We start from the raw sequence: 57,150 nt of genomic DNA, 5'->3' as shown, positions 1-57,150 counted from the left end.
TGGTGCTGAGTACCGGTTCTGGGTCGTGTTTGGCTAGCCACCCGCTTACGGCGTGGAGGATGGCAAGTCCGAGGGTGAGGACTCCGATGCCAATGAGGATTTCGGTGCCGCGGTGGGCTGCCTCAGCGCCAACCTGGCCGGGTGGGGCGAGGGTGAGGACGAGGGAGAAGGTGATCAGGCTGTAGTAACGCCAGTAGCTTTTCTTGTATTGCGTGAGCGCGAGGATAAAGGCCGCAGAGGCGAGGACGGAGACAAGCCAGGTCGGTGGTGCCAGGATCGCGACTGGCACTGCGGCAATCGCGCCGACCGCCGTTGCAAGGGCCTTCTGACCTATGCGTTCTCGTTTGCCCATGATGATGTACAGGGTCAAAATCAGGATTGGTTCGGGAACCCAGTACGGTTCGGTCCATCCCAGCGCCACACCGATCGCTGCGGTTCCGCCCAACCCGATGCACAAGGCGCCGGCCACCGCGGCTGCGGCCGGGGCCGCCACGTGTTGACCGTCCACGATTGCGGGTGCTTTGAACCGGCGGGCGAGTACGGCGCCATAAAGCAGTCCAATGCCGGAAAAGATCCCGTATGCCGCTGCGTGTTGTGGTGAGGGAAGCGGCGAGGCGAACGTTGCAGCGAAGGGAAGCATCAACAAGGAGGGCAACCAGCCGAAACCGATCCCAACCCCGGAGATCAGCCCTAAGAGCGCAAGCAGCGCAGCCCACCACCAGCTGTATGCGGTGAATGCTCCCAGCGCGCCGGCGACTCCGAAGGGTATCGCGAGATAGACCATCCGCCGTGTGCCGCCGACCATGCTGCCGACAACGCCCAAGAGCAGCCCGAGGAGGAGTGCGTCCGCGGCGAACTTTCCGACAAGTGCATCCAGCACCACGACAGGTACGACAACGACGACGAGTACTGCACCGACTATGTGTTTTATTCGCCGGGCACGCAAAGGTTTGTCGGGAACCGCCTCGGTGCTGTCAGGTTCGCTCACGCGACCATCCTCCGCTTCGCTACCGCAATCCGCCACCCCCAGTGAGCCGTAAGTGGGTGAGAGAAGGGAAGTCCCCGTCGGCTATCGTCCTGTGGCCCGACTTTTGTCGGACACGCCCTAGCTCTCCCGTGGTCGAAGTCGTAGAAGACCTAGGATCGTCGGAGCATCCGGCTCCGCCCGCAAGCTCTCAATACGAGCGATCTTTTCGTTCGCTGCCGCGAGCGTGATTTCGAGGCCCTCGACCTCTCCGGTCCAGCCGTATTCGCGGGCCTCGGCAATCCTCTCGATCACGTTGTCGCGGATGTCGACGAACCTGTCGAGCTCATCGGGATCAGGCCGAAGCWGGCTGCAGCGAACACGCGCGTGTTCGTGCTGACAGCTCGAGCCCCAAGACCGGCCGCAGCTGCCCAGACTCAGCTTGCGCTCGATGAAGTGGCCCTGGAAGTCTCCCCATTCCTCTTCCGTTACCTCGCGCTGATCGGCTCCGGGCGTCTGGGCTCGACGATGAACGATGAAGCGCCCGTGCTCGGTGATCACTGTTTCCGGATATACCGCAGCGTAGCTCTGCGTCGTCTCAATACTTTCGTGACCAAGTAGCGCTGCGATGACGTGGATCGAAACTCCGCTGTTCTGAGCGTCGGTCGCAAAGATGCGCCGCAAGTCGTGCGGGGTGTAGGTCATGTCGCTGCCCGTGATCCTGCGAATTCCGGCCCAATCGCTGGCCTCGCTCTTTCGCTGATAGACGTACTGATAGCTCATGGACTGATAACGCGTTCCGATCTTGCGCTGGAACAGCAACGGAGCGGCGGGCGAGACCTCGTGCTCGTGCGAGTCATATCGACGTGTGAGCGGAAGCGTTCCGTCTGGTTGCCTTAGTCGATGAACGATCTGGGCGAGCACATGCACTAGCTCGGAAGAAGCGACGATGAGGCGCTCCTTGTCCGTCTTGGACGGATAGACGTGCAGAAGCGGGATGACTTCGCCCGACTGCGGATGTCTCCAGCGCTGGATCGAAAACTGATCGAGCTCAAGGAGTTCCTCGATCCGCAGACCCACCTGATGCAGGAGGTGCACGATTGCCCAAGACCAGAACGCGTCCTCTTCGAGCCTCGTGAGGTCGATGTTCTCTTGTTGACTGCTTGACCCGACCGGGCGGAGCATGACACGGGTCGTGTCGATCCGGGTGTAGGTGCCGTTTTCCCACTCGATCGCGCGCCGGGCGCGAGCTCTTCGGCCTCCTCTAGCCAACGTTTGGTTGCGCGCAATCGCTTCTCGGTCGCCACGAGAAGCCGCGGCAGCTCGGGGGCACGCTCCCTTGTTCGTTGGTGTGAGCGCGACTTGTTCTCGCGCTGCTGCTTTCCATAGCCGGCAAGGTCTGCTTCGGAGTGATTGGTGCGCCCCGGGCTTCTGGCGCAAGTCGTAGGAGCGTCACGGCATCTCCGTTAGGCATCCACTGAGTCCCGAACTGGCCAGCGCGACGGTGCTGCGACCACTCGTTCTTACTGGGTGTGTCGCTATTGGCAGGCTGCGGCTGACACCTTCCTTTACCGGGTTTGCCGATGTGGGTGCGATTCAGAGCTGCTCGGTGAGTAGTTCCCCAGCCCCGGCTCCGACTTGGCCTTGACAGGGCTGAGGCGCGAGCGTAGGACGGTTCGAGGGGGCGGAGGGACCGAGATGGAGGTCGAGGGGGCGAAGCGACCGAGATGGAGGCGGAAAAGCATGGCGATTAGTCGAAGCAATGCGATGGATCACATGGTGGTGGTCGTGTTCGAGAACCGGTCGTTGGACAACGTGCTCGGCCATCTGTACGGCCCCGAGGACGGGAAGACGTTCGAGGGGGTGATCGGCAAGGACCTGTCGAACCCGATCCCGGAGTGGGCCGAGGACGGTGCCGATCGCAAGGTGGTGCCGTACACCGTCGCGACGAGCATGGACAGCCCGAACCCGGACTCGGGCGAGGAGTACCCGCACACCAACACCCAGCTGTACAACGTCCTGAATGAACACAATCGCTTCAAGATCCAGGAGGCCATCGGCCCGCCGCACAACGCCCCGGCACCGGGGCAGACTCCGACGATGGACGGGTTCGTCACCGACTACATCAGCAACTTCACCGGCGAGGTCGGTCGCCAGCCCACCTACGAGGAGTACGCGCAGATCATGACCGGGTACACCCCCGAGCAGGTCCCGGTCCTCAACGGGCTGGCCCGCGGCTTCGGGGTGTTCGACCACTGGTTCTGCGAGGTCCCCTCTCAGACGGCACCCAACCGGGCGTTCTGGACCGCGGCCACCTCGTCGGGCTACGTGTGGAACCCGCCCACATCGAAGTTCATCAAGAACAACGACGCCGAGACAATCTTCAACCGGCTCGACAGCCACGGCAAGACGTGGAAGATCTACGTCAGCGAGCCCATGGCGTTCTCCGCGCACGGGCTGATCCACTACCAGCGACTCGAGAAGCAGTTGGCGACGCACGTCGTGCCGTTTGCGCAGTTCGAAACGGATGCCGCGAACGGCGACCTGCCCGACTTCTCGTTCATCGAGCCGAACTTGATGATCGGCCACAACGACTACCACCCCGCGGTCAGTCGGTCCCTCAGCGCCAGCGTGACCTTACCCGGCGACGACCCGCCGTCGTCGATCCTCGGTGGCGAGGAGTTCCTATCGCGGATCTACGCCGCCTACCGGGGGATGCAGGGCACGACGGGCACCACCGTGTGGAACACGGCGCTGCTGATCGGCTTTGATGAGCCGGGCGGCACCTATGACCACGTCCCGCCGCCTGCCGTGCCGAGCCCGGACAAGGCGTCCTCGCCCGGCGAATTCGGCTTCGGGTTCGACCGCTCCGGCTATCGCACCCCCGCGGTGATCGTGTCGCCGTGGGTCGCCGAAGGAGAGGTGTCCACCGAGGAGTACCGGCACACCTCGTTGATCGCGACGCTGCGCGAGCAGTGGGGTCTGGGAGATCCGTTAACCGCACGCGACGCGGCCGCCCGGACCTTCTCCAGCGTCTTCACCCTCGACACCCCACGCGACCCGAAGACCTGGCCGGTCCCGAAGGCGCGGCCGGTGCCGCCGATGCAGCAGGAGATGGCCGCACTCGGCGCGGTGATCTCCAGTCTCGGCAAGAGCCTGCTCCAGGGGATCCGCGAGTTCGCAGCGAAACACGACGGCGAGATCGAGGGACTCCCGAAGGACCCCAAGGCCGACATCCCCAACGACCAAGTCGTCAACGTCATCCGGGGCTTCCTTGCGAACTGGTTCCCGCTGCTCGCAAGCAAAGAGCGGCCAGCAGCAATGAGCGCACCTGAAAGACACGAAGGAACGCATTCATGAGCGATCTCACTGCGATCGACATCCTGATCGACCCCGATGAGATGATGGTGAGCCGCGCCCGGTCAGCAAACGCACGGATGCTCGCCAGCTTCCCGAACGGGTTCGCGCTCGACGAGCATCACCAGCCTCACATCACCACCCTGCAACGCTATGTCAGGACCGCAGACCTCGACCACGTCTTCGACGCGATAGAAAGGATACTGGCCACCCTCGATCTCGGAAAGCTCTCGCTGACCGCTGCGAAAGTCGCACACATGACAGTAGACGCAACACCGGGTGCAGGCCTCACCGCCATCGTCGTCATCCCGGGCCCTGACGTCCTCGAATTTCAGGCCCGATTGATCGACGCGCTGGCTCCGTATACAGAAAACGGCGGATCCGCCGATGCCTACGTCAGGACCGAAACCGAGCCGGAAATCAACGATTCAACCATCAAATACATCGACGAGTACGTGCCCCTTCACAGCGGATCGAACTACATAGCCCACGTCACCATAGGTCTCGCAACACTCGACGACCTGGCCGCAATCGAGGCAGAACACTTCGACACATTCACCTTCTCGCCTGCCGGAATCAGCGTCTACCAACTCGGCAACAACGGCACAGCAGCAAAACACCTCAAAAGCTGGACCCCCTAAACGCAACTCCAGCGACCTATATCTTCCACAACAATCGCCAACCGGCTCAGCCTCCGCCAAACCGTTTCGCCGACTAGTGAACCAACCGCCCAGTAGCTTCCGATCGCAAAACCAGGCAGTTGGCCAACTACCGTGGAATCTCACATCGACATCTCACACGAAGGACCAAAAGACCGTTTAGTTTGTCCAAGGACCGTTTAGTTTGTCCAAAGGACCAAGTTGCCTGTCTATCTACAGATGTAGATGGACAGGCTACTTGGTACCGAGGACCACTTTCGCTACCGCGTATTTCCGCGATCGCAGGAGCCCGTGCACGCCATGACATGGACAAACCAGATGGTCCTTTATGCTCCTGTCGTGGTTCCTGATCCGCCTCCTTTTGCTCGTCCTGAGATTTAGAGGCGGCCCAGTCGTGACACCAGGGACTCGATTCTCCAACTGCCCCGCACTGTACGGCCGGAACCTCTCGCGATGCCGAGGGTTTATGTCCCACGTCGGTAGCGAGCCGCCGATGACCTGACACAGGCTGGGCCGTGCTCCAATTCCGGCCAGAACGGAATGAAGGTGCAGGGCGGAAATGGGGGTGGTCCTGACTCAAACCGTCACAAGCAACCGGCGAGTCGTGGGTGGTCCTGGTTCAAGCCGTCACACCGGTCCTGAATCAAACTGCCATAGTCAGAATTGGGACTGAGGACCACGCAGCCAATACCGGAACCCGAGGCGTCCGAAGCCGGCCAACCAGCCTAGAGCCGACGAGCGGTCGAGCCGCGAGAACGACGCGCGCCGCAGGCGCGAAGAAGAGGCCGAAGAGCGTCGTCGCCAGCAAAACTTCGACCGCACTCTGCTTCTCATTGACAAGTACGTGATTCCGTTGACGAAAAATTACCTCATTCCGGGTGCGACTAAGTTGTGGGACACCAAGGGCAGACCATTGTGGGACACCAAAGTCGTGCCCGGGGGGAAACGGCTTGCGCAGCGATTGTTCCGCCCGAAGCTGAACGAGCCAGAGGTCCCAACCGTGAACGGAGATGCTCCTGAGTTCGCAGCCGAGACCGCCAACCCGCCCGCGGCCTTCCGGCACAGTACCAACCACACAGTCGAGATGTCGGCCGAAAAAGAGGCCGTTGAAGACACGGCCGTCGCTGACGTCATCCAGATAGATAAATACCAGGACTGCCGGTCCGCGTAGGGGGTCGGCGGCGTTTGACCTTATGGAGGGCAAGCTGACGTACTGCCTCGAACGTCAGAGTCACGGCGCTGGGCAGGGTGGCCTCACTGCCCGGGAAGCGGCGCAAGTGTTGTGCGCACCAGCAGATGCCCGCCAGCGGGACGCGGTAGGACGGACGGCCATACAGGGAGAGCGCGGTTGATCAGGCCAAGTATGGTCAGCAGCTTGATTAGTTCGCGTTCGATCAGCACGCAGCACACTGAAGCGGAGCCAGGCTAGCCCGTGTGGGAAGGCGTGGATATAGGGGAACTCATCAACCAGAGCAAATCAGGGCGAAGCTTGTCGTAGGCGGCCCGATGCTCTGCAAGCCCGGCGCCAGGTTCTCACCAAGGGATTGGCTAAAGGGGTGGCCGCGGGTCCTTGGAGGAGCCCAATGCCGCCGAAGATTATCATCCAAGTGCTTGCGCGACCGTGCAGTTGTTTCAGCTGCAGGTTCCGCGGTTCGCAAAAGGCGGGCACATAGACTTCCTTCCATGCGCGTCTTCGACATTGCCTTCAACTACCTGCTCGACACCACGCCTCCAGGAAGGGACCCGGACTCCCATAGTCCGCGGCTCAAGGCTGACCATCAGCTGCTCTGGAAGAAGGAGCTATGCGAGGGGCAGCTGTTCGAACTGGCGGTCTCGGAAGTTCCCAAGGTGCGTCGGAAAAACTACCTGATGTTCGAGCAGACGCCCGACAAGTGGTTCACGGTCGGCAGTGACGCCATCACGAACTCCTACACCAGGTGGGGGAAGCCCAAGGCCTTGGTCGAGGCTAAGGCCGAGTTGAGTGAGGAGCAGAAGCGCCGCTATTTCGACCCGCCGTACACGATCGGCAGCGCCATGATCTGGCCCGTCAGGACAATACACCTGCCCACCCTCAACACCGCCAGGGGAATGCGGATACGGATTGCGGACCGGATGGACTTGACTCTGGAATGCATTCGGCGCCACTACGCCAAGGAGCCAGGCAGCCCCCTCGCCGACGTCACCACTAACTATGGGGACTTCTTCGAACTCTTCCGTACGTTCGAGAAGTTCGTGGAGTTCTTCCACTTCCAGGATCTCGTGACGCCGGAGGGGAAGATCGACTTCTTCCTCGAGGAGGATGAGGACAAGGTCTTCACGCGCCTCGGCGTCCCGGTCACGAAGGACGAGTACGTCAGGGTTCAGGAAGCCTCGCTGAAGTTCATAGCGCTGCGGGGCAACCGGATGGCCGACTGGGTCGAGAAGAACCACCGCGACATTGAGGTCCGACGGCAATAAACACCGGCCTGTCCCTACCCGAGAATGCGAGAACAGGCGACGAATCACGGCGCTCCGCCTGTCACAGCATCTAGGAATCTCCCCAGGAGATCGGCCAGTTCGCCTTGCTGGCCTCTCGTTTGAGCAAGTGCTGCAATTCGGTTGCAGGAGAAGCCTCGAAGCGTGGTAGTTGTCTCCCCTATTCCAGGAACCGAGCAGGCGGAAAACTAGCCTGCTGCCGCTTCCAGGCGGTCCGAAATTAACAATTGTTAAAGTGCGAAAAATCTACACGCGGACCTGTTAATCTTCGGGCGTACTGGACAACCAGTGTCCAATACGGCCAAAGATTAACAATCGGTCCTTGTGGTTACGGCCTTTTCACGCGGACATTAACAACCTGTCAGACCGGCTTTCCGCCTGTAAGTTAGCAAATCGGACCTGGGCGGCGGAAGGCTCGACTCTACGACTAGGAGGCGCAGCATTTCCTTTCAAACTGTTGAGATGCCCGTCCAGATTCCTGACGAAACCGGCGACCATTGCGCGCTGATCTGCATCGATGCCAAAGCGAAGAACTTTGATCGCCATGGTACTCAGCAACGCCCTGACCAGGAGGCGGTCTCAGACCGGGCTTGGCCGACTCAGCAGGCTGCCTGCGGAGGGACTTTGAGAGCCATGCCTATCCAGAAGACACATTTGAGCGTAAAAGGATGTTCATGGGTGCCTTGCCTGCTTGGTGGCGGACGCGTCTTCGTCTGATCGGTGCCGCGTTTTCCGCGGTTTTGCTTGTCGCTGTGAGCGGTTGCGTGGGAGCCCCTCCCGGCCCGGCCCCTTCCGGGCCGACTCCGCCGAGCGCCGCCGCGATCCAGGCAGCGACTGATTCTCTGGAACGCAGGGTCCAGCACTTCATGGACGGTGGTGCGACGGCCTTTGTTGTGCACCTGCGATGGCCTGGCGGGGAATGGTCCAAGGCCTACGGTGTGCGAAGCCTAGATACCAATGACCCGGCCCAGCCGCAGGACCGGGTATCGGTAGCCAGCATTACGAAGTCGATGGTCGCCGTCTCCGTCCTGAAACTCGTCGACCAGGGACTCATTGGGCTCGATGACCCGGTGAACGGCGTCCTGGAGAGTTTCCGGACCACGCTGCGGCCGCCCGGACCGATCACCGTCCGCCAGTTGCTGGACCACAACTCCGGCATGCCCGACTACGGAGACGCAGAACACGAGGCGGAACCACTGCAGCAGGTTATGAACACGCGGCTCAGCCTGCAGCGGGGACTCGAGCTGGCCGCCACGCTCCCGTGGGAGTCCAAGAATGTGGACCGCTTTTCTTACTCGAACTCCAATTACCTGGCTCTTGGCCAGCTGATCGAAAAGCTCCGCGGACGTCCCGTCGCCGACGTGCTCAATCAAGACATCTTTGCCCCTCTGGGACTTCAGCACACGTCGCTGGCCGAACCGGACCGCGGGGCTCCGGACAACATCCACGCCTACATCATGGATGGCAGCGAACGGGTCGATGTCACCCAGGCCGAGGTTTGGGTCGGCTCCCCCGCAGGCGGCGTCATCTCCACCACGCAGGACATCAACACCTTCTACCGGGCCCTCCTCCAGGGCCAGCTGCTTTCCCCCGCCATGCTGGAGGAAATGAAGAAGAAGGCCGGCTTCGCGGAATACGGGCTCGGTCTAAGCCGGTTTCCTGACGCATGTTTCGGCGAATTCCGCTACGGCCATCACGGGGCGATATTCGGTTACATGAGTATTTCCGTCACGAGCGCCGACGGCGGCAGCCAGGTCACGATGGCCATGGCAGTTCGGCCGATGCCTTGGCAGGACGCGGCAACCGCAAGCCGCATCGACCTGCTCGGTACGCAGATGGAACAGGCTGCCCAGGAAACCCTCGACAACCTCTGCCACTGAGCTGATTGCACAGCCGGGAGTTGAGGGAGGTCTTCCCACCGTGAACGCGGCAACCTCAGCCAGAGACCGCTCGGCACGCGGGCCTATCCCATCCCAACAATCCCAGCCCAGGCGCCACTCGCGCCGGTTCCGCCACCGCCACGGTCATCGTCCTTACCGCAACGCCTGCAGCGCGGCGATCCGCCAGTTCTGCTCCCGCGGAAGCGCCGCCGAGTAGCCAGTGGCATGCTCCGCCGGTTCGAAATTAGCAATTGCTACGTTACTGAATATCTCGAAAAGGAATTGTTAATCTACGGACATACTGGACAACCAGACCATTGGTCCGAACTAGGCCAGCGGGACCATCAGCAGCAAAGACAGAAAAGTGAATTCCACCACCGCGCTCCCCCGCTCAGAGCCGTTGTCCCCGATGGCATCGTCAGGGCCGGATGGCTGTTTGCCCTCAGTGGAAGACTTCTGACTGGACGAGGAAGAGTGCACCCACATAGGTCGGGACGGGTTCTTCCACTTACGCGCCATCTCACCTGAGGCGCCAGATTCGGACCAAGTTGCACCGAGGTCAGGTTGACCAGAATTGGTCCAACTTGGTCCGAAAGAAATCAACTAGCTCCGAATTTCACACACACCCCCAACTAGGCCAGTCTTGAAAGAGGACTAGAAGTCCCAGTCGTCATCCTCAGTGTTGACGGCCTTGCCAATGACGTACGACGAACCCGAGCCCGAGAAGAAGTCGTGGTTCTCGTCAGCGTTCGGCGACAGGGCCGAGAGGATCGCCGGGTTCACGTCGGTGACGGAGGCCGGGAACATGGCCTCGTAGCCGAGGTTCATGAGGGCCTTGTTGGCGTTGTAGTGCAGGAACTTCTTGACGTCCTCGGCCAGGCCGACGGAGTCGTAGAGGTCGTGCGTGTACTGGACCTCGTTCTCGTACAGCTCGAAGAGCAGCTCGAACGTGTAGTCCTTGATCTCCTGCTTGCGCTCCTCGGACAGGCCCTCCAGGCCCTTCTGGAACTTGTAGCCGATGTAGTAGCCGTGCACGGCCTCGTCGCGGATGATCAGGCGGATGAGGTCAGCCGTGTTCGTCAGCTTGGCCCGTGAGGACCAGTACATCGGCAGGTAGAAGCCGGAGTAGAACAGGAAGCTCTCCAGCAGCGTGGAGGCCACCTTGCGCTTCAGCGGATCGTCGCCCTGGTAGTAGTCCATGACGATCTGGGCCTTCTTCTGAAGGTTCACGTTCTCGGTGGACCAGCGGAACGCCTCGTCGATCTCCTTGGTGGAGGCCAGCGTGGAGAAGATCGAGGAATAGCTCTTCGCGTGCACGGACTCCATGAACGCGATGTTCGTGTAGACAGCCTCCTCATGCGGGGTGATCGCATCCGGAATCAGCGAGACGGCGCCGACGGTGCCCTGGATGGTGTCCAGCAGGGTCAGGCCGGTGAACACGCGCATGGTGAGCTGCTGCTCGTCCGGGGTCAGCGTCGCCCACGACTGGACGTCGTTGGACAGCGGGATCTTCTCCGGCAGCCAGAAGTTGTTGACCAGGCGGTTCCAGACGTCCACGTCTTTGTCATCCTGGATGCGGTTCCAGTTGATCGCCTCGACGTGGCTAAGCAGCTTGACCTTCTCGGTCATGTCATCCCCTAAAAGTTGGGTTCTTCGTTAAGTTAAGCGTACGACGGCGGGCGGGCGCCCGCCGTCGTACTCAAGCGATGCTGGTTACAGCATGCAGCTGACGCAACCGTCCACCTCGGTCCCTTCCAGCGCGAGCTGGCGGAGACGGATGTAGTAGATGGTCTTGATGCCCTTCTTCCAGGCGTAGATCTGGGCCTTGTTGATGTCGCGCGTGGTGGCGGTGTCCTTGAAGAACAGCGTCAGGGACAGGCCCTGGTCCACGTGCTGCGTTGCAGCGGCGTAGGTGTCGATGACCTTCTCGTAGCCGATCTCGTACGCGTCCTGGTAGTACTCCAGGTTGTCGTTCGTCAGGTACGGCGCCGGGTAGTACACGCGGCCCAGCTTGCCTTCCTTGCGGATCTCGATCTTGGACGCCACCGGGTGGATCGAGGAGGTGGAGTTGTTGATATAGGAGATCGAGCCGGTGGGCGGCACAGCCTGCAGGTTCTGGTTGTAGATGCCGTGCTCCATGACGGAGGCCTTCAGTTCGCGCCAGTCATCCTGGGTGGGGATGTGGATGTTCTTGAACAGCTCGGCGACCTTCTCGGTCTGCGGGACCCATTCCTGCTCGGTGTACTTGTCGAAGAACTCGCCGGAGGCGTACTTGGACTTCTCGAAGCCGCCGAAGGTCTGACCGGTCTGGATGGACAGCAGGTTGGAGGCGCGGACCGCGTGGTACACCACCGAGTAGAAGTAGATGTTGGTGAAGTCCAGGCCCTCTTCGGAGCCGTAGTGGACCCGCTCGCGGGCCAGGTAGCCGTGCAGGTTCATCTGGCCGAGGCCGATCGCGTGGCTCTGGTCGTTACCGCGGGCAATCGAGGGCACCGAGGTGATGTTGGACATGTCCGAGACGGCCGAGAGGGACCGGATGGCCGTCTCGATGGTCAGGCCGAAGTCCGGCGAGTCCATGGTCTTGGCGATGTTCAGCGAGCCCAGGTTGCAGGAGATGTCCTTGCCGGTCTGGTCGTAGGACAGGTCATCGTGGTACGTCGTGGGCTGCGAGACCTGGAGGATCTCGGAGCACAGGTTGGACATGATGATCTTGCCGTCGATCGGGTTTTCCCGGTTCACGGTGTCCTCGAACATGATGTACGGGTAACCGGATTCGAACTGGATCTCGGCGAGGGTCTGGAAGAACTCGCGCGCCTTGATCTTGGTCTTCTTGATCCGGGAATCGTCCACCATCTCGTAGTACTTCTCGGTGACCGAGACGTCGGAGAACGGCATGCCGTAGACCTTTTCGACGTCGTACGGGGAGAACAGGTACATGTCCTCGTCCCGCTTGGCCAGCTCGAACGTGATGTCCGGGATGACGACGCCGAGCGAGAGGGTCTTGATGCGGATCTTCTCGTCCGCGTTCTCGCGCTTGGTGTCCAGGAAGCGGTAGATGTCCGGGTGGTGCGCGTGCAGGTAGACGGCACCGGCGCCCTGGCGGGCACCGAGCTGGTTGGCGTAGGAGAAGCTGTCCTCGAGGAGCTTCATCACGGGGATGACGCCGGAGGACTGGTTCTCGATCTGCTTGATCGGCGCGCCGACCTCGCGGATGTTGGTCAGCGCGAAGGCGACGCCGCCGCCACGCTTGGAGAGCTGCAGCGCGGAGTTGATGGACCGGCCGATCGACTCCATGTTGTCTTCGATGCGGAGCAGGAAGCAGGAGACCAGCTCGCCGCGCTGCTTCTTGCCGGCGTTCAGGAACGTCGGGGTGGCCGGCTGGAAGCGGCCCTCGATGATCTCATCCACCATCTGCGTGGCGAGCTTCTCGTCGCCGCGGGCCAGGTGCAGGGCCACCATGCAGACGCGGTCCTCGTAGCGCTCCAGGAAGCGCTTTCCGTCGAACGTCTTCAGCGTGTAGGACGTGTAGAACTTGAACGCGCCGAGGAAGGTCTCGAAGCGGAACTTCTTCTTGTACGCGCGGTTGTAGAGCTCGCGGATGAAGTTCATCGTGTACTGGTCGAGGGTCTCGCGCTCGTAGTACTCGTTCTTGACGAGGTAATCGAGCTTTTCCTCGAGGTCGTGGAAGAACACGGTGTTGTTGTTCACATGCTGCAGGAAGTACTGGTGCGCGGCCTCGCGGTCGGCCTCGAACTGGATCTCTCCGTTGGGGCCGTAGAGGTTCAGCATGGCGTTGAGCTCGTGATAGCCCAGGCCCTTGTAAGCGGCCGGCATCTCGTGCTTTTCCTGCTTCTCATGCTTCTCAACTGCGGTGGCGGTGGCCGCGTGGGTGCCTGCGCCCTCAGTTACTGCTGTGTCTGCGACAGTCGTGTCCAAAACTCTTCCAATCCTTGTTGTACGCGGTTGACGTCTTCCGGCGTCCCCATGAGTTCGAAGCGATATAGGTGCGGGACCTTGCATTTGGCGGCGATGATGTCGCCGGCCATGCAGTAGTTGTCCCCGAAATTCGTGTTCCCTGCGCCGATCACTCCGCGGATCAGCTTCCGGTTGCCCGGGTCGTTCAAAAACCTGATGACCTGCTTTGGAACAGATCCTTCTCCCCCGGTGCCGCCATAGGTCGGGAGCAACAAAACGTAGGGCTCCCGGGCCGCCAGCGGAGTGTCCCTCGGGTAAAGGGGGATCCTGGCGGCGTCGACGCCCAGCTTCGCAACGAAGCGTGCGGTGTTTTCGGAGGTGGAGGAAAAGTAGATGAGGCGGCAGTGCGTTGTGGTGATCGGTGGTGCTGTGCTGACCGCTTCCCCGCTGTCAGCCGTGGCAGCCACCCGATCTTCAGTTGTTACAACCACGGGGTCACCTCATCTACCGTGAATTCTTGCCTGGTAGCGGCGTCCGGAGCGTTTCAGGCTACAGCGACGGCGGCGGCCTGCGCCAGTTCTTCGATCTTGTCCGGGCGGAAACCTGACCAGTGGTCCTGGTCGGTGACGACAACGGGGGCCTGCATGTAGCCCAGGGACTTCAGGCGCTCAAGGGCTTCCGCATCCTGGGAAATGTCGACGCTCTGGTAGGCGATGCCCTTCTTGTCCAGCGCGCGGTAGGTCGCGTTGCACTGAACGCAGGCCGGCTTCGTGTAAACCGTAACGGTCATGGTCCTGTCCCCTTTGTTGAAATCTGCTGTGGAGCACTGTCCCGGCTCCGGATGTCCCGCGCTGATGCTCTGCTGGAACTGTATGTCGATACTACATGTAGTGCAAGAGCCCCACGTGGACCCCAAGATGATGTATTACAAGTATGTCATTTTACCCACCGTTAATCCACAGGAGGGGGCCTTCCAAATGTCCGGATTTCCGCCATTTTGGTGGACGTAATCCACACCCTGTGGAGTAGTTAGCCACATTAATTACCCCCGCGTGTCGCACCGCAGACGGCGTGTCGCGACCCTTTCCGCAGGGGCCGGACGGTGGCCCCGGCCACTACATCTGGTGTCGGGGCACACGAAAGAGGCGGACACCGTGGTGCCCGCCTCTCCCGGTCGTGATTGTTCTAACACCGGTGCTGCGACCGGTGCCGTGACCGGCGCCACGGGGACCTGTTCAGGACCTCGCGGGGAGCTCAGAGTGGGCTGCGCCCCTGGTGGCGGCACTGTTCGCAAAGGCAGAGTCGAGCACGATCTGCTGCACGTCGAGGTAGCCCGTCTCAAACCCGGCCCGGGAGTAGCACAGGTAGAACAGCCACATCCGCTGGAAGACCGCGTCGAATCCCATGGCCCCCACTTCGTCTTCGCGGGCCATGAACCGCTCCTCCCAGAGCCGCAGGGTCTGGGCGTAGTGCTCCCCCATGGCGAGGCGCTCGCGGACGCGCAGCCCGGTCTGCGTCGCGGTGATGTCCTCGATGGCGCGGACGGACGGAATGACCCCGCCGGGGAAGATGTATTTGTGCACCCAGGTGTAGCTGGTGCGGGTAGCCATGAGCCGGTCGTGGCCGATCGTGATGGCCTGGATGGCCACCTTGCCGCCCGGAGCCAGGACCCGCTCGATCGTCTGGAAGTACGTCGCCCAGTATTCGAAGCCGACGGCCTCGATCATTTCGACCGAGACGACGGCGTCGTACTCGCCCTCCACGGCGCGGTAGTCCTTGAGCTCGATCGTGACGGCGTCGGCGTAGCCTGCCCCGGCCACGCGCTGGCGGGCCAGTTCCTGCTGCTCGCTGGAGAGGGTGACGGAGTAGACGGTGGCGCCGCGGGCGGCGGCGCGCAGGGCGAGCTCACCCCAGCCGGTGCCGATTTCCAGGACGCGGGTGCCTTCCTTCACACCGGCCTTGTCCAGCAGGCGATCAATCTTGGCCTGCTGCGCGGCGGCCAGCCCGTCCCAGGCCACGTTCCGCAGGGCATCGCCGCTTTCCGGGAAGAGGGCGCTGGAGTACGTCATGGTGCTGTCCAGGAACGAGGCGAAGAGCTCATTGGAGAGGTCGTAGTGCCGCGAGATGTTCGAGCGGGTGTTCTTCTCGGTGTTCCGTTCCCTGCGCGGCTGGCGCGGGAGGTAGAGGCCGCGCAGCTTCTGCAGCGGCTCGGGCACGAGCGTGCCGACGCGGGACGCAAACACCTCCATGACGGCGGTGAGGTCATCGGCGTCCCAGTCGCCGGCCATGAAGGACTCACCCAGGCCGATCAGGCCGCCGTCGCCGAGCCGGGTGGCGAAGGCTTCCGGCCGGTTGATGGTCATCACGGGGTAGGCGGCTCCGGCTTGCGCCTCGCCCGAGGGTGCTTTGCCCAACACTGCTTTGCCCAACACCGTGCCGTCCGGGTACCGGACTTCCAGCGGCAGCCGGCGCACGGCCGCCCTGAAGATGGCGTCCGCAGCGCGTCCGGCCACACGGGCCTTGAGGCTCGAGGGCACGGTGGCGATGCTGGGCCAGATGGCGGCGTCGATGGTGACGGGAGGCTGGGGGACGGTGTAAGGCACGCTGCTGGTTGCGGCGCTGCCGGTTACGGCGCCGCTGCGCGTGGTGCCCTGTGCCCGTCCCGTGCCGGATCCGGTCGCTTCGGTCATTGTCACTGAACTGCCTCCTGTGAAGGGTGGTGTGGTTTCTTGATGATGGGCAGGCGGCGCGCCCAAAGCCTGATGCCCTGCCAGCGGATCTGCGCCGCGACACGCAGGGGGGCCGCGGGTACCGCGAGCGCCGCGGACACGATGTTCCGCAGGGTTGCTTCCCGGCGGACACCGTCCATGGTGGCGATGAAGGGCTGCTGGCCCTCCCGTTCCAGGACGATCGATACGGCCAGACGTTCGCCGGGTTCGGGGAGCTTCATGCGGTACTCGCCGTCGACGTCATTGAACGGCGAGACGTAGAACGCTTTCGGGACGCTGGCCCGGCCCGCGGTGTCGGTTTCGAGGAGGTAGCAGTGCCGCTCCCCGTACGTGTTGTGGACCTCGGCGACGACGCAGCGCAGCTCACCGGAGGCGTCATGGCACCAGTACACGCTCAGCGGGTTGAACACGTGCCCGAACACCCGGGCGCTGGCGAGCATCGTGATGCGTCCGCCGTCGAGGGTGATCCCCTGGGTGGCGAGGTAGCGTTCCACGTTGCCGCGCAGGGTGCCGTCCGGGTCGCCGAGGTGGTCCGCCACCCGGAACTCGGCCAACTGCCGGAGCAGGCGTGGCAGCAGCGGGAGGTGGTCGACGTCGACGTACCAGCTGTAGCTGCGGTAGGTGAACGCGTTGTGCAGCGGGGTGCGCCGCACATGGGAGATGGCGGTGCGGTAGATGGCTGCCTGTGCGCTCATGGCACCTCCACTGTGGCCTGCTGAACTGCGGCAGGCTGGAGGTCCGGGTCCACGCTCACAGTGCCGACGTTGACCGGGAGCTGGTCCCAGTCGCGGCCCAGCCGGGCGGCGGCCCTGAGGCCGGACAGGGCGCCGTCCTCGTGGAATCCCCAGCCGTGGTAGGCGCCGGCGAAGGCCAGGCGCTCGTCGCCGAGCCCGAGGATCCGCTGTTGCGCCGCCAGCGACTCCGGCGTGTACTGCGGGTGCTCGTAGACCATCCGGTCCAGGACCGTGGCGTCCTCGATCAGCTCGGATTCGCCGAGGCTGACGATGTACCGGCCGCCGTCCACGGGCTCCAGCCGCTGCAGCCGGGTCATGTCGTAGCTGACCAGGACCTTGTCCGGCCGGGCGTCGCAGGACGGCAGCCGGTAGTTCCAGGAGGCCTGGGCGTTGGGGGTGGCCGGCAGCACGGCTTCGTCCCGGTGGAAGATCGTCTGGTTCACCGAGTACGGCATGCCGCCAAGGGCGACCCTCTCGGCAGCCGAGGCATCGGTGAGCATGCGCAGGGCTTGTGCCGGGTGGGTGGCGATCACGACGGCGTCAAAGGTCTCGCGCACGGTCCCGGCACCGAGCGCGGACGTGACGTCGACGCCGTCGGCGTGCCGGTGCACCGCGGTGACCGGGCTGGCGAGCCGGATGTCCGGCAGGGTCCCCGCGACCTTGTCGACATAACTGCGGGAGCCGCCGGTGACTGTCCGCCACTGCGGCGAGCCCTTGACGCCGAGCAGGCCGTGGTGGCCCAGGAAGGTGAACAGGTAGCGGGCCGGGTAGGCCAGCGCGGTGGTGGGGTCGCAGGACCAGACGGCGCTGACCACTGGGGTCATGAAGTGCGAGATGAAGTAGCTGCTGAACTTCTCACGGGCCAGGAACTCCCCCAGGGTGAGCTCGTGCCCGGCGTTCGTGGACGGTCCCGGGTTGAGGGACGGCTCCGTCAGCAGGGCGCGGGCCCGGCGGTGGAACCGGGTGACTTCCAGCAGCATCCGCAGGTAGCGGCCGCGCAGCAGGGTGGACGGACGGGGAATGATGCCGCTCCCCTTGGCCCGTGCGCCGGCGTATTCCAGCCCGCAGCCGTCGCAACGGACGGACATGCTCATTTCGGAGTCCTGGGTTTCGACGCCGAGCTCGGCGAACAGGCGCAGGAGCGTGGGATACGTCCGCTCGTTGTGGACGATGAAGCCGGTGTCCACGCCCAGGGTGGGCCCGTTCTGCTGCGGCACATCGTGGGTGTGGGCGTGGCCGCCGAGCCGGGAGTCCGCCTCGAAGAGCGTTACGCGGTCGTGCCCGTTCAGCACGTAGGCGGCGGTCAGCCCCGCCACACCGCTGCCGATGACGGCAACCCGCCGGCCTGCCGGAATCCCTGCTGTTTGCGACACTGGTCCGCTCCTGTTGTATAGCCCGAAGTCTCTTACGGGCTATTCGTCGCCGTCGGGCGGCCGGATGAGTATGAAATTGGGATTTTTCTGTTCGGCTCCCGTGACACCGGCTTCCGTTGCTTGGGTGGCCCGGGCGAGGGCCGGATATGCCACAATGAAGCGGGAATTCCGGTCCCGTCTCCGTGGACCCGCGACCAGGCGAAGGGCAGCCCTTGATCAACCCCGTCCATCTGCGGACCCTTGTGGAAGTGATCCGGCTTGGCTCGTTTGCGGCCGCCGCCACCCGGCTCGGCTACACGGCCTCGGCCGTCTCCCAACAAATGTCGGCACTGGAACGCGACACCGGCGTCACCTTGTTCCAGCGGGCGGCCCGCAGCATCCAGCCGACGGAAGCCGCCGTCGTGATGACGCGGCACGCTGCCAAGGTGCTGACGGACATCGAGACGCTCATGGCCGCCGCCTCCCGGGCGCAGGAGAGCCCCAGCCAGGAGCTGCGGCTGGGCATCTTCCCGAGCCTCGCCACCTATGTGCTGCCGCCGATCCTGCAGAACCCGGCCTGGAAGAAGCTCGGCATCGACCTGCGGGTCTCGGTCGCGGAACCGGCCCAGACCATCCAGGGGCTGCGGACCGGCGGCGAACTCGACGTCGCCTTGGTGTACCAGGTGGGACAGTCCGGCCTCGCCTGGCCGCACACCGTGGACCGGCAGTGGATCGGCGACGACGACTTCCGCGTGGTGCTGCCGGCGGCCTGGGGCATCGGTACGGACTCCAAAGTGGCCGCGCCGCATCTCTCGGACATGCCCTGGATCATGCACCACCCGGGCACGTCCGACGCGACCGTGATCGAACGGCTCTTCGCGAGCTGCAACCTGCACCCCCGCGTGGTGGCCTACAGCGATGACTTCCACGCCAGCCTGGAGATGGCGGCCGCCGGGCTCGGCGCCGCCCTGGTCCCCGAGCTCGCCCTGCGGCACCGGCCGGCCGGCGTAGTGGTCCTCGATGTGCCGGAAATCCGGCTGGCCCGGAATGTTTTCGCCCTGCTGATCAACGAGAAACGGACCGCCCAGGTCCAGCTGTTCGTGGAGCTGCTGGCCGAGACGATGCACCGGCTAGGAACCGCGCGAAAGGACTGAGCCGGGAGGGGTTTCCCTGCGGCGCCCGATCGAGAAGGATGGGGTCCATGAACAAGAGCTATTCAGCCGCCCGTCCCGTCTCCTCCGACAACCCCGAAGTAGTCGCCGCGGCCGTCCGGGCCGCCACCGAGGAACTCCGCGACACCCTGCAGCGCCACGGCATCGAGGCGAGCTTCGACGACATCGCCCTGCTGGGCCACTCGGAATCCTGGGACGACGAGGGGCAGCGGTGGGTCCAGGTCGAATGGGACGGCGTGGAAGCCGGGTAGCCCGGCGGGCGTTCAGCGCTTCTTGAGCCGCTTGCCGACCGGTGCCACCAGCGCGTCGATGATCCGGTGCCTGGTCCGGGTGTAGGGCGGGTAGATCAGTTCCAGCGTGTCCGGCCACAGCGGCTTGTCTAGTGTAGGGCGCTCATGCGAGAACGTCCGCACCGAATGTTCCCCGTGGTACGCCCCCATGCCGCTGCCGCCGACCCCGCCGAAGGGAAGCCCGGGGACGGACAGGTGGGCCGCCGGAACGTCGAAGCACAGGGCCCCGGACGAGGTCCGCTCGGCGAAGGCACGGCGCGTCTGCGGATCCTTGCTGAAGACGTAGAGGGCCAGCGGTTTGGCGCGCCCGTTGACCTCCTCGATCGCCGCGTCGAGCCCGCCCACGGGCACCAGCGGCAGCAGCGGTCCGAAGATTTCTTCCCCCATGACGGCGTCGCCGGGCGCCGGCCGCAGCAGGGTCGGCGCAAAATAGCGGCTGGCGGCGTCGCGCTGTCCGCCGTGCACCACTGTGCTGGCGTCGGCCAGGGCAGCGAGCCGTGCGAAGTGGCGGTCATCGACAATCCGACCGTACGACGGGCTCGCCGCCGGGTCCGTTCCGAAGAGCGCCGCGACGGCCTGGATCAGCGCGGCCTGCAGCGGCTCCAGGACCTCCTCCCGGGCCAGGACGTAGTCCGGTGCGACGCACGTCTGCCCGGCGTTCAAGAACCTGCCCCAGGCGATCCGTTTGGCCGCCGCGGCCAGGTCCGTGGACGCATCGACATAGGCCGGGGACTTGCCGCCGAGCTCCAGCGTCACCGGGGTCAGCCGCTCGGCCGCCGCGCGCATCACCACCTTGGCCGCGGCCTCTCCCCCGGTGAAGAAAATGTGGTCGAAGCGTTCGGCCAGGAGCGCCGTGGTCTCCGGGATGCCGCCCTCAACCACCTCGGCGGCGCCGGCCAGGTATTCGGGAATCCAGCGGGCCAGCGCGGCCGAGGTGGCCGGGGCGTGTTCGCTCGGCTTGAGCACTACGGTATTTCCCGCGGCCAGGGCTCCGGCCAGCGGGGCGAGCAGCAGTTGCAGCGGGTAGTTCCACGGCCCGATCACCAGCACCACGCCCAGCGGAGTGAGTTCGGTCCAGGCTCGGGCTGGCCGCACTGCCAGCGGCACCGGCACGCGGCGGGGCCGCAGCCAGCCTGCGAGGTGCTGTTCCAGATGGGCCGCCTCGGCGTCAACGAACCCAATCTCCGCCAGCTGCGCCTCGGTGCGGTGCTTGCCCAGATCGCGGGCGAGGGCCCCGGCGAAGTCCTCGTGCCGCTCCGCCAGCATGCGACGCAGCCGGCGCAGCTGGTCCAGCCGCCAGGTGAGCGGACGGGTGGACCCGGCGTCGAACACGGCCCGGGCACGTGCGACGGGTGAGGTTACATGCTGCATCCGATCAATGTACAGTCACACGGACGTCCGCCGGTCCGGTACCGGATAAAACCCTTCCAACGCTGGAATGGTCCGGTTTTCAGGACTATGTTGAAGATATGAACAAGGTAGCGAGCAAGCACTTCGGCGAGGTCGAGCTCAACCACGGAAGGGACCATAATCTCAGCGCCACGCATGAGCTGGCGGGCCAGACCGTGGAACTTGACCTCAATGTCAACGCGCATGACCATTTCGACGAAGCGGCCATGCATAAAGTTGACTACCGCTTGCGCTTCCTGCCTGAGCTCGTGGACCAGGTCCGCGAAATGATCGCCGAGGAACTGGACCAGGAAGGCACCAGCCCGCAGGAGTACCGCCACTTCCACTGCAACGCGATCAAGGACGAACACCTCAGAAAAGTCTTCGGCGTCGACAACAAGAGCCAGCTGACCGACGAAGTCTTCCTCAAGGCGCTCAAGCTGGGCCACGTGGGCATCTACCCCGGCCAGCCCGAACGCTACTTCGTCCTCGATTTCACCCTCGGCCAGCACTTCACCGACGAGGTCCTCGTCGCCTCCGCGGATGAGGACGGCGTCGTCGACGACGAAATCCTCTGGGAATCCTGAATCGGGGAATCCTGAATCGAGTGCTCCGCAGATGCCCTTCTGCCCGCTCAAAAGGGCACCTACGGAGCAATCGATGACTGAGGACGTACGACGCCGGCCGGCCACCTTTGGAAGGTGACCGGCCGGCGTCGTTTTCGGGTAGAGCGGGTTGCTTGGCGGCCGCTTCTTACTTGGCGGACTGGAGCAGTTCGGCGCGGACCGTCTTGGTGGCCGTGACCAGGTTGCGCAGGGACTCTTCGGTCTCGGCGTAGCCGCGGGTCTTCAGGCCGCAGTCCGGGTTGACCCAGAGCTGGCGGGACGGGACGTGCTTGACCGCGGTGCTCAGCAGTTCGGTGACTTCCTGCTCGCCGGGGACGCGGGGCGAGTGGATGTCGTAGACGCCCGGGCCCACGCCGCGGCCGAAGCCGTGGGACTCGAGGTCGTGCACAACCTCCATGCGGGAGCGGGCGGCCTCGATCGAGGTGACGTCGGCGTCGAGCCCGTCGATCGCGTCGATGATGGCGCCGAACTCGGAGTAGCACAGGTGGGTGTGGACCTGGGTGGCGTCCGCGGCGCCGGCCGTGGAGAGGCGGAAGGACTTCACCGACCAGTCCAGGTACGCGGCCTGGTCGGCCTTGCGCAGGGGCAGGAGCTCGCGCAGGGCGGGCTCGTCCACCTGGATGACCTTGATGCCGGCCGCCTCGAGGTCCGCGATCTCATCGCGCAGGGCCAGCGCCACCTGGTTGGCGGTCTCGCCGAGCGGCTGGTCATCGCGGACGAAGGACCAGGCAAGGATGGTGACCGGGCCGGTGAGCATGCCCTTCATCGGCTTGCTGGTCAGGGACTGCGCGTACTTGGCCCATTCCACCGTGATCGGGGCGCTGCGGGTGACGTCGCCCCACAGGATGGACGGACGGGTGCAGCGCGAGCCGTAGGACTGGACCCAGCCGTGGACGGTGACGTCAAAGCCTTCGAGGTTCTCGGCGAAGTACTGGACCATGTCGTTGCGCTCGGGCTCGCCGTGGACCAGGACGTCGAAGCCGAGCTCTTCCTGCAGCTCAACGACGCGCTTGATCTCTTCCTTCATGAGCTGCTCGTACTGCTCCGTGGTGAGGTCGCCGCGGTTGGCGCGGGCCCGTGCGGTGCGGATTTCCGAGGTCTGAGGGAAGGATCCAATGGTGGTGGTAGGCAGCGGCGGCAGGTGCAGCGCCTTTTCTTGGGCTGCCTCGCGCACTGCGTAGGCGGAGCGGTTGAAGTCGGCGTCGGTCAGGGCCTCGGTGCGAGCCCGGACGTCGCCGCGGCGGACGCCCTCGGCCTCGGCGCGGGAGGCGATGATGCGGGTGGCCTCGTCGATGGCGGGCTGGACTGCTGTTTCGTCGGTCAGCAGACCGGCGAGGGTGACAACTTCCACGGCCTTCTGGTCGGCGAAGGCCAGCCAGCTGCGCAGCTGCTCGGAGAGCTGGACTTCCTCGTCGACGTCGTGCGGGACGTGCTGGGTGGAGGTGGACGTGCTGATGGCCAGCTTGGCCACCGACTTCTTCAGTTCGGCGATCTTCTCCGCTGAGGCGGCGAGATCGTTGCGCCAGATGTTGTGGCCGTCCACGACGCCGGCGACGAGGGTCTTGTTGCCCAGCGCGGCCAGGGCCGCGGCGGAGGGGACCTCGCCCTTGAAGACGTCCAGGTGCAGGGCGTCGATGCCGGTGGCGGCGAGGGTGCCGAGCTGGCCGTTGAGCGCGCCGTATGGGGTGGAGACGAACAGCTGCGGGCGCTGGGCCGTGGCGGCGAGGGCCTCGTAGGAGCGGGCGACGGCGGCCTGGATTTCCACGGCCGGGGTGTCCTGGTCCACCACGAGGGCGGGCTCGTCGAGCTGGACCCAGCTGGCGCCGGCGGCGGCGAGCTTCTGAAGCAGTGCGGCGTAGACGGGGAGGATGTCCTCGAGGCGGGACAGCGGGCTGAAACCGGCCGGGGCGTCGTCGGAGGCCTTGCTCAGCAGCAGGAACGTGACCGGGCCGACGATGTACGGGCGGGTTTCCACGCCGTTGGCGAGGGCGTACTCGAACTCCTCGACGATCCGGTTCGAGGTCAGCGCAAAGTTCGTCTCCGGGCCGATTTCCGGCACGAGGTAGTGGTAGTTGGTGTCGAACCACTTGGTCATTTCCAGCGGCTGCTGTTCCTTGTTGCCGCGGGCCAGGGTGAAGTAGCCGTCGATGTCGAGCTGTCCCTCAGTGTTGAGGAGGTTCCCGAAGCGGGCCGGCACGGCGCCGAGGTGGGCGGCGGCGTCAAGCACCTGGTCGTAGTAGGAGAAGGTGCCGGGGACGGCGGCGGCTTCGGTCAGGCCCAAGCTCTGGAGGCGCTTGGCGGTGCCGAGCTGGATTTCCTTGGCGGCGGCGTCCAGGGCTGCGGCGTCGATCTTGCCGGCCCAGTAGGCCTCGACGGCCTTCTTGAGTTCGCGGCGGCGGCCGATGCGCGGGTAGCCGAGGATCGAGGCGGACGGGAAGGGGGTGGTGCGCTGTTCATTGCTGGGAAGTTCAGTCATGGGAAGTCCTTGGAGTTGTCGTTGACAGATGACGAAGGTGGGGGCTCAGCTGGCGAGCTGGCCGCTGGCGGCGCGCCGGGAGGCGTTGATGCGGCCGGCGCCCTGCCGGTTGCCGCCCTGCCGGTTCCCGCGGTGCGGGCGGGGCAGGGCGAGTTTGTCCAGCACGTCCAGGGCGGCGACGTGCTCATTGAACGTGTAGAGGTGGATGCCGGGGGCCCCGGCGTCCAGGGCTGCGTTGGCGAGATCAACGGTGGCGCTGACCCCGATCCGGGTCCGATCGGCGTCGGTATCGGCGGCCGCGAGGCGTTCGATGAGTTCCGGGGCCGGTTCGACGCCGGTCAGTTCGCCGAGGCGGGCGAGCCGCCGGAGGCTGGTCAGCGGCATGACCCCGGGAATGATCGGGATGGTCACCCCGGCCCGGCGCGCCCGGGTCAGGAGGTCGGCGTACTGCTCGGTGTGGAAGAAGACCTGGGTGATGGCGAAGTCGGCGCCGGAGCGCTGCTTGGCCAGCAGGACCTCGACGTCGTGCGCCTCACTCGGGGATTCCGGGTGCCGGGTCGGGTAGGCGGCGACGCCGACCGCAACCCTGCCGGCGCACAGCAGCGCCGAGCGGCGCTGCTCCACGCGGCGGATGAGTTCGATCAGGTCCTGGGCGTACCGGAGCGATCCCGGCGGCGGGGTTGCACCGTCCTTGGGCCGGTCGCCGCGCAGGGCGAGGATGCCGCGGACGCCGACGTCGAGCAGTTCGCCGATGATCTCCGCCAGTTCCTGCGGGGAGTTGCCGACGCAGGTGAGGTGGGCCAGGGGCCGCAGCGTCGTTTCCTGCACGAGCCGGTTGACGAGATCGACGGCGGTGCTGCGGTTGGAGCCGTTGGACCCGTAGGTCACGGACACATAGTCCGGGTCTGTGGTTTCCAGTTCGCCGATGGTGGTCCAGAGGGATTCCGCGGCTGCGGGCGACCGCGGCGGGAACAGCTCGTAGGACAGCGCAACAGGTGCCACGCCGGCAAGATTGGGATGGGTATCGATAAGGCTTGGTGGTGACATTTGCGTCCTTGGCTGTGAACACTGCCGCCAGGAGAGATCCGAAAACCCGGATGACCGGATCCATAAACGGGAACTCCGTCGTCAGTGAATTGAGTTTGGGGAACACGGAGGGAACTTCAGCAGGGCGCAGCCGCGACTGTTACGCCTGATACGAAGTTGTCCGTGAGCAAATGTCAGGCCCACATGGGGGCACCCACACCCTCCTGGGCCGCCCGGGGGCAGCTTTCAGCGGAGGATCGCTGACACGTTACTGAGGTAACTTGTATAGAACTCTAAGGCCCGGCCGTGGGGCCCTTCAAGTCGGCGCCCGAATTAAGACGCACCTTTACGACCATTTGCGGTGCGCGGCAGAATAATGTTCGCCCGAGGAGCCGTTTTCGGCCGGTACGGGCCGCTCTCCCCAACGCACCCAGTCAGGACTATCCTGATGCAATGATTCAGCTTCCAGCCAGCTACCAGACCTACCTCGCCGGCAAGAGCGAGAGCTTCATCAACACGGTCCGGCCTGTCCTCATGCAGTCGGCTGCAGAACGCTCGCACGGGGTGCGGGTGCTCGTGCTTCCGCATGGCCACCAGGCGCATCTGGACGACACCATCCCGTATGGGACGATCATTGAGGACATCGACTGAGGCCCGGTTAGCCCCTAGTCCCCCAGCCCGTCTACCCTTCGAGGAGAAGCCGCTGGGAGCGTGGGGCCAGCATGTGTTCGAGCACCAGGCAGGCGGCACCGACGGCGCCGACGTCCTCGCCCACTCCCGTGCCCACCACTTCGATGCCGTGGATCTTCCGGGTGGCGCTGTTCGCGTCCACCAGGTCAGGGATTAGCTCCAGATAAGCCGCTGAGAGGCATGTCCAGAACGGGCCGCCGAACACCACGCGGTCCACGTCCAGGGCGTTGGTGATGACCGAGACCGCACGGGCCACGAGCACAGCGGATCGTCGAATGATTTCCTTGGCCTCTTCGTTGCCGGCGTCGGCGATCGCGCACAGCTCGGCGAAACGCTCCTGAACTGCCGGCGCGCTTCTGTCCTGGAGCGAACCATCCAATATCCCGGCCGCCTCGGCCTGCGCCACGAGGACCTGCGGAATGGCGGAGGACTTCACGCAGCCGTGCTGCCCGCAATCGCAGAGGGCGCCGCCCGGGTCCACGATGATGTGCCCGATTTCACCGGCGTTGCCCGAGGTCCCGCGGACGACTTCGTCGTTGAGGACGATCCCGCAGCCGATCCCGGTCCCCATATACATGAAGACAAAGCTGCCCTCGCCGCTGGGGCCTCCGGCCCAGGTTTCGGCCACGGCAGCGCTGGTGACGTCCTTATCCATGAGCGTGGACAGGCCAGTGGCTTCCGCGAGGGCATCCCGCAGCCCGACGTGGTCCCAGCCCGGCAGCAGCGGCGGGTCCACGACGGCACCCTCGTTGAGGTCGATGGGACCCGGCGACGCTACCCCGAGCCCGGCGATCAGTTCCGGATCCACCCCGGAGTCCAGGATGAGCCTCTTGATTTCGTCAGTGATGCTGTCAATGACCGCCCGGGGGTCGGTGCCGGGCGGGGTGGTGATCCGCGAGTGCCTGACAACGGCGCCGAGCAGGTCCAGCACGACGAACGTGAGGACGGCCGGGTCCAGGTGCACGCCCACTGCATACATCCCTGAGGGATTCAGCCGGAGCATGGTCCTGGGCTTGCCCGGCCCAGTGCCTTCCTTGCCTGCCTCGATGATCAGATGCTGGTCCAGCAGGCGGCGGGAAATGTTGGAGATGGTCTGCGGCGAGAGCCCGACAATCTGGGCGAGCTCCACCCGGCTCAGGCCGCCCGGCGTGCGGCGGATGGCGTCCAGGATGACCGTGAGGTTGAAGTCGCCCATCTTCGGTAGGTTGGTCCCTCGCCTCGGCGAGGGTTGCCGGAACTCGGTCACTGTTACCTCTAAACGTCTTTGGCCACGCACAGCAGTTGTCAGAATCGTACGTTACGTGCAGGCGTGCGCCCACACTTACGCTTTACCGACACAATGTTTCTGCCGTTACGGCCGCCTGGTGCTGGCCGTCACGGTGAACTTCGGATTCCTGCCGACCTCGCGGGTGGGCCCGATCAGGCGTTCGAGGGCTGGCCGGTAGTGCAGGTGGCTGTTGAACACGGTCCAGAGTTCCCCGCCCGGGGCGAGCACCCTGCCGGCCGCTTCGATCAGCTTGATCCCCGCGCCGGAGTGGACCGCTGCTTCCAGATGGAAGGGCGGGTTGAGCAGGACCAGGTCCGCGCTGGCGTCCGGCAGGGAGCTCATGGCGTCGTCCTGAAGCACGTCGATCTGTCTGTCCAGTCCGTTCGCGCGGGCGGTGGCCAGGGCTGAGTCGACTGCGGCGGCGGACCGGTCCGTGGCAGTGACGCGGGCGCCGGGGTTGCCCCGGGCGTACATCGCGGCGAGGATTCCGGTGCCGCAGCCGAGGTCAACGGCATGGGTGGCGTGCGGCATCCGGGGCAGGAAGTCCAGCAGGTACCTGGTTCCGATATCCAGCCCGGTGCCGGCAAATACGGCGCCCCGTGCGCAGACCGTGAGCCCCAGTTCGTCATTGACCGCAGTGACCGGGAAGGGAAGCTCGGCCGGGACCGGCTTGGGGCGCCGGGCCAGCAGGAGCCGTGATTTCTGCCGGGCCAGTTGGGGCTGGACGTCGTCGAAGTAACGCGCCAGCACGGCGTTCATGCCCAGGCTCATGTGTTTGACGCGGCCGCCCGCCAGCAGCACGACGTCGGGCGCCGCGTAGCGGGCCACGGCGTCGGCGATTTCCTCAAGTTCGGCCAGGGACCGCGGCAGCTGCAGCAGGACCAGGGAAGCGCCCTCCAACAGGCCGGCGCCCAACGGAAAGTGCGCGAAGCCGGCGTCGATGGCCAGGGCCTCGGCGTTCGCCCGCAGCGCCCGTTCACCGGTGATGAGGTCCTGGTGGACCCGGACGGCCTGCGCCCCGAGCGTCCCGGCCCCCAGCATTGCCCCGAGGGTCAGGGCACCGTACCGGTCCCCCACCACTGTGAGCCGGCCGCCGGGCTGCAGCCGGCCGGCCGCGTGCATCTCAAGGGCAGTGTCCAACAGGAGTCTGTCCGTGGCATCCCAGGCCTGCAGGTTGTCAGCCTCGACGTCCGGGAATCTGCTCAGCCGGGCAAAGAGGGATTCGAAGCTGTTGTCCGCCACGCGCGTTATGCCGCCGTTTCTTCTCGGGCTTGGGTAATGGTGCCGGTGTGGGACCAGGGTGTGAGGCCTCCCCGGTGCTGCACTGCAGGCTTTACGTTATACCGGTCCGGGCCAGCAGCGTGACGATTCCAGCGACGGCGGCCCGGCCGGCACGGTTGGCGCCGATTGTGGATGAGGAGGGCCCGTAGCCGACGAGGTGGACCCGTGGCTCGGCCGCGACCTGGGTGCCGTTCATCGCGATGCCGCCGCCGGGTCCGCGCAGGTGCAACGGGGCGAGGTGTTCGAGTTCGGCCCGGAATCCCGTGGCCCACAGGATGACCCCGGCGGCCAGGAAGCTGCCGTCAGCCATCCGTACGCCGTCGGGTTCAATCGCGGTGAACATGGGGTGCCGGTCAAGGACGCCGCGCGCGGCGGCGGCCCGCAGGGCAGGGGTCCAGATCAGGCCGGTCACGGAGACGACGCTCTGCGGGGGGAGGCCCTGGCGCACCCGCTCCTCGACCAGGGCGACGGCGTCGTGGCCGGCCTGCCGGTCGAAGGGGGCCTCGCGCCAGACCGGTTCCCGGCGCGAGAACCAGGTGGTGGTGGTGACCTTGGAGATCTCATCGAGCAGTCCGACGGCCGAGATCCCGCCGCCGACCACAATGACATGCTGCCCGCGGAATTCGTCGGCGGAAACGTAGTCGGCGACGTGCAGCTGCCGGCCGCGGAAGCTGGCCCTGCCCGGGTAGATGGGCCAGAACGGACGGGTCCAGGTGCCGGTTGCGTTGATGACGGCACGGGCAGAGTAGCGGCCTTGGGAGGTTGCGATGTTCAGCCGTCCGGCGGGATCATCGTCCTCCCGGCTCACCGACCGCACTTTCACCGGCCGCTCGATCGCAAGGCCTATGTCGTGCTCGTATCCGCCAAAATAGCGGGTGAGGAAACTGGAGCTGGCCTCGGCAGGGTCCACGTCGGGCTGCGGGATTCCCGGGAGGTCGCTGATGCCGTTCACCGTTGCCATGAGCAGGCTCTTCCAGCGGTGCCGCCAGGCCCCGCCGGGCCCGTCTTCGGCGTCGAGCACGATGTACGTCCGGGCAGGCGGGGCCTCCGCTGCCGGCTGCCCGTCTGCTGCGGTCTGCCCCGTGCCGGCCCGGGCAGAAGCGGCTGCTGCAGAAGCGGTTGCGGCAGAAGCGGCCGGGACGAGGCCGCGGCGCTGAAGATGGTAGGCCGCCGACAGTCCCGCCTGGCCGGCGCCGACCACGACGACGTCGACCGACCGCACAGTCTCGGCGGTCATGGTTGCGCCCCGCTCAGATCTTTTTGACGACGCTGGACTTGAGCTGCATGGGGCCGACGCCGTCCACCTTGCAGTCGATGTCGTGGTCTCCGACACCGTTGACCAGGCGGATGCCGCGGACCTTGGTGCCGACCTTGATGACCGTGGAGCTGCCCTTGATTTTCAGGTCCTTGACCACCGTGACGGTGTCGCCGTCGGCCAGGACGTTGCCAACGGCATCCTTGATGACGGTGTCGGCGGCCGCAGGGGCGTCGGCGTCTGTGTCAGTCTCCGCGGACGCGGACCATTCGTGCGCACACTCCGGGCAGACCAGGAGTGCCCCCATCTCGTAGGTGTATTCGCTGGAGCATTCGGGGCACGGGGGCAGGGAGTCGTTCACCCGGCCAAGTTTAGTCGCGTTTTTGATCGCGCTTTTAGTCCACCCTGGGTGGGGTGCCTTAGAACGGGTTCAGCAGGCGGTCCACGAACTGCCGCGTGCGTTCCTCCCGCGGGTCCCGCAGCACGGTGTCGGGGTGGCCGCGTTCGACCACCACGCCGCCGTCCATGAAGATGACCTCGTCGGCCACCTGGCGGGCGAACGCGAGCTCGTGGGTGACCACCACCATGGTCCAGCCTTCGTCCGCGAGTTCCTTGATGACGGCCAGGACCTCGCCCACGAGCTCGGGGTCCAGCGCCGAGGTGGGCTCGTCGAAGAGCAGCAGTTGCGGGCGCAGGGCGAGGGCACGCACAATGCCGACGCGCTGCTGCTGGCCGCCGGAAAGTTCGAACGGGTAGCTGTTCTCCTTGCCGGCCAGTCCGACGCGGGCCAGCAAGTCCCGGGCCTCCTGGATTGCCTCCGCCTTGGGCCGCTTCTGCACCTGGACCGGGCCTTCGATCACGTTCTCCAAGACGGTCTTGTGCGGGAAGAGGTTGTAGTGCTGGAACACCATGGCGCTGCGGTCCCGCAAGGCGAGCACCTGCTTCTTGGCCACCGGTGTGGCAAAGTCGACGGTCAGTTGCCCCGCGAATTCAGCGACGCCGGCGTCGGGCACTTCGAGGCCGTTCAGGCAGCGCAGGACTGTCGTCTTGCCTGATCCGGACGGCCCGATCAACGTGACCACTTCGCCGCGGCGGACCTCAAGGTCGATGGATTTGAGCACCTCGTGCTGTCCGAACGCCTTGCGCAGGCCGGTGACGGTCAGCAGGGCGTCCTCCGGGACAGGAACTTCAGAGGACGCGGGTTCCGTGGGCGGGAGTTCAGTGGGCGACATAGCGGTCCAATCTCTTCTCGAGGGCGGACTGTCCGCTGGCGAGGACGAGGCAGATGATCCAGTAGATCACGGCCGCCTCCAGATACAGCAGCATGAATTCCTGGCTGAAGGCGGCCACCTGCTGCGCCACGCGGAACAGTTCGGTGACCAGGATCAGCGACGCCAGCGAGGTGTCCTTGACCAGGCTGATGAAGGTGTTGGACAGCGGCGGAACCGAGACCCGCGCGGCCTGCGGCAGGATTATCCGGACCAAGGTCTGGTGGCGCGACATTCCGATGGTGTGGCCGGCCTCCCACTGCCCCTTGGGGACAGACAAGATGGCCGCGCGGATGACCTCCGCGGCATAGCCGCCGACATTCAGGGAGAACGCGATGATCGCGCTGGGCCAGGGGCTGATGGTGATTCCGACGGACGGCAGCCCGTAGAAAATGACGAACAGCTGGACCAGCAGCGGGGTTCCGCGGATCACGGAGATGTAGGTCCGCGCCACCGCGGAAACCAGGCGGTTGCGGCTCAGCCGCATGAGGGCGACCACCAGGGCCAGCACAAGGCCCAGGCTGAACGAGGCCAGCGCCAAGGGAATGGTGCCGAAGATCGCACCGGTCAGGAGGGGGCCCAGCGATGACCACACGAGTTCCCAGTTGATGCTCATGCCCGGACGCGGCGTTTCTCTGCGGCGTGCATTGGCTACTTCGAGACGTCGGCGTCGAAGTACTTCTGGGAGATCTTCGTCAGGGTGCCGTCGGCCGCCAGCTCTCCGAGGGCCTTGTTGATGGCCTCGGTCAGGCTGGTCGATCCCTTGCGCAGGGTGAAGGCGCTCAGCGATTTGTCAGTGGTCTCGGCGGCAACCTTGATGTCGGCGTCGTGGTTGGTCTTCTGGGAGTCCAGGTAGGTCAGCTTGTCGTTGATGGTCGCATCGACTCGGCCCTGCTTGAGCAGCGTGATCGCCTGCGCCCATCCCTCCACGGCCTCGACGTTCGCGCCGCTCTGCTGCGCCAGCTTGTACCAGTTGCTGGTCAGGGACTGGGCCGTGGTCTTGCCGTTCAGGTCCTCGAAGGAGTGGATGCTGTTGTTATCCGACTTGGTGACGACGACGCCGGTGCTCACCGTGTAGGGGGTGGAGAAATCGTACTTCGCCTTGCGCTCGTCCGTGATGGAAATCTGGTTGGCGACGACGTCGAATCGCTTGGCGTCGAGGCCGGCGAAGATGGCGTCGAACTGCGTCTCCTGGAAGGCCGGCTTGACGCCCAGCTTCTCTGCGACGGCGCTGATGATCTCGACGTCGTAGCCCGTCAGTTCACCGCTGCCGTTGGCGTGGAACGTGAACGGCTTGTAGGTGCCTTCCGTGCCGACCTTGAGCACGCCCGCGCTCTTGACGTCGCTCAGGGAGGTGTCCGCCCCGGCTGCCGGCGCTGAGCTGGCCGGAGTGGTGGACGCCGACCCGCAGCCTGCCAGGGCGAGTCCTGCTGCTGCAATGAGGCCGATAACGGAAAGTCGTGTGCGCTTCATGATGTTCCTTAGTCGTGGAGCCGGAAATGGCCTTCCAGCTGAGCCGCATGGCGGCCGTCTCCTAGCGACGATAGCAAGGTCCGGCTCAGGGCGGAGAGCCTAAATGACAGTTTATGACGTCCGGTCATGAGACGGCCTTGACGGATGCGACTTTTGAGGTCCTGCACTGGTGCGGAGGGTACGAAAAAGGGAACCACCGTCTAGCGGTGATTCCCTTTCTGGTGGAGCTGAGGGGATTCGAACCCCTGACCCCCTGCATGCCATGCAGGTGCGCTACCAGCTGCGCCACAGCCCCTCATTTGCCCGGGAGTTCCGTCTCCCTGAAGCAACCTGAATAGCCTAAACCACAATTGCCACCGGCGCCAATCGGCGCACCGATCCGTGACTTGGCCTGCTCGGAACGCCCCCCGGGACACACGCCGGGCCCGCACTTCGGGCACAAAAAAATCCGCCGGAATCTTTCGATTCCGGCGGATTATCCGGTGGAGCTGAGGGGACTCGAACCCCTGACCCCCTGCATGCCATGCAGGTGCGCTACCAGCTGCGCCACAGCCCCGAATTTTCGCTGCTCCGAGCACGTCTGCTGACGTGTAAAGTTCCGGTTTCTTTGTCCGGATCTCTCCGAAGCAACTCAAATATCTTAGACCAGCCCTTCGGAAAATTCCAAATCGGGCATATTCGCCTCTGTTTAGCGCCGCCGGCGCCTGGCCGGTGCGCGGGTTGCTACTCCGTGTCGGTGCCGGCGGCGGCCTTGGCGGAAGCGTCGTCACCCAGCTGCAGATCGACGACGGGGCAGTCCTTCCACAGGCGCTCGAGGGCGTAGAACACGCGGTCTTCCTCGTGCTGGACGTGGATGACGACGTTGGAGTAGTCCAGCAGCACCCAGCGACCGCCGGAGCGGCCCTCGCGGCGGACGGGCTTCTGGTCGAACTTGGAGAGCTCGTCCTCGATGCCGTCGACGATCGCGTTGACCTGGCGTTCGCTCGGGGCCGAGGCGATCAGGAAGACGTCAGCCAGGGCCAGCCGTTCGCTGACGTCCAGGGCCACGATGTCCTCGGCAAGCTTCTCCGAGGCAGCGCGGGCTGCGTGGCGGGCGGTAGTGATGGATGAATCGGTTGCAGTCACGGGACTCCTTGTAGTGATGAAAAATTATGGTGATGAAAATGTGGGCGCCGATGGCGGCCTTGGACCTAGTGGGCCAGCCCGGTGACGATCAGCGTGATGCCGGCGATGAGGGCTACGATCCCCAGGGCCAGGACGCCGAGCTGGAGCATGCGCAGGCGCCGCGCCCGGCCGAGCCCGGCGGTAGCGGCATCCAAGGGTTCCAGCCCGTAGGCGGCATTCGCGGCCACGGGTTCCCCGCCAACGAGTCTTTCGTCGGTCTCCCCCGCGGAATTCGCCGCGCTTGCCGGCCGTGCCGTTCCGGCTTGGGCGGCCGCTTCCGCCCGGGCCAGGACGCCGCTCCTGCCAGCGGCAGAACCCGTGGCAGGACCTGCGACCTTCTGGCGGGACACGCCCGGCCGGCGCAGACCGGGTTTCCGTGGCGCGTCCATCCGAGGACCCGGATTGGTGACAACCGGAACGTACGACGTGGCAGGGCGCTTCATGACGGGCCGCTCCACGCCGGGAACCTTCTCAAATTCCAAGGGTGTGACCATGGCCAGGTTGTTGGCCGTGGTCGGATCGTTGCGGGGGGCCGCCGGCTGGCTGTTTTGCTCCGCAAGCTTCTGCTTGGCGGCGGCGCGGCGGTTCAGGATCGCGGCGCGCTCAGCGAGGGCGATCTGCTCGGCCAGGACGGCCGGGTCAACGGCGTCGGGATCTGTGGCCGCGATGTGTTCCATCTTGGCCACTTGGTTCTTGGCCTGCTCCGCGAGGAGTTCGCGGGCGGCCAGCGCCTGCTCCACGGTCATGCCCTCGGGCACTTTCCCGCCGGGTCCCACGCCGTCGGCCGCGGGGGCCTTGGGCGCCGGGGCGGCTGAGACAGCCGGGGCTGAGCTCTTCTGGCCACTGTCCTTTGAGGCACTGTCCTTTGAGACAGCGTCCGTTGAGGCAGCCTCCTTTGGGGCGGCGTCCTTCCCGGCCGGGGAAACGACCGGGGTGGCCCGCGTCCGCGGCGACACCGGGACAATGGTGTTGGCCTGGGTGGCCGGGGCGGTTTCCGTCGCCAGCTCCAAAAGCCTCAACTGGCGTCGCGTGGGTGGCCCTCCGCCGGCCAGTTGGCCTTCCTTCTCAGCGAGTTCCTTGATGGTGCGCAGCGCGGCGCGGTCCCGTGCCCGGACCTGCGAGGACCGCTCCGTGCCGGCGGGCACAGAATCAGCACGCACAGAGTCCACCGGGGCGTCGGCAACGCGACGGCGGCCGGTGATTTCGGCCTCCGTCGGCTCGCCCGGGCCCGGAGTGTCCAGACGTTCATCTCTGGCCTGTCGCATTTCGCGGCGGCTGCGGATGGGAGGCTGTTCCTGACTCATGGCTGACTCATTCAGTGCTGGCTGGTTGGATTATCTCGAAGGCTGGATCCTGCCGTGCGGGGTCAATCCCGGCCGCGCCGCTTCCGGCGTTGGCGCTCCCAGTGTGTCCGGTCCCCAGGCGATCCGCGTCGTTGCTGGCGTGGTACAGGCCATACTTGGCGATGTACTGGACCACCCCGTCCGGAACGAGATACCAGACCGGGTTGCCTTCGGCCACCCTCGTGCGGCAGTCCGTGGAGGAGATGGCCATGGCCGGGACCTCCAGGAGGCTGACGTCTTTGCGGCCCATGCCGTCCAGCACGTGGCCTGGCCGGGTTACGCCCACAAAGTGCGCAAGGGACCAGAGTTCATCAATGTCTTTCCAGGACAAAATCTGGGCCAGGGCGTCCGCGCCGGTGATGAAGAACAGATCGGCGTCCGGTCGCAGGGTGTGCAGGTCACGCAGGGTGTCGATCGTGTACGTCGGTCCCGGACGGTCTACGTCCACCCTGCTCACAGTGAAGCGGGGGTTCGAGGCCGTGGCGATGACGGTCATGAGATACCGGTGCTCAGCTTCGCTGACCTTCTTGGCCATCTTCTGCCATGGCTGGCCGGTGGGCACAAACACGACTTCGTCGAGGTCGAACTTGGCCGCGACCTCACTGGCCGCGACGAGGTGTCCGTGATGGATGGGATCGAACGTGCCGCCCATCACACCCAGACGCAGGCGGCGCTGAGCGCCGCGCTGCTTCCCGGTGGCGGAAATATTAGTGACCTTGGCTGTGATCGTGCTTGTTCGGGTGCTGGCGGTGCGGATCCGAGTGCTCCTCGACAGCCACGTGGCGCCTGCCCAAGTTGGAGTAGGACAGCGTGATCAACAGCAGGACGACCAGGATCGCGAACATGGTCCCGCCAATGACAAACGGCGGTGCGATGAGCGGTGCGAGTTCCTCGTGGCCCGATTCGCCGACGGCGGCGACGAAAGTGGCGATCTGCTGCGACAGCATGTTCTCCCCTAGTGAGTTCAAAATTTGACGACGGCGGAGGTGTCCGCCGTTCCGGTCTTCCGTTCCATGTTACAGCGTTGCTAGCCCCGGATCTGGCCCTCGCCCTGCACGATCCACTTGGTCGTGGTCAGCTCCGTCAGTCCCATAGGGCCGCGGGCATGGAGTTTTTGGGTGGAAATCCCCACTTCGGCGCCGAGGCCGAGCTCGCCGCCGTCGGTGAAGCGGGTGGAGGCGTTCACGATCACGGCGGCCGAATCGACGTCGGCGATGAAGCGCTCGGCGTTGGCGAGGTCGTTGGTCAGGATCGCTTCAGTGTGGCCGGTGGACCACTTCCGGATGTGCCTGACGGCCTCGTCCAGGCTGTCCACCATGGCCACTGCCAGGTCCAGGTTCATGTATTCGGTGGCCCAGTCTTCCTCCGTGGCCGGCACGGACTGGACCGACGCCGGCAGGGCGGCGCGGATGCGCTGGTCCACGTGCAGGGTGACCCCGGCAGCCCGCAGTGCGGCGGCGACGGCGGGAAGTACGGTGGACTTGGAGTGCACCAGGAGGGTTTCGACGGTGTTGCAGACGCTGGGCCGCTGGGTCTTGGCGTTGAGGAGGATGTCCACCGCCATTTCTTCGCCGGCGGAAGCGTCCAGGAAGATGTGGACGTTGCCCTCACCGGTTTCGATGACCGGTACGGAGGAGTTCGTCACGACGGCCTGGATCAGCTCGCGCCCGCCGCGGGGAATGAGCACGTCCACCCGGCCGCGCGCCCGCATGAGGGCGTTGGCGCCGTCACGGCCGTACTGGTCCACGGTCTGGACGGCGTCGGCGGGCAGGCCCACCGATTCCAGTGCGTCCCGGAGGATGGTGATCAGGGCGGCGTTGGTGGCAGCGGCGGCGGATCCGCCGCGCAGGATGACGGCGTTGCCGCTCTTGAGGGCCAGGCCGGCGATGTCCACCGTGACGTTCGGGCGGGCCTCATAGATCGCGGCCACCACGCCCATGGGTACGTTGATCTGGCGCAGGCGCAGCCCGTTGGGGAGAGTCTGGCCCCGCACCACGTTTCCCACGGGATCGGGCAGGGTGGCGAGGTTTTCGAGTGCGGCGGCGAGGGCCGTGATGCGTGATTCGGTCAGCGTCAGGCGGTCCAACAGGGCGGCGCTCGTGCCGGCGGCCCGGCCGGCCGCGACGTCCTTGGCGTTGGCGGCCAGGATCTGGTGCCGGTGTTCCACCAGCGCCTTGCCGATGGCGCGCAGGCCCCGGTCCTTCCAGGCCCGGTTGGCGTGCGCCATCTTGCGGGCAGCCTGGCGCGAGCGGTCTGCGATCGCGTGGACCGCCGCTTCGATGTCTGCTGCCGTGCCAGGGCCCGGCGCCGCATCCGGCGCCACGCCGAATCCTTGGGCGGGCTCGGCGTTGCTTGCGGGAACGGTGCCGGCAGGCACGTCAGTCACGGCAGCGGAAGTCAGGGCCTCAGTCATGCTTCCAGTTTAGGCGTCGAGGTGACCTAGACCAGCACCAGGTCGTCAACATGAACAACTTCGCGGTCATATCCGCGGCCCAGCGCCTTGCCGAGCTCCCGGGTGGAGCGGCCCAGCATTTGGGGCAGTTCGGCGGCGGAATAGTTGACCAGCCCGCGGGCAATCACGGTGTTGTCCATGGACACCATCTCCACGGCGTCGCCGGCCTCGAAGTCGCCCTTCACCGCGGCGATCCCGGCCGGCAGCAGCGAGGTGCGGCGGTCGCGGACGGCCGCGACCGCGCCGTCGTCGAGCACCAGGGTGCCCCGCACGGACGCCAGGTGGGCCAGCCACAGGAGCCGGATCGGCTTGCGCGCGCCATTGACGGAGAACCACGTGCCCACGTCCTCGCCGGCCAGTGCGGCGGCCGCATTGGGCGTGGACGTTACGAGCGCGTGGATACCGGAACCGGCGGCCATGCTGGCGGCTTCGACCTTGGTGGCCATGCCGCCGGTGCCCACGCCGGCCTTGCCGGTGCTGCCGATCGAGACGCCGTCGAGATCGTGCGGGCCGGAGACGTGCGGAATCCGTTTAGCGCCGTGCGACGGCGGGCCGTCGTACAGGGAGTCGACGTCGGACAGCAGCACGAGTGCGTCGGCGCGGACCAGGTGGGCCACCAGGGCCGCGAGCCGGTCGTTGTCGCCGAAGCGGATCTCGTGGGTGGCCACGGTGTCGTTTTCGTTGACCACCGGGACGACGCCGAGGTTCAACAACCGGTTCAGCGCGCGGAACGCGTTGGTGTGCTGGCTGCGCCGCATGAGGTCATCTGCGGTCAGCAGCACCTGGCTGACGGTGACCCCGTGCGCCCCGAACGCGTGGGTGTACCGGGCCATCAGCAGGCCCTGGCCTACGCTGGCCGCGGCCTGCTGGGTGGCGAGGTCGCGGGGGCGCTTCTCGAGGCCGAGCGGGGCGAGGCCGGCGGCGATCGCGCCAGAGGACACCAGGATGATCTCCGCGCCCTCGTTGCGCTTGTGGGCCAGGGCGTCGGCGAGCCCGGTCAGGGCCTCTTCGGAGATCCCGCCCTTGATCGAGGTCAGCGAGGACGAGCCCACCTTGACGACAATCCGGCGCGCCCCGGACAGCGCAGTGCGGTCCGGGGCGTTGGTGGTCTGGGCTTTGATGTCTTGAGCGCTGAGCGGCTGGGACCGGTGCCCGACGACGGTCTTACTCGTCATCGGCTTCGCCCAGTCCACTCTCCTTGAGCGGCTGCCGCGCCCGGCGGCCGCTGACGGATTCGGTCCAGATACCGGCCTTGCGTTCGGCTTCGAGCTCGGCGCGGGCGGCGGCCTTGGCGTCCCGGCGTTCCTGCTGTTCGTCGCGCTTCTGGCCACGCGTCGGGCGGTCGCCGATGTCGGCGAAGCGCACGTCGGTGCCGCGGGGCGAGGCGAGCAGTTCGGCGCCGGCCATCATGGTCGGCTCCCAGTCGAAGACGACGCCGTCGTCCTCGCCGATGACCACCGTGTCGCCCGGCGTAGCGCCCTGCTTGAACAGTTCGTTTTCAACTCCGAGCTTGGCCAGGCGGTCGGCGAGGTAGCCGATCGCTTCCTCGTTGGTGAAGTCGGTCTGCTTGACCCAGCGCACGGGCTTGTCGCCCAGGACGCGGAAGAGCGGCTCGAGGTTCTTTTCCTCGCGGCGGATCGTGAAGCCGGTCTCGTTGACGGCGCGGGGGCGCAGCACGGGGGCGTGCACCTTCGGCGGGGTCGCAGCGACGGCGTCGCGGGCAGCCTGGACGATTTCGGCCATGGCGAAGCCGAGCTGGCGGAGGCCTTCATGGCTCGTCGCCGAGATTTCGAAGACCTTGTAGCCACGGGATTCGAGTTCTGGGCGGACGAACTCGGCCATGTCCTTGCCGTCCGGCAGGTCAACCTTGTTCAGGGCCACCAGGCGGGGGCGGTGGTTCAACGGAACAACTTCGCCGTCGGCCCCGCTGTAGCTCATGTCCACGGCGTACTTCTCCAGCTCGGCCTCGATGATGGCGAGGTCGGAGAGCGGATCGCGGTCCGATTCGAGCGTGCCGCAGTCCAGCACGTGCACCAGGGCGGCACACCGCTCGACGTGGCGTAGGAAGTGGTGGCCGAGGCCCTTGCCCTCACTGGCGCCCTCGATCAGGCCGGGGACGTCGGCAATGGTGAAGCGGACCTCACCGGCCTGGACGACGCCCAGGTTCGGGATGAGGGTGGTGAAGGGATAGTCCGCGATCTTGGGCCGGGCGGCGGACATGGCGGCGATCAGGCTGGACTTGCCGGCCGAGGGGAAGCCGACCAGGGCGATGTCAGCGATGGACTTCAGTTCCAGGACAACGTCGCTGGATTCGCCCTCGATGCCGAGCAGCGCGAAACCGGGCGCGCGGCGCTTCTGGGAGGACAGGGACGCGTTGCCGAGGCCACCAATGCCGCCGGCGGCGGCGATGTACTCGTCGCCTTCGGCCACGAGGTCGGCGATGACGTCGCCGGACTTGGACTTCACCACGGTACCCACGGGTACCGGAAGGATCAGGGTTTCGCCGTTCTTGCCGCCGCGCCAGTCGCCCATGCCGGGGCCGCCGTTGGTGGCGTGCCGGTGGGGTGCGTGGTGGTAGTCGAGCAAGGTGGTGGTCTGGGGGTCCACGCGCAGGATGACGTCGCCGCCGTTGCCGCCGTTGCCGCCGTCGGGACCGCCGAGGGGCTTGAACTTCTCGCGGTGAACGGAGACACAGCCGTGGCCGCCGGTACCGCCGGATACGTGCAGTACTACCCGGTCTACAAAGCTCGCCACGTGGATCTCCTCAGTGCTGTTCCCCGGACCCCCAAAGGGGCCCAAGATGATTGTAATGCGGTTAAAACACCGGTGGAGCGGACCTAATGGCCCGCCCCACCGATTTAGAACTTATTGCTACTCTGCAGCTGCAGCAGCCACGATGTTCACAACGCGGCGACCACGGCGGGTGCCGAACTCGACAGCACCGGGGGTCAGGGCGAACAGGGTGTCGTCCCCGCCGCGGCCTACGCCGGCGCCCGGGTGGAAGTGGGTGCCGCGCTGGCGGACGATGATCTCGCCTGCGGAAACTACCTGGCCACCGAAGCGCTTGACGCCGAGGTACTGGGCGTTGGAGTCACGACCGTTGCGAGTGGAACTCGCGCCTTTTTTATGTGCCATTTGGAATGCCTGCCTTCAAAAATTCTGGGGAATCTGCTGGAACCTGAACAGTAACGAAGAGTTACTTGATACCGGTGATCTTGACCTTGGTCAGTTCCTGACGGTGGCCCTGACGCTTTTTGTAACCGGTCTTGTTCTTGAACTTCTGGATGACGATCTTCGGACCACGGAGGTCTTCGAGGATCTCAGCCGTAACCGTTACCTTGGCCAGGTCCGCAGCAGCAGACGTGACTTTGTCACCGTCCACCAGGAGCAGTGCGGGCAACTCAAAGGTGCTGCCGGCTCCACCGGGGACGCGGTTCAGGGTAACGAAGTCTCCAACGGAAACCTTCTCTTGGCGGCCGCCTGCGCGGACAATCGCGTACACCACTGGGGAACTCACTTCTCTCGACGTTTATTACTAGATTTGCGTGCGGAACCAGGGGCCAAAATGTTTGGACCGGCTCACGCTGTGCCTCAACGCCGGTGGATTCCCCGGGGGAACCCATGAGCTATCCCCGGAACAAATCCATTTGGAATTCCAAACAGACTGTCCTCAGGGTCATAACCCAAGTGTTGGCGTAAGCACCGAAGATCTAGAATACGCTAATTTTGCCTTCGGCCGCAAATGAGGCTGGTTCCGGCGGGTAGTCCGTGATAGGCGCCACAACGTCTTGAAGCAAAGATCCTGTCAATGTTCTTGACCGTGATCTCGACCGTCTTGATGCTGTGTTGCCGCAACGACTTCCGGAACCGTGCCCAACCATCGTACTCGCTGTGTGGGCCAGGTCGTGTCAGGCGTACAGCCGCGGCGCGTCGAAGAAGTCCACTTCGTAGCGCGATGACTGCCGGAAAGCCAGTGCCATGGCCTCCCGCTCGCTCTCCGATGCCCGTCTGGCTGCCGTGTCCGTGTACGCGATGGCCTGCCGGGTCGCGGCGGCGAAGTCCTCATCGGCGTAGGTCCGCAGCCAGTCGGCGTAAGGGTGCGCCCCGGGGGCGCCGCCGGCCAGGAACTCCCGGTGCAGGGTGGAGCCGACCTCGGCGTAGAGCCAGAAGCACGGCAGCGCTGCTGCCACGAGGACCCCGTACCTGCCGGACACAGAGGCAGCCAGCAGGTGGTCCACGTACGACTTCGTCACCGGGCCCAGGGTGGGCGCGGTCGGGCGGGTGCTGAGCCAGGAACGGTGCAGCTCGGATTCGACTTCCAGGCAGGTCTGCGCCGAACGGGCCCAGAACAGCTGCTCGGCCTCGGTGGGGGCGATCGCGGCGGCGCGGGCCAGGACCCGGGAGTAGCCGTTGAGGTAGATGGCGTCCTGGGCGAGGTAGTACGCGAACTCGTGCTCGGGCAAGGTTCCGTCGGCCAGTCCGCGGACGAAGTCCAGGGCGTAGATGGCCTCAAGATCGCCCGTGGCTCCTGCGCGGAGGGCTGCGGCGAACTCGCCCTCCGCCGGACCGTGCCCGCCGGGGTGGTGCTGACCGCGCTGGCCGCGCTGGCCGTCTTTGAGGGCCTGCCCATCCTTGATTCGCTGCAGGTGGTGGAAGTGGTGGACCGGGCCGTTGCCGGTGCCGACGTCCAGGACCGAGGCTTCGCGGAGCGCGCCGAGCAGCCACGGCTTCACTTCCCGCAACGCCGCTTCCCAATCCCCCACCCGGACCTGCACGGTGGCCATGGCCGAGGACAGGGAGCATCCGGTGCCGTGGCTGTTGCGCGTGGCGATCCGCTCCCCCGGCACCACCACCGTTTCCTGGCCGAGCAGGCCGCCGGTGTTGACCAGCGCATCCGGGCAGCCGGGGTCGGCGGCATTGCCTGCGTCGGCGTCGGCGGCATCGGCGTCGTGGACGGGTCCGTCCCCGTGCTGCCCGCCCTGGAGGTGTCCGCCCTTAACCAGCACGGTGGTGCCGGTCAGTGCGGCTAGCCGCTTGCCCTGCGCCAGGGCCTCAGCCCAGTCGGCCGCGACGGGCTCCTTGAGCAGGATGGCGAGTTCGGCGAGATTGGGCGTGATGAGGTGCGCCAGCGGCAGGAGGGCCTGCAGGGCGGTCTCGGCCGATTCCTGCAGAAGCCGGTCGCCGCTGGTGGCGACCATCACCGGGTCCAGGACGACGACGGCGGGGCGCACCTTTTCCAGCCAGCTGCGGACGGCGTCGATCACAGAGGCGTCGCCGAGCATGCCGATCTTGACGGCGTCGATGCCGATGTCGTCGCTGATGGCGTCCAGCTGCGCCGTGAGGAACGCGGCCGGGGGGACGTGGACGGCGCGCACGCCCTGGGTATTTTGCGCTGTCAGGGCGGTGATGGCGGCCATGCCGTAGCCGCCGTTCGCCGCGATGCTTTTCAGGTCGGCCTGGATCCCGGCTCCGCCGGAGGGGTCAGAGCCGGCGATGGCCAGCACGCGGGGTATGCGCGGCGGCGCGGACGGGCGGGGCTGCGCCGGCAGAAACTCGTTGGGCAGAAAATTGGTCGGCTGAAACTCGCTGGGCAGAAACTCGGACGGATTCGGTCTCGCGGACAAGGCAGACATCCCTTCGCCGGTGCTAACCGGACAGGTTCAACGGGTCTGGATCTCAGCCGGCTGATGCGCGGCACCCCGTGTCAGTGTTCCAGCCTAGCCGTTGCCACCCGGTTGCCCCCTTAACCCACGAGCGGGCCCGGGCCGGAGCGGACGTATGTTACGCCCGCTCGGGCCCGGACCCGCAGCCCGACCGGTCGAAATGGTGACCGGTCGGGAACGTGGTTAGTTGCGGAACACTACAGCTCCGACGCCGGTACGCCGACGCCGAGGATGATCGGCTCGTTGCCTGCCGGGATGGAAGCAGGCCTGGCCGCGGCGGGTGCCTTGGCCTCGTGGATCGATCCGGCCGCGGCCGGCCGGGTCGCCTCGCGATGCTCCACGGAGGTTTCGTTGGCTGCGCCCTGGGCGCGGCTGGCGCTCCGGTTGCGTCGCCCGCGGCGGCCACGAGTGGTGTCAGCTGTCCGTGACGCCGGAGCCTCGGCAGCGCGCACTGCTGCGGGTGCCTCGGTGGCCGCGGCAGGCGCTTCGGTGTCCATCCCGGCCGGCTTGCCGGCCTCGGCCTCGCCCAGGTTGGCGAAGGCCTCGGTCAGCAGGTCCAGGGTCAGAGCCGGTGTCGGCTGGTCCTCGGCGTGCTCGACGAAGGGCAGGGCCACCTGCTCGCCGCCGAACGTCAGCACGGTTGCGGGACGACCGGCTGCCTCGTCCGCGGCTGCGAGCTGCGTGACGGCGTCGACGGCGGCCTGGCGGGCCCCGGCGTCGCTGGCAGCGGCTGCCTCCCCGTCGTGCAGGTGCGCGGCGTGCGCCGCGGCAGCGATATTCGCCAGCGCGGCACGGGTGGCTTCGGCCTTGGCGTGGCGCTCAGCCTCGGTGGGCTCAGCGTGCACGGGCGCGGGTGCGGCCGGCACGGTCTCCGCGCCTTGGCCTCCCCTGCCGCGGCGACGGCTCTTGCGCTCCGTGCGGGCAGCAGGCTGGGCCTCGGTGCGCGGCACATAGTGTTCCGCGGCGACCGTGTTGGCGCGGCGGTGTTCCACCGGCTCGTCGTGGGTGACGATGCCGCGGCCAGCGCACGTTTCGCACTGCTCGCCGAAGACTTCCAGAAGTCCGGTGCCCATCCGCTTGCGGGTCATCTGCACGAGGCCCAGCGAGGTCACCTCGGCCACCTGGTGCTTGGTCCGGTCCCGGCCCAGGCACTCCACCATGCGGCGCAGCACGAGGTCGCGGTTGGATTCGAGCACCATGTCGATGAAGTCGATCACGATGATGCCGCCAATATCGCGCAGGCGCAGCTGCCGGACGACTTCCTCGGCCGCTTCCAGGTTGTTCTTGGTGACGGTTTCCTCGAGGTTGCCGCCGGAGCCGGTGAACTTGCCGGTGTTGACGTCCACCACGGTCATGGCTTCGGTGCGGTCGATCACGAGCGAACCGCCCGAGGGCAGGAAGACCTTCCGGTCCAGGGCCTTGTGGATCTGCTCGTCGATGCGCCAGGCCGCGAAGATGTCCGAGTCCTTGGTCCACTTCTCGAGCCGGCCCACGAGGTCCGGTGCCACGTAGGTGACGTAGGCCTCGATGGTGTCCCAAGCTTCCTCGCCGGAGACGATCAGCTTGGAGAAGTCCTCGTTGAAGACGTCCCGGACCACCTTGATGGTCAGGTCAGGTTCGCCGTAAAGCAGCTCGGGGGCGAGGATCTTGGTCGATGTCGACTGGCCCTCGATGCCCTCCCACTGCGCGCGGAGGCGGTTGATGTCGTGCGTCAGCTCCTCCTCGGAGGCACCCTCGGCCGCGGTGCGGACAATGACGCCCGCGTCCTCGGGCAGGCGGTCCTTGAGGATCCGCTTGAGGCGGTTGCGTTCGACGTCGGGCAGCTTGCGGGAGATGCCGGTCATGGAACCGCCGGGCACATACACGAGGTACCGGCCGGGCAGCGAGATCTGGCTGGTGAGGCGGGCACCCTTGTGGCCGACCGGGTCCTTGGTGACCTGGACCAGCACGGAGTCGCCGGACTTCAGCGCGTTCTCGATCCGGCGCTGCTTGCCCTCGAGGTTGACCGACTCCCAGTTCACTTCACCGGCGTAGAGCACAGCGTTGCGGCCGCGGCCGATGTCCACGAAAGCGGCTTCCATGGAGGGCAGCACGTTCTGGACCTTGCCCAGGTAGACGTTGCCGATCAGGGAATCCTGCTGGGTCTTGGACACAAAGTGCTCGGCCAGGACGCCGTCTTCGAGGACACCGATCTGGATTCTGTCGTCGCGCTGACGGACGATCATCTGGCGGTCCACGGACTCGCGGCGGGCCAGGAACTCGGCCTCGGTGATGACGGTGCGGCGGCGGCCGGTGTCGCGGGACTCGCGGCGGCGCTGCTTCTTGGCTTCCAGGCGGGTGGAGCCCTTGACGGACGTGACGCGGTTGTTGACCGGCGCCTCGGCCATTGCACGCGGTGCACGGACGCGGGTCACCGTGTTGGGCGGATCGTCGCCTTCCCCGCCGGTCAGCTCCAGGTCCTGGTCACCGCGGCGGCGGCGGCGGCGGCGGCGCGAGGTCACACCGTCTTCGAGGTTCCCTTCGGAGCCTTCGTCGCCCTCTTCTTCGGTGCCTTCGGACTCGGTGTCGGACTCGGCAGACGTGCGGGTGCGTCCGCGCCGGCCGCGGCTGCGGCGCCGACGGCGGTTGCCGGCGTCATCGTCCTCGTCGCCTTCTTCGTCCTCGGGCTCCGCTGCAGCGGCAACGGCAACGGCAACGGGGGCCGTACGCACCACGGTGCTCAGGTCCGGGGCCTGGAAGATCACGGAAGTGAGGGCACCCGGTTCCATGAACAGCGAGGCGGCCGGGCTTTCCTCGGGCCGGGCTTCCGGCTCTTCGGGCTGGGCCTCGGCGGGCTGGGCTGCCGTAGCTTCCGCAACGGGTGCTTCCGTAGCGGCGGCTTCTTCGGCCGGGACTGCTGCTGCGGGTACGTCTTCGGCCTTCGGTGCGGCCTTGGCGCGGCTGGCGCGGCGCCGGACCGGCTTCTCTGTGACCTTTTCTGCAACCGCTTCTGCTGCGGCGGCTTCTTCGGAATCAGCTGCTGCTGAGGGTGCCTCTGCCGCGGCAGGCGCGGTGGCTTCGGCTTCTGCGGCGAAGGCAGGCAACGGTTCCGGGGCGGCCACAGTCTTCCGGGTCCGGGTGCGCCGTGCGGGCGCCTTGACCGCAGTTTCGGGGGCGGCAGTTTCGGCTGCGGCGGCTTCGACGTTGGCTGCCTTACGGCGGGCGGGGACGGGCTCATCTGAGCCGGCCGCATCGGCCAGGGCCGCGGCTTCAGCCACAGCCTCCGCCGCCTCCGCGGCGTTGACCTTGGCGACGGGCGCCTTCCGGCGGGTCCGGACGGCCCTCTTCGGCGCTACCGGAGCCTCTGCTTCCGCAGTTCCCTGTGCTTCCCCGGCGACTACTAGTTCTTCGTTTCCGGCTACAACCTGGTCATTATCCATATGTGGCGACACTCCTGCCCCTAATGCGCCGCCACATTCGGCGCCCGTTGGGGCAAATATGCGTCAACACCCGCAGGCATTGACAGAAGTCAATTGGATACCCTCAGGTTCGCACCGGCAGTGGGGTGCGGCAGCCCTGGAGGGCCGGCGAGATTGTTTTGGAACCCGTTGACCTACACGCCACAACCAGGTGCCGTCCAATGGCATTGCGGGACAGCTGGAATCAGAGGATCCGCAGCTCCCTGCTCATCATTGGCGGTCTTGAAACAAAATCGCCGGACCGGAATCCGGATGTGGATCGGGTTCCAGCCACGATCATTGTCTCACAGGAGCCGTCAAAGCTGGTGTAGGCGGGGCCGGAAGCGCAACAGGGGCGGCCGGGCACGGCGGGCGGGGCTGTTCCCCGGCGCTGTTCAGCCTGCGGCGTTAGAATCGGGGCCAGAACAACATGGTCAAGACGATCAAAGGACTCAAATTCCATGCCCAGCATCTCCAGCACTGCCGGTGACGCGACCGTGCACCAACCGGGTTCCGGCCCGGCTCCCGCGGACCGGTCCCTTCCCACGATGACCCGCGACCGCCCGTTCGCCTGGCTCCTGCTGATCACCGGTGTCATCGGCTGGCTCGCATCCGGGGCCCTCGTCCTGGAGAAGCTGGAGGTTCTGAAGGACCCGAACCACGTCACGGTCTGCGACGTGAACCCGTGGATCTCCTGCGGCCAGGTCATGCAGACGCCGCAGAGTTCCGTGTTCGGCTTCCCCAACATGTTCATCGGGATCGTCGCCTTCGCCGTGATCATCACCACAGCCATGGGCATCCTGGCCGGCGCCAGATTCGGCCGGTGGTACTGGCTGGGGCTTCAGGCAGGCGTGACGCTGGGCTTCGCGTTCGTGGTCTGGCTCTGGTCCCAGGCCCTGTACGCCATCCACATCCTTTGCCCGTTCTGCATGATCGTCTGGGCCGTGATGATCCCGTTGTTCGTCTGGGTGAGCGTCCGCAACATCTCCCACGGCGTGATCGCGCTGCCCGCCGGTCCCACCAAGGTGATCGGCGACTCCGGCTGGATCATTACGGCGCTGCTGTACGTCGCCGTGATCGCGACGATCTTCTTCGCTTTCATCCAGGTCTTCATCGGGACCTCCGGCTACTAAAAGCCCCCAACCGCCGCGAGGTGCCAGACCGCGAGATAACAGATAAGGCCAATGTTCGCACGCGAACATTGGCCTTATCTGTCACCTCTGTGTCTCTCACATGGTGAGGACCGTGTCAGGAAATTCCTAGAACCAGATCTTGATCTCGCGCTCGGCGGATTCCGACGAATCCGAGCCGTGGACCAGGTTCTGCTGGACCTTCAGGCCCCAGTCGCGGCCGAAGTCGCCGCGGATGGTGCCGGGCGCCGCCGTCGTCGGGTCCGTGGTGCCGGCGAGGATACGGAAGCCCTCAATCACGCGGTGCCCCTCGAAGATCGCGGCGACCACGGGGCCGCTGAGCATGAACTCGACCAGCGGCTCGTAGAACGGCTTGCCGACGTGCTCCTCGTAGTGCTGCTCCAGCAGCTCGCGGCTCGCGTCGACTTTTTTGAGCTCGGCCAGGGTGTAGCCCTTGGCTTCGATCCGGCTCAGGATGGCGCCGGACAGGTTGCGGGCGACGCCGTCGGGCTTGATCAGGACGAGGGTGCGCTCAATGCTCACAGCTGCTCCAATGTGTTGGGGTGGGGTTCAGGTCAAGTCTACGGGGTGCTGGCCAGGGGCCCGGGCACAGGTTCAGGCGCTGTTTCCGGCGCCGTTTCCGGTTGCCGGCCCCTGGGGGTGGGACGCATCCCAGTCAGCCTGCTCGCGCTCCCGCTGCGCGGCTTCCCGGTCAATCCGGATGCCGGTGCGGATCCCGTACCACCACGCCACGGCGAAGAGCGCGCCGACCAGGTACATGGCAGGTTCCACGAGGCCGCCCAGGATCAGCACGAGCTGCAGGATCCAGCCCAGGGCCACTCCCCACGGCTTCGAGAGGACGGCGCAGGTGAAGATGAAGACCAGGCACAGGCCGATCCCGACCGAGAAGACCAGGGCCGCAGAATATTCGTTCCGGTGCAGTCCAAAGACGGCCAGCGTCCCGAAGAGCACCACGAAGGCTTCCAGCAACAGGACCGTGGAGGCGAACATGACCTTCGTCGACCGTCGCTTCTTGGGCATGCCCGGGCGCCATTCGCGCTGGGCTTTGGTGAGTTTCGCCATCGCTTACGCGTCCGCCTTTCCGAGCAGGATCCGGGCATCCGCGACGAGCGTGATGGAGCCCGTCACGAGGACCCCGCCGGCGAGCTCGTCGTCGGCTTCGGCGMGTTCCACGGCCCATTCGAGGGCGTCGTCCAGCTTCTCGGCGACATGGATGTTCTCCTCGCCGAAGCCAAGGTCAACCGCGATCTCGGCCAGGTCCTCGGCCGGGACGGCCCGGGGCGAGTTGGACTGGGTGAAGCAGTATTCGGTGGAGAGGCCGCCCAGGGATTCCTTGAGCTGGCGCAGGATTTCCTCGGCGTCCTTTTCCCGCAGCACGCCAACCACCACCACGAGCTTGGTGAAGTTGAAGGCCTCGTGGATGGCCTCAGCGGAGACCCGGATGCCCTCCGGGTTGTGGGCCGCGTCCACGATGATGGTCGGCGCGGTGCGGACCACCTCGAGCCGGCCCGGGGAGGTGACGGAGGCGAAGGCCTCCTGCAGGATCTCGGCGTCGATCGCCTTTTCCCCGCCGAAGAACGCTTCCAGCGCGGCAATCGCGACGGCGGCGTTCTCGGCCTGGTGCGCGCCGTGCAGCGGCACCAGCAGGTCCTCATAGCGGCCGGCGATGCCCTGGATGGTCACCATCTGGCCGCCCACCGCGACGGTGCGGGATTCAACGCCGAACTCCACGCCCTCGAAGCGGAAGGGCACGTTGACCTCTTTGGCCTTCTCCAGCAGGACCTGGGCCGCGTCGACGGGCTGGGCCGCGCTGATGAGGAAGCCGCCGGGCTTGATGATGCCGGCTTTCTCATAGGCGATCTCCCCGGTGGTGTCGCCCAGCAAATCGGTGTGGTCCAGGGAGATCGGGGTGATCACGGCCACCTGGCCGTCGCCGACGTTCGTGGCGTCGGTTATTCCACCCAGGCCCACTTCCATGACCGCGACGTTGACGGGCTGGTCGGCGAAGACCGCGAAGCCCAGGATGGTCAGGCACTCGAAGTAGGTCAGCCGGGGCTGGCCCGCCGCCTCGAGTTCGCCGTCGACGATCTGCAGGTAGGGCCGGATCTCGTCCCAGATCCGGACGAACGTCTCATCGGGCACCGGGGCGCCGTCGATGCTGATCCGCTCGGTGACCTTGGACAGGTGCGGGCTCGTGTACCGGCCGGTGCTCAGGCCGTGGGCGCGCAGCCCGGCTTCGATCATCCGGGCCGTGGAGGTCTTGCCGTTGGTGCCGGTGACGTGAATGATCGGGAACGCCTTGTTCGGCTCCCCCAGGATTTCCATGGCACGGTGCAGCGGGGCGAGCCGCGGCTCCATCTTGTTTTCCGGCGCCCGGCCCAGGAGCTCGGCGTAGACGCTTTCTACGGAGAATTCGTCGCTCATGGCTTAGGCTCCAACTTTCTTTGCAACACTGACCTGGGGTTCCTTGATGTCGGCCGCCAGAGTTTCCAGCTCGACGGTCAGGGTTTCGGTCTTGACCAGCTCCGCGTTGGCCAGCAGGGCCTCGACGACGTCCTGCTTGGCCGTGACGGAGGTGCTGATCCGGTCGCTGACATTGAGTCCGGCGTCCTTGCGGGCCTGCTGGATAGCGCGGACCATGTCGCGTGCCAGGCCTTCGGCCTCCAGTTCCGGGGTGACCTCGGTGTTCAGGACGACGAAGCCGCCGCCGGGAAGCACTGCCGCCGCGCGTGAGCCGGCACCCTCCGCGGCTTCAGCCACGACGGTTTCCAGGGTGTATTCCTGCGGCTCGAGGTCGAGGCCGCCGGCGGTGACCACCCCGGCTTCGCTGACCGACCAGTCGCCGGACTTGGAGCCCTTGATGGCCTGCTGGACGTTCTTGCCCAGGCGCGGGCCGGCGGCCCGGGCGTTGACCACGAGCTTCTGCTCGATGCCGAACTCCTCCGGGGAGGCGTTCTCGGCGTCCAGCAGGCGCACCGAGCGCAGGTTCAGTTCATCGGCGACGACGGCGGCAAAGCCTCCCAGCGCGTCCGCGCCCGGTGCCACGACGGTGAGTTCCTGCAGGGGCAGGCGCACGCGCAGGTTCGCGGCCTTGCGCAGCGAGGAGCCGGTGGAGCAGATCTGCTGCACGCGGTCCATCGCTTCGACCAGGCCCGGGTTGGCCGGGAACAGTCCGGCGTCCGGCCAGTCGGCCAGGTGCACGGAGCGCCCGCCGGTGAGGCCGCGCCAGATCTCCTCGGAGACCAGCGGCAGCAGGGAGGCGGCCACGCGGGTGACCGTCTCCAGCGCGGTGTAGAGCGCGTCGAAGGCGTCCACGCTCTCGTCGAAGAAGCGCTGGCGGCTGCGGCGGACGTACCAGTTGGTGAGCATGTCCAGGTAGCTGCGCAGCTCGTCGCAGGCGCCGGAGATGTCGTAGCCGTCCAACTGGGCGGTCATGTTCCGGACCAGGTCCCCGGTGTTGGCCATGAGGTACTGGTCCAGGGTGTCGGCGTAGCCGTCGTAGCGCAGCTTCGCGTCGTAACCGTTCCCGCCATCGGCGGCGTTCGTGTACAGCGTGAAGAAGCTGTACACGTTCCACAGCGGAAGGATGACCTGGCGGACGCCGTCGCGGATGCCCTGCTCGGTGACCACGAGGTTGCCGCCGCGGAGGATCGGGCTGGACATCAGGAACCAGCGCATGGCGTCGGAGCCGTCGCGGTCCAGGACCTCGGAGACGTCCGGGTAGTTCTGCAGGCTCTTGGACATCTTCTGCCCGTCCGAGCCCAGCACGATGCCGTGGCTGATGACGTTACGGAAGGCCGGGCGGTCGAACAGCGCGGTGGAAAGGATGTGGAGCATGTAGAACCAGCCGCGGGTCTGGCCGATGTACTCGACGATGAAGTCTGCTGGGTTGTGGGTGTCGAACCATTCCTCGTTCTGGAACGGGTAGTGCACCTGGCCGTAGGGCATGGAGCCGGAGTCGAACCAGACGTCCAGGACGTCCTCGACCCGGCGCATGACGGACTGGCCCTCTTCCGGGGTGCGGGGGTCATCCGGATTCGGGCGCGTGAGCTCGTCGATGAACGGCCGGTGCAGGTCCACCTGGCCGTCGTTGTTCAGCGGCAGGCGGCCGAAGTCGGCCTCGATCTCGGCCAGGGAGCCGTAGACGTCGGTGCGCGGGTAGTCGGGGTCAGTGGACTGCCAGACGGGGATGGGGCTGCCCCAGTAGCGGTTGCGGCTGATGGACCAGTCGCGGGCGTTGGCGAGCCATTTGCCGAACTGGCCGTCCTTGACGTTGCCCGGGATCCAGTTGATCTCCTGGTTCAGTTCGGACATGCGGTCCTTGAACTTGGTGACCTCGACGTACCAGGAGGACACGGCGCGGTAGATCAGCGGGTTGCGGCAGCGCCAGCAGTGCGGGTAGCTGTGCTCGTAGCTGGCCTGGCGGACCAGGCGGCCCTGGGCGCGGAGCACCTGGGTGATGGGCTTGTTGGCGTCGAACACCTGCAGTCCGGCGATTTCGGCGAGGTCGCCGTGGCCGAAGAGCGGGAGGAACTTTGCGCCTTCGTCGACCGAGAGGACCACGGGGATGCCGGCCTCTTCACAGATTTTCTGGTCGTCTTCACCATAGGCGGGGGCCTGGTGGACGATGCCGGTGCCGTCGGTGGTGGTGACGTAGTCGGCCTCGAGGAAGCGCCAGGCGTTCTCGGTGCCGTACTTTTCGGCGTCGTGGAAGTAGTCCCAGAGCGGCTCGTAGCTCAGGCCGTCGAGCTCGGCGCCGGTGTGGCGGGAGGTGATGGCCGCTTCCGCGGCGGCGGCGCCCTCGGCCCCGTCGCCGTAGCCGAGGTCCTTGGCGTAGGCGCCCAGGAGGTCAGCGGCGAGCAGGAAGCTGCCTGTGACGGGCGCGTCGGCCGCCGCGGCCTTGATCCCGTGCGGGCCGGCAGGCAGGACCACGTAGCTGATGGCGGGCCCGACGGCGAGCGCCAGGTTGGTGGGCAGCGTCCAGGGCGTGGTGGTCCAGGCGAGCGCCTGCACCCCGGCGAGCTGCCTGGAGAGCTCCGACTCCCCCGCCGTGATGGGGAACGTGACCGTGACGGTCTGGTCCTGGCGGTTCTTGTAGACGTCGTCGTCCATGCGCAGCTCATGGTTGGACAGCGGTGTCTCGTCCTTCCAGCAGTACGGCAGGACGCGGTAGCCGTTGTAGGTCAGGCCCTTTTCGTGCAGCTGCTTGAAGGCCCACAGCACGGATTCCATGTACTCGACGTTGAGCGTCTTGTAGTCGTTCTCGAAGTCCACCCAGCGCGCCTGCCGGGTGACGTAGCTCTTCCACTCGTCGGCGTACTTCATGACGGAGGCACGGCAGGCGTCGTTGAACTTGTCGATGCCCATGGCCTCGATCTGGGTCTTGTCCGTCATGCCCAGCTGCTTCATGGCTTCCAGCTCGGCGGGGAGGCCGTGCGTGTCCCAGCCGAACCGGCGCTCCACCCGGCGGCCGCGCTGGGTCTGGTAGCGGCCCACGAGGTCCTTGGCGTAGCCGGTCAGGAGGTGGCCGTAGTGCGGCAGGCCGTTCGCGAAGGGCGGGCCGTCGTAGAAGACGAATTCGTTGGACCCGTCCTGACCAGCGTCCCGCTGGTCGATGCTCGCCTGAAAGGTGCCGTCCTGGTCCCAGTATTTGAGGATGCGCTCTTCGATCTCCGGGAACTTCACGGAGGCGGACACGCCAGCGGTGGTGGAGCCGGCGCCTGCGGCGGAGGCCTTGGGGTAATAAGTCATCTCGACATCCTGGGTTGAGCTAGTGAACACATGCATTCAGGATGCGAGGACGGCCCCTGCTGTCTTTTCGACACCAACGGACCGCGGTACCACCTCACTTACCGCCACCGGTCCGCACCCTTCGAGAAGGGGGCTGCACCGGCGTCGGCCGCTCATTACTGCTGTGACGGGCTTACCCGTCCGGTTCTACTGGCCCACGCACGCGTTGTGGCGACTGAGTCTCCACCGCCCGCGGGGGTGTTCTTCCGGAAGCTCACCGGTGATGGCCGGGTCAAAGCTGCTACGTCGATGTTACCGGAGAAAACAATGCGTTTCACTGACCCAATGCAGTCACACCGCGGCGACGCTCCATTGAGGCAGCGCAGCAAACTCCGTTTTGAGGGGGCGACGCCGGCGGCCCGACTGCATAGACTCATGCCATGACCGTCCCCCGGCCGCCCCGGGCCTACCCGTGAAGCGCCGCAGCCCCAGCCGACGCTGGCACGTGTCCTCTGCCCTCTGCGCCGCGCCCGTTGCGGTGGTGTCCGTCTTCCGGGCGGTCCCGGCGCCGTGGCCTGCCCCGGTGGTCCAACTCGTGGCTTTCACACCCTGGTTCGTGCTCCCCGCCGGCGCGGCCTTCCTGCTGGGGCTGCGGGCGCGCCGTCCCTGGCTTGCCCTCCCGGCTGGCGCCCTCCTGGCCTTGCAGCTGCTCTGGCTGTTCCCGCCGGACCGGGTGGCGGACCGGTTCCTGGCCCGGCAGGTGGGTCCCTCGCAGGGACAGGAAAAGTCCATCGGACAGGGCACCGGACAGCGGCCGGCGGCCGAACTGAAGGTCATGACCCTCAACGCGTGGAAGGGCCAGGCGGACGCCACGGAGGTGGTTCGGCTGGTGCGCGAAAACGGCGTCGGGCTCCTTGCCGTCCAGGAACTCGCCCCGGCCCTGGAAGAGCGGTTGGATGCGGAAGGGCTGGGCGCGCTGCTTCCGCACCGGATCAGCCGCTCGAGGGACGGCGCGGGCGGCGGCGCCGTGTACTCCGCCCGCCCGATCGTTCCGTTGGACTCCGTGGACGGTTCCGCCTTCCACATGCCCACGGTGCAGTTGGAGCTTGACGCCGGCGGCCGTCCGGTCACACTCGCCGTGACCAACGTGCACACCAAGGCACCGGTGTGGGGCCGGGCCGGGCAGTGGCGGAGCGAATTGGCCGCCCTGGGCCGCCTTGCCGCCCGTCCCGGCAACATGCTGCTGCTGGGCGACTTCAACGCCACCCTCGACCACGCCGAGTTCCGCCAGATGCTTCAGGGCCAGGACGGGATCCGGCCCGGCGGCCCCCTTGTCGACGCCGGCGCCGCGGCCCTGGCCCGCCTGGTCCCGACCTGGCCCATGGCCGGTCCCCCGTTGCCGGGCGTGGTGATCGACCACATCGTGACCGGCCCGCAGGTGCTCAGCAGCGGCTATGCCGTGCTGCCGGTGGCCGGGTCGGACCACGCGGCGCTGCTGGCCACGCTGTCCGTCCCGGCGGAGGGCTAGCTGCGCGGCAGTTTCATGCCGGTCTCGGCCATCACGTCCCGCAGCCGGTCCGGGTAATCCGTGATCAGCCCATCCACTCCGGCGCCGATGAGCGCGCGCATGGTGGGCTTGTCATCCACGGTCCACGGGATGACCTGCATGCCGGCCGCGTGGGCACGTCGGACCATGTTGGCGGTGACGTAGGGAACATAGCCCGGATCCGTCACGGCGCCGTTCTGCGGCGTGCCGTGCACCGGAGAGATGGCGTCGAAGCCGAGGGAGGAGGCTGCGGCGACGAGGTCTCCGCCGAAGTCATCGGCGTCAATTCCGCCCAGCCACGGCGACTTGCCCGGCTGGCCTGCCTGGAGGAAGTCCTTGTTGGTCAGGGCCACGGTGCGGATCTGGGGATCGCGCTGTTGGACCAGGCGCAACGAGCCCCAGTCGAAGCTCTCAATCGAGACACGGCTCTGCATGTGGGCGGCCGTGATTTCGCGGAGCGCGACGTCGACGAACTGCTCACGCGGCGCGGTTTCCTGCGGCGCGCCTGCCTCCACCTTGGTTTCGATGTTGAACTTCACCTGGCTGGCGTGGTGGGAGTCCGCCAACGCGAAGACCTCGGCCAGCGTGGGCATCTTTGCGCCCGGCGAGGCAACCTGCCCCGGGAACTGGGGCAGCGTGAGGCTGCCGCAGTCCAGGCTGCGAACCTGCGCGAACGTCAGGTCCTTGACGTACTTGCCGACGTAGGGGAACTGGGGGTCGTTCGGCGTGACAGGGGCGGTGTCCAGGCACTTCTGGCCGCTGATCTTGCGGTCGTGGGTGATGACCTCGTGGCCGTCCTTGGTGATCTGCAGGTCAAGTTCGAGGGTGGAGACGCCGGTCTCGATCCCCTTGGCGAAGGACGCCAGCGTTGACTCGACAGTCAGGCCGATGCCGCCGCGGTGGGCCTGGAGATCAAAGTGGTTGTCCTGGCCGTTGGTGTTGGTGTCGGCCGCGTGGGCCTGGGCCGCGTTTGCTTGGACTGGGGCGGCGAGGAGCAGGGCTGCGCTGAGTACGGCAGCGCCGAGCTTCGTCGGGGTTCGCATGGGAAAGTTCTCCACTCTGGTGGTGTGCAGTTGCACGGGCCACCTTGCCCCGCCGCGGCCAACTCCGGACCAGCGCAGCCTGACCAGCGCACCACGCCACGGTGAACGTCCGGTGTCGCCCCCGGACGCCCCCACTCCCCGCGCCTGGATCCGGGCCCAGACCTGCCCCCTACTGGCTCTTGCGGATCAGCTTGTAGTTGGCCGCCTGCGCCACCGGGCGGATCACGATCTGGTCCAGGTTGATGTGGTGCGGCGCCACGACGGCGTAGCGGACCACATCGGCGACGTCGGCGGCCGTCAGCGGCTTCTCGACTCCCTGGTAGACCTTGGCCGCGGCGTCCTGGTCGCCGAGGCGGTTCAGGGCGAACTCCTCGGTCTGCACCAGGCCGGGAGCCACCTCGATCACGCGGAGGTTGTGCTCGGCCTCTTCCAGCCGCAGGGCGCCGGTCAGGGCGTGCTGGGCGAACTTGGCCGCGTTGTAGCCCCCGCCGCCCTCATAGGCCGAGAGCCCGGCGGTGGAGGTCAGGTTCAGCACGGTACCTTCACCGCAGGCACGCAGCATGGGCAGGAACGCGCGGATCAGCTTCATGCTGCCCAGCACGTTGACCTGGAACATCCATTCCCAGTCCTCGGTCTTGGCTCCGGCAACCTTGTCGGCGCCGCGGGCACCGCCGGCGATGTTGATCAGGGTGTCGATGCCGCCGGCCCGGGTCACCTCGTCGAGCAGCCGGGCCACATCGGCGTCGTCGGTCACGTCGGCGGGAAGGGCGACGGCGCCGGTTTCGGCGGCGAGCGCCTCGAGCCGGTCGGCACGGCGGGCGACGGCGAACACGGTCCAGCCTTCTTTGCGGAGCGCACGCACCGTGGCCTCGCCGATCCCGGTGCTGGCGCCGGTGACTACTGCTGCTTTGGCTACTTTTGCCGTGACTACTTCTGCGCTGTTGTGGATTCCCTCAGTCATGGCACCACCCTAACGGCATTGTCGGGCTCATTTCCTACTGTTGCTGCCGTGCTCCAGGAACTCCTTCAGCACCCGGGCATGGTTGGTCTCCGGGTCCCGCGCACCGAACAGCAGCGTCACTTTCCCGTGCTCCGCGGCGAGGTCCCGGAGCGTCTGCACGGCGGGGTTGCCCTCAAGCTCCGCTTCGTAGGCCGCCCGGAAATCCGCGAACCGTTCCCGCATGTGCCCGAATTCCTTGCGCAGCGGCGGGGACGGCGCCACGTCCTTGAGCCAGAGCTCCAGTTGGGCCCGTTCCTTGCTGACTCCCCGCGGCCAGAGCCGGTCCACCAGGACCCGGCAGCCGTCGTCGCCGGAAGGGTCGTCATAGATGCGCTTGATCGCG

The 57,150-nt window shown here is 66.1% G+C and carries 48 protein-coding genes, 2 tRNA genes and 1 riboswitch (2 of these 51 cut by a window edge); of the genes, 11 read left to right on the top strand and 39 right to left on the bottom strand.

Annotated elements, in window-relative coordinates; translation table 11 throughout:
* Both AC1DZQ_RS06330 and AC1DZQ_RS06325 read right to left on the bottom strand, forming a co-directional pair.
* Positions 1–988, bottom strand: partial view of an FUSC family protein gene (locus AC1DZQ_RS06330; RefSeq protein ID WP_476962701.1) — the 5' portion only. Its footprint begins 29 nt before the window's first position; the window shows 988 of its 1,017 coding nt (coding positions 1–988); its start codon is at positions 986–988; the stop codon falls past the left edge of the window.
* Positions 989–1,105: 117 nt separating this feature from the next.
* Positions 1,106–2,149 carry a tyrosine-type recombinase/integrase gene (locus AC1DZQ_RS06325; protein WP_476962700.1) on the bottom strand — a complete coding sequence of 348 codons (1,044 nt, stop codon included), beginning with the start codon at positions 2,147–2,149 and terminating at the stop codon, positions 1,106–1,108.
* Between the two features lie 558 nt (positions 2,150–2,707).
* On the opposite strand from AC1DZQ_RS06325, the gene AC1DZQ_RS06320 reads away from it, so the two are divergent.
* The 5 genes from AC1DZQ_RS06320 (at position 2,708) to AC1DZQ_RS06300 (ending at position 9,335) form a co-directional block, all read left to right on the top strand.
* Positions 2,708–4,324 (top strand): alkaline phosphatase family protein, encoded by a 1,617-nt coding sequence (locus tag AC1DZQ_RS06320; protein WP_476962699.1) that lies wholly within the window; start codon positions 2,708–2,710, stop codon positions 4,322–4,324.
* On the top strand, positions 4,321–4,962 hold the full coding sequence (locus AC1DZQ_RS06315) for a hypothetical protein (protein ID WP_476962698.1): 642 nt from the start codon (positions 4,321–4,323) through the stop codon (positions 4,960–4,962). The genes AC1DZQ_RS06320 and AC1DZQ_RS06315 overlap by 4 nt, the downstream gene beginning before the upstream one ends.
* A gap of 1,018 nt (positions 4,963–5,980) precedes the next feature.
* Positions 5,981–6,151, top strand: coding sequence for a hypothetical protein (locus tag AC1DZQ_RS06310; protein WP_476947055.1), 171 nt, complete (start codon positions 5,981–5,983; stop codon positions 6,149–6,151).
* Positions 6,152–6,663: 512 nt separating this feature from the next.
* The gene (locus AC1DZQ_RS06305; protein ID WP_476962697.1) at positions 6,664–7,437 is read left to right on the top strand and encodes a DUF6994 family protein; all 774 of its coding nucleotides are present in this window, start codon (positions 6,664–6,666) and stop codon (positions 7,435–7,437) included.
* A 686-nt stretch (positions 7,438–8,123) separates the two neighbouring features.
* Positions 8,124–9,335 (top strand): serine hydrolase domain-containing protein, encoded by a 1,212-nt coding sequence (locus AC1DZQ_RS06300; protein ID WP_476962696.1) that lies wholly within the window; start codon positions 8,124–8,126, stop codon positions 9,333–9,335.
* Positions 9,336–9,989: 654 nt separating this feature from the next.
* Here the strand turns inward: AC1DZQ_RS06300 and nrdF are convergent.
* The 7 genes from nrdF to AC1DZQ_RS06265 form a co-directional block, all read right to left on the bottom strand.
* Complete coding sequence (gene nrdF, locus AC1DZQ_RS06295; RefSeq protein WP_024368367.1) at positions 9,990–10,964, bottom strand: class 1b ribonucleoside-diphosphate reductase subunit beta; 975 nt, start codon at positions 10,962–10,964, stop codon at positions 9,990–9,992.
* Positions 10,965–11,048: 84 nt separating this feature from the next.
* The gene (nrdE, locus tag AC1DZQ_RS06290) at positions 11,049–13,169 is read right to left on the bottom strand and encodes a class 1b ribonucleoside-diphosphate reductase subunit alpha (RefSeq protein ID WP_377985181.1); all 2,121 of its coding nucleotides are present in this window, start codon (positions 13,167–13,169) and stop codon (positions 11,049–11,051) included.
* Between the two features lie 71 nt (positions 13,170–13,240).
* Positions 13,241–13,669, bottom strand: a complete 429-nt coding sequence (nrdI, locus tag AC1DZQ_RS06285; protein ID WP_476962832.1) for a class Ib ribonucleoside-diphosphate reductase assembly flavoprotein NrdI — start codon at positions 13,667–13,669, stop codon at positions 13,241–13,243.
* 125 nt (positions 13,670–13,794) lie between these two features.
* Positions 13,795–14,040, bottom strand: a complete 246-nt coding sequence (nrdH, locus tag AC1DZQ_RS06280) for a glutaredoxin-like protein NrdH (protein ID WP_018773329.1) — start codon at positions 14,038–14,040, stop codon at positions 13,795–13,797.
* 445 nt (positions 14,041–14,485) lie between these two features.
* Positions 14,486–15,940, bottom strand: a complete 1,455-nt coding sequence (locus AC1DZQ_RS06275) for a class I SAM-dependent methyltransferase (protein ID WP_476962831.1) — start codon at positions 15,938–15,940, stop codon at positions 14,486–14,488.
* Between the two features lie 2 nt (positions 15,941–15,942).
* Complete coding sequence (locus AC1DZQ_RS06270) at positions 15,943–16,674, bottom strand: DUF1365 domain-containing protein (protein ID WP_476962695.1); 732 nt, start codon at positions 16,672–16,674, stop codon at positions 15,943–15,945.
* Entirely contained in the window at positions 16,671–18,086 is a 1,416-nt protein-coding gene (locus tag AC1DZQ_RS06265; protein ID WP_476962694.1) for an NAD(P)/FAD-dependent oxidoreductase, read from the bottom strand. Before AC1DZQ_RS06265 ends, AC1DZQ_RS06270 begins: the two co-directional genes overlap by 4 nt.
* 212 nt (positions 18,087–18,298) lie before the next feature.
* On the opposite strand from AC1DZQ_RS06265, the gene AC1DZQ_RS06260 reads away from it, so the two are divergent.
* Both AC1DZQ_RS06260 and AC1DZQ_RS06255 read left to right on the top strand, forming a co-directional pair.
* Positions 18,299–19,219, top strand: coding sequence for a LysR family transcriptional regulator (locus tag AC1DZQ_RS06260; protein ID WP_018773333.1), 921 nt, complete (start codon positions 18,299–18,301; stop codon positions 19,217–19,219).
* A gap of 47 nt (positions 19,220–19,266) precedes the next feature.
* Positions 19,267–19,488 (top strand): hypothetical protein, encoded by a 222-nt coding sequence (locus tag AC1DZQ_RS06255; RefSeq protein ID WP_476962693.1) that lies wholly within the window; start codon positions 19,267–19,269, stop codon positions 19,486–19,488.
* Between the two features lie 12 nt (positions 19,489–19,500).
* Here AC1DZQ_RS06255 and AC1DZQ_RS06250 read toward each other — a convergent pair whose 3' ends face one another.
* A complete protein-coding gene (locus AC1DZQ_RS06250) occupies positions 19,501–20,898 on the bottom strand; it encodes an aldehyde dehydrogenase family protein (RefSeq protein ID WP_476962692.1) in 1,398 nt (465 codons plus the stop codon).
* Between the two features lie 98 nt (positions 20,899–20,996).
* On the opposite strand from AC1DZQ_RS06250, the gene AC1DZQ_RS06245 reads away from it, so the two are divergent.
* Positions 20,997–21,503, top strand: a complete 507-nt coding sequence (locus AC1DZQ_RS06245; RefSeq protein ID WP_476962691.1) for a DUF2004 domain-containing protein — start codon at positions 20,997–20,999, stop codon at positions 21,501–21,503.
* A 166-nt stretch (positions 21,504–21,669) separates the two neighbouring features.
* Here the strand turns inward: AC1DZQ_RS06245 and metE are convergent, their stop codons facing one another.
* Positions 21,670–24,018: a 5-methyltetrahydropteroyltriglutamate--homocysteine S-methyltransferase gene (gene metE, locus AC1DZQ_RS06240; RefSeq protein WP_476962690.1), complete on the bottom strand. Its 2,349-nt coding sequence runs from the start codon at positions 24,016–24,018 to the stop codon at positions 21,670–21,672.
* 45 nt (positions 24,019–24,063) lie between these two features.
* On the bottom strand, positions 24,064–25,065 hold the full coding sequence (locus AC1DZQ_RS06235) for a methylenetetrahydrofolate reductase (RefSeq protein WP_476962689.1): 1,002 nt from the start codon (positions 25,063–25,065) through the stop codon (positions 24,064–24,066).
* Positions 25,066–25,497: 432 nt separating this feature from the next.
* Between AC1DZQ_RS06235 and AC1DZQ_RS06230 the strand changes: the two genes are divergently transcribed.
* Positions 25,498–25,695: a hypothetical protein gene (locus tag AC1DZQ_RS06230; RefSeq protein WP_476962688.1), complete on the top strand. Its 198-nt coding sequence runs from the start codon at positions 25,498–25,500 to the stop codon at positions 25,693–25,695.
* 31 nt (positions 25,696–25,726) lie between these two features.
* Here AC1DZQ_RS06230 and AC1DZQ_RS06225 read toward each other — a convergent pair whose 3' ends face one another.
* The 20 genes from AC1DZQ_RS06225 to AC1DZQ_RS06130 all read right to left on the bottom strand — a co-directional run bounded on the left by AC1DZQ_RS06225 (position 25,727) and on the right by AC1DZQ_RS06130 (position 46,319).
* Positions 25,727–26,929 carry an ROK family transcriptional regulator gene (locus tag AC1DZQ_RS06225; protein ID WP_476962687.1) on the bottom strand — a complete coding sequence of 401 codons (1,203 nt, stop codon included), beginning with the start codon at positions 26,927–26,929 and terminating at the stop codon, positions 25,727–25,729.
* A gap of 156 nt (positions 26,930–27,085) precedes the next feature.
* Entirely contained in the window at positions 27,086–28,243 is a 1,158-nt protein-coding gene (locus AC1DZQ_RS06220; protein WP_476962686.1) for a class I SAM-dependent methyltransferase, read from the bottom strand.
* Between the two features lie 91 nt (positions 28,244–28,334).
* Positions 28,335–29,519: an NAD(P)-binding domain-containing protein gene (locus tag AC1DZQ_RS06215; RefSeq protein WP_476962685.1), complete on the bottom strand. Its 1,185-nt coding sequence runs from the start codon at positions 29,517–29,519 to the stop codon at positions 28,335–28,337.
* A gap of 13 nt (positions 29,520–29,532) precedes the next feature.
* A complete protein-coding gene (locus AC1DZQ_RS06210) occupies positions 29,533–29,898 on the bottom strand; it encodes a zinc ribbon domain-containing protein YjdM (RefSeq protein WP_476962684.1) in 366 nt (121 codons plus the stop codon).
* Between the two features lie 58 nt (positions 29,899–29,956).
* Positions 29,957–30,769 (bottom strand): amino acid ABC transporter ATP-binding protein, encoded by an 813-nt coding sequence (locus AC1DZQ_RS06205; protein WP_476962683.1) that lies wholly within the window; start codon positions 30,767–30,769, stop codon positions 29,957–29,959.
* The gene (locus AC1DZQ_RS06200) at positions 30,756–31,421 is read right to left on the bottom strand and encodes an amino acid ABC transporter permease (RefSeq protein ID WP_476962682.1); all 666 of its coding nucleotides are present in this window, start codon (positions 31,419–31,421) and stop codon (positions 30,756–30,758) included. The genes AC1DZQ_RS06205 and AC1DZQ_RS06200 overlap by 14 nt, the downstream gene beginning before the upstream one ends.
* A 35-nt stretch (positions 31,422–31,456) precedes the next feature.
* The gene (locus AC1DZQ_RS06195) at positions 31,457–32,278 is read right to left on the bottom strand and encodes an amino acid ABC transporter substrate-binding protein (RefSeq protein ID WP_476962681.1); all 822 of its coding nucleotides are present in this window, start codon (positions 32,276–32,278) and stop codon (positions 31,457–31,459) included.
* A 219-nt stretch (positions 32,279–32,497) separates the two neighbouring features.
* Positions 32,498–32,573 (bottom strand) — tRNA-Ala (locus AC1DZQ_RS06190).
* A 188-nt stretch (positions 32,574–32,761) separates the two neighbouring features.
* A tRNA-Ala gene (locus AC1DZQ_RS06185) sits at positions 32,762–32,834 on the bottom strand.
* A gap of 167 nt (positions 32,835–33,001) precedes the next feature.
* Complete coding sequence (rsfS, locus tag AC1DZQ_RS06180; RefSeq protein WP_476962680.1) at positions 33,002–33,403, bottom strand: ribosome silencing factor; 402 nt, start codon at positions 33,401–33,403, stop codon at positions 33,002–33,004.
* Positions 33,404–33,468: 65 nt separating this feature from the next.
* Positions 33,469–34,746, bottom strand: a complete 1,278-nt coding sequence (locus tag AC1DZQ_RS06175) for a hypothetical protein (protein ID WP_476962679.1) — start codon at positions 34,744–34,746, stop codon at positions 33,469–33,471.
* Between the two features lie 7 nt (positions 34,747–34,753).
* Positions 34,754–35,452 (bottom strand): nicotinate-nucleotide adenylyltransferase, encoded by a 699-nt coding sequence (gene nadD / locus AC1DZQ_RS06170; protein WP_476962830.1) that lies wholly within the window; start codon positions 35,450–35,452, stop codon positions 34,754–34,756.
* A gap of 40 nt (positions 35,453–35,492) precedes the next feature.
* On the bottom strand, positions 35,493–35,732 hold the full coding sequence (locus AC1DZQ_RS06165) for a hypothetical protein (protein WP_476962678.1): 240 nt from the start codon (positions 35,730–35,732) through the stop codon (positions 35,493–35,495).
* Between the two features lie 80 nt (positions 35,733–35,812).
* The gene (locus AC1DZQ_RS06160; protein WP_476962677.1) at positions 35,813–37,198 is read right to left on the bottom strand and encodes a glutamate-5-semialdehyde dehydrogenase; all 1,386 of its coding nucleotides are present in this window, start codon (positions 37,196–37,198) and stop codon (positions 35,813–35,815) included.
* A 26-nt stretch (positions 37,199–37,224) separates the two neighbouring features.
* A complete protein-coding gene (proB, locus tag AC1DZQ_RS06155) occupies positions 37,225–38,412 on the bottom strand; it encodes a glutamate 5-kinase (RefSeq protein ID WP_476962676.1) in 1,188 nt (395 codons plus the stop codon).
* Positions 38,402–39,991 carry a GTPase ObgE gene (obgE, locus tag AC1DZQ_RS06150; RefSeq protein ID WP_476962675.1) on the bottom strand — a complete coding sequence of 530 codons (1,590 nt, stop codon included), beginning with the start codon at positions 39,989–39,991 and terminating at the stop codon, positions 38,402–38,404. The genes proB and obgE overlap by 11 nt, the downstream gene beginning before the upstream one ends.
* 117 nt (positions 39,992–40,108) lie before the next feature.
* Positions 40,109–40,372 (bottom strand): 50S ribosomal protein L27, encoded by a 264-nt coding sequence (gene rpmA / locus AC1DZQ_RS06145; RefSeq protein WP_009372867.1) that lies wholly within the window; start codon positions 40,370–40,372, stop codon positions 40,109–40,111.
* A 61-nt stretch (positions 40,373–40,433) separates the two neighbouring features.
* Positions 40,434–40,742 carry a 50S ribosomal protein L21 gene (gene rplU, locus AC1DZQ_RS06140; protein WP_018773353.1) on the bottom strand — a complete coding sequence of 103 codons (309 nt, stop codon included), beginning with the start codon at positions 40,740–40,742 and terminating at the stop codon, positions 40,434–40,436.
* 403 nt (positions 40,743–41,145) lie between these two features.
* Positions 41,146–42,750: a bifunctional hydroxymethylpyrimidine kinase/phosphomethylpyrimidine kinase gene (locus tag AC1DZQ_RS06135; RefSeq protein ID WP_476962829.1), complete on the bottom strand. Its 1,605-nt coding sequence runs from the start codon at positions 42,748–42,750 to the stop codon at positions 41,146–41,148.
* Positions 42,751–42,852: 102 nt separating this feature from the next.
* Positions 42,853–42,949: riboswitch (TPP riboswitch) on the bottom strand.
* Positions 42,950–43,097: 148 nt separating this feature from the next.
* The gene (locus tag AC1DZQ_RS06130; RefSeq protein ID WP_476962674.1) at positions 43,098–46,319 is read right to left on the bottom strand and encodes an Rne/Rng family ribonuclease; all 3,222 of its coding nucleotides are present in this window, start codon (positions 46,317–46,319) and stop codon (positions 43,098–43,100) included.
* A gap of 479 nt (positions 46,320–46,798) precedes the next feature.
* Between AC1DZQ_RS06130 and AC1DZQ_RS06125 the strand changes: the two genes are divergently transcribed.
* Entirely contained in the window at positions 46,799–47,470 is a 672-nt protein-coding gene (locus tag AC1DZQ_RS06125; protein ID WP_476962673.1) for a vitamin K epoxide reductase family protein, read from the top strand.
* Positions 47,471–47,596: 126 nt separating this feature from the next.
* On the opposite strand, the gene ndk is transcribed toward AC1DZQ_RS06125, so the two are convergent.
* From ndk to ileS, 4 genes are all read right to left on the bottom strand, one after another.
* A complete protein-coding gene (gene ndk / locus AC1DZQ_RS06120) occupies positions 47,597–48,010 on the bottom strand; it encodes a nucleoside-diphosphate kinase (RefSeq protein WP_476962672.1) in 414 nt (137 codons plus the stop codon).
* 72 nt (positions 48,011–48,082) lie between these two features.
* Positions 48,083–48,550 carry a DUF4233 domain-containing protein gene (locus AC1DZQ_RS06115; RefSeq protein ID WP_476962671.1) on the bottom strand — a complete coding sequence of 156 codons (468 nt, stop codon included), beginning with the start codon at positions 48,548–48,550 and terminating at the stop codon, positions 48,083–48,085.
* A gap of 3 nt (positions 48,551–48,553) precedes the next feature.
* On the bottom strand, positions 48,554–49,912 hold the full coding sequence (locus tag AC1DZQ_RS06110; RefSeq protein ID WP_476962670.1) for a bifunctional folylpolyglutamate synthase/dihydrofolate synthase: 1,359 nt from the start codon (positions 49,910–49,912) through the stop codon (positions 48,554–48,556).
* 3 nt (positions 49,913–49,915) lie between these two features.
* The gene (gene ileS, locus AC1DZQ_RS06105) at positions 49,916–53,239 is read right to left on the bottom strand and encodes an isoleucine--tRNA ligase (RefSeq protein ID WP_476962669.1); all 3,324 of its coding nucleotides are present in this window, start codon (positions 53,237–53,239) and stop codon (positions 49,916–49,918) included.
* A 484-nt stretch (positions 53,240–53,723) separates the two neighbouring features.
* On the opposite strand from ileS, the gene AC1DZQ_RS06100 reads away from it, so the two are divergent.
* Positions 53,724–54,746 carry an endonuclease/exonuclease/phosphatase family protein gene (locus AC1DZQ_RS06100; protein ID WP_476962668.1) on the top strand — a complete coding sequence of 341 codons (1,023 nt, stop codon included), beginning with the start codon at positions 53,724–53,726 and terminating at the stop codon, positions 54,744–54,746.
* On the opposite strand, the gene AC1DZQ_RS06095 is transcribed toward AC1DZQ_RS06100, so the two are convergent.
* From AC1DZQ_RS06095 to AC1DZQ_RS06085, 3 genes are all read right to left on the bottom strand, one after another.
* Positions 54,743–55,807, bottom strand: a complete 1,065-nt coding sequence (locus AC1DZQ_RS06095; protein WP_476962667.1) for a glycerophosphodiester phosphodiesterase — start codon at positions 55,805–55,807, stop codon at positions 54,743–54,745. The genes AC1DZQ_RS06100 and AC1DZQ_RS06095 overlap by 4 nt on opposite strands.
* A gap of 169 nt (positions 55,808–55,976) precedes the next feature.
* On the bottom strand, positions 55,977–56,768 hold the full coding sequence (locus AC1DZQ_RS06090) for an SDR family oxidoreductase (RefSeq protein ID WP_476962666.1): 792 nt from the start codon (positions 56,766–56,768) through the stop codon (positions 55,977–55,979).
* A gap of 27 nt (positions 56,769–56,795) precedes the next feature.
* Positions 56,796–57,150, bottom strand: partial view of a DUF488 domain-containing protein gene (locus AC1DZQ_RS06085; RefSeq protein ID WP_476962665.1) — the 3' portion only. 35 nt of this gene lie beyond the right edge of the window; the window shows 355 of its 390 coding nt (coding positions 36–390); its start codon lies off the right edge, out of view; its stop codon occupies positions 56,796–56,798.

The organism is Arthrobacter sp. P1_C12_2, from assembly GCF_056406415.1.
The sequence above is the reverse complement of the archived record's forward strand: the minus strand, read 5'-3'. Positions and strand labels throughout refer to the sequence as shown.

Bases quoted from the DNA above. Each gene is read 5' to 3' on its own strand.
- AC1DZQ_RS06320 (WP_476962699.1), top strand. From the start codon at position 2,708: ATGGCGATTAGTCGAAGCAATGCGATGGATCACATGGTGGTGGTCGTG.
- AC1DZQ_RS06315 (WP_476962698.1), top strand. From the start codon at position 4,321: ATGAGCGATCTCACTGCGATCGACATCCTGATCGACCCCGATGAGATG.
- AC1DZQ_RS06305 (WP_476962697.1), top strand. From the start codon at position 6,664: ATGCGCGTCTTCGACATTGCCTTCAACTACCTGCTCGACACCACGCCT.
- AC1DZQ_RS06300 (WP_476962696.1), top strand. From the start codon at position 8,124: ATGTTCATGGGTGCCTTGCCTGCTTGGTGGCGGACGCGTCTTCGTCTG.
- nrdF (WP_024368367.1), bottom strand. From the start codon at position 10,964: ATGACCGAGAAGGTCAAGCTGCTTAGCCACGTCGAGGCGATCAACTGG.
- nrdE (WP_377985181.1), bottom strand. From the start codon at position 13,169: ATGCCGGCCGCTTACAAGGGCCTGGGCTATCACGAGCTCAACGCCATG.
- nrdH (WP_018773329.1), bottom strand. From the start codon at position 14,040: ATGACCGTTACGGTTTACACGAAGCCGGCCTGCGTTCAGTGCAACGCG.
- AC1DZQ_RS06275 (WP_476962831.1), bottom strand. From the start codon at position 15,940: ATGACCGAAGCGACCGGATCCGGCACGGGACGGGCACAGGGCACCACG.
- AC1DZQ_RS06270 (WP_476962695.1), bottom strand. From the start codon at position 16,674: ATGAGCGCACAGGCAGCCATCTACCGCACCGCCATCTCCCATGTGCGG.
- AC1DZQ_RS06255 (WP_476962693.1), top strand. From the start codon at position 19,267: ATGAACAAGAGCTATTCAGCCGCCCGTCCCGTCTCCTCCGACAACCCC.
- AC1DZQ_RS06250 (WP_476962692.1), bottom strand. From the start codon at position 20,898: ATGCAGCATGTAACCTCACCCGTCGCACGTGCCCGGGCCGTGTTCGAC.
- AC1DZQ_RS06245 (WP_476962691.1), top strand. From the start codon at position 20,997: ATGAACAAGGTAGCGAGCAAGCACTTCGGCGAGGTCGAGCTCAACCAC.
- metE (WP_476962690.1), bottom strand. From the start codon at position 24,018: ATGACTGAACTTCCCAGCAATGAACAGCGCACCACCCCCTTCCCGTCC.
- AC1DZQ_RS06235 (WP_476962689.1), bottom strand. From the start codon at position 25,065: ATGTCACCACCAAGCCTTATCGATACCCATCCCAATCTTGCCGGCGTG.
- AC1DZQ_RS06230 (WP_476962688.1), top strand. From the start codon at position 25,498: ATGATTCAGCTTCCAGCCAGCTACCAGACCTACCTCGCCGGCAAGAGC.
- AC1DZQ_RS06225 (WP_476962687.1), bottom strand. From the start codon at position 26,929: ATGGGCGACTTCAACCTCACGGTCATCCTGGACGCCATCCGCCGCACG.
- AC1DZQ_RS06215 (WP_476962685.1), bottom strand. From the start codon at position 29,519: ATGACCGCCGAGACTGTGCGGTCGGTCGACGTCGTCGTGGTCGGCGCC.
- AC1DZQ_RS06205 (WP_476962683.1), bottom strand. From the start codon at position 30,769: ATGTCGCCCACTGAACTCCCGCCCACGGAACCCGCGTCCTCTGAAGTT.
- AC1DZQ_RS06200 (WP_476962682.1), bottom strand. From the start codon at position 31,421: ATGAGCATCAACTGGGAACTCGTGTGGTCATCGCTGGGCCCCCTCCTG.
- AC1DZQ_RS06195 (WP_476962681.1), bottom strand. From the start codon at position 32,278: ATGAAGCGCACACGACTTTCCGTTATCGGCCTCATTGCAGCAGCAGGA.
- AC1DZQ_RS06175 (WP_476962679.1), bottom strand. From the start codon at position 34,746: ATGAGTCAGGAACAGCCTCCCATCCGCAGCCGCCGCGAAATGCGACAG.
- AC1DZQ_RS06165 (WP_476962678.1), bottom strand. From the start codon at position 35,732: ATGCTGTCGCAGCAGATCGCCACTTTCGTCGCCGCCGTCGGCGAATCG.
- AC1DZQ_RS06160 (WP_476962677.1), bottom strand. From the start codon at position 37,198: ATGACTGAGGCCCTGACTTCCGCTGCCGTGACTGACGTGCCTGCCGGC.
- proB (WP_476962676.1), bottom strand. From the start codon at position 38,412: ATGACGAGTAAGACCGTCGTCGGGCACCGGTCCCAGCCGCTCAGCGCT.
- rpmA (WP_009372867.1), bottom strand. From the start codon at position 40,372: ATGGCACATAAAAAAGGCGCGAGTTCCACTCGCAACGGTCGTGACTCC.
- AC1DZQ_RS06130 (WP_476962674.1), bottom strand. From the start codon at position 46,319: ATGGATAATGACCAGGTTGTAGCCGGAAACGAAGAACTAGTAGTCGCC.
- AC1DZQ_RS06125 (WP_476962673.1), top strand. From the start codon at position 46,799: ATGCCCAGCATCTCCAGCACTGCCGGTGACGCGACCGTGCACCAACCG.
- AC1DZQ_RS06115 (WP_476962671.1), bottom strand. From the start codon at position 48,550: ATGGCGAAACTCACCAAAGCCCAGCGCGAATGGCGCCCGGGCATGCCC.
- ileS (WP_476962669.1), bottom strand. From the start codon at position 53,239: ATGACTTATTACCCCAAGGCCTCCGCCGCAGGCGCCGGCTCCACCACC.
- AC1DZQ_RS06095 (WP_476962667.1), bottom strand. From the start codon at position 55,807: ATGCGAACCCCGACGAAGCTCGGCGCTGCCGTACTCAGCGCAGCCCTG.
- AC1DZQ_RS06090 (WP_476962666.1), bottom strand. From the start codon at position 56,768: ATGACTGAGGGAATCCACAACAGCGCAGAAGTAGTCACGGCAAAAGTA.